Source organism: Lactobacillus sp. ESL0679, from assembly GCF_029433515.1.
Taxonomy (GTDB): domain Bacteria; phylum Bacillota; class Bacilli; order Lactobacillales; family Lactobacillaceae; genus Lactobacillus.
Genome location: NZ_JAQTIG010000002.1, coordinates 57,672 through 115,342, shown reverse-complemented (window position 1 = coordinate 115,342; position 57,671 = coordinate 57,672). Strand labels below are relative to the sequence as shown.

Annotated in this window: 50 protein-coding genes (2 of these 50 cut by a window edge); 8 read left to right on the top strand and 42 right to left on the bottom strand. The window is 39.8% G+C overall.

What is annotated here, in order from left to right:
* The 3 genes from PT287_RS03530 to typA all read right to left on the bottom strand — a co-directional run.
* Window positions 1–249, bottom strand: partial view of a YlbG family protein gene (locus PT287_RS03530; protein WP_277132636.1) — the 5' portion only. The gene continues 93 nt to the left of window position 1, outside the view; only the first 249 of its 342 coding nucleotides appear in the window; it begins with the start codon at window positions 247–249; its stop codon lies off the left edge, out of view.
* Window positions 249–1,418 (bottom strand): FtsW/RodA/SpoVE family cell cycle protein, encoded by a 1,170-nt coding sequence (locus tag PT287_RS03525; protein ID WP_277132634.1) that lies wholly within the window; start codon window positions 1,416–1,418, stop codon window positions 249–251. Before PT287_RS03525 ends, PT287_RS03530 begins: the two co-directional genes overlap by 1 nt.
* Before the next feature lie 102 nt (window positions 1,419–1,520).
* Window positions 1,521–3,362 (bottom strand): translational GTPase TypA, encoded by a 1,842-nt coding sequence (typA, locus tag PT287_RS03520; RefSeq protein WP_277132632.1) that lies wholly within the window; start codon window positions 3,360–3,362, stop codon window positions 1,521–1,523.
* A 256-nt stretch (window positions 3,363–3,618) separates the two neighbouring features.
* Between typA and def the strand changes: the two genes are divergently transcribed.
* The 4 genes from def to PT287_RS03500 all read left to right on the top strand — a co-directional run bounded on the left by def (window position 3,619) and on the right by PT287_RS03500 (window position 7,242).
* Window positions 3,619–4,173: a peptide deformylase gene (def, locus tag PT287_RS03515; RefSeq protein WP_277132630.1), complete on the top strand. Its 555-nt coding sequence runs from the start codon at window positions 3,619–3,621 to the stop codon at window positions 4,171–4,173.
* Between the two features lie 176 nt (window positions 4,174–4,349).
* On the top strand, window positions 4,350–4,574 hold the full coding sequence (locus PT287_RS03510) for a DNA-dependent RNA polymerase subunit epsilon (RefSeq protein WP_277132629.1): 225 nt from the start codon (window positions 4,350–4,352) through the stop codon (window positions 4,572–4,574).
* Window positions 4,575–4,579: 5 nt separating this feature from the next.
* The gene (locus PT287_RS03505; RefSeq protein ID WP_277132627.1) at window positions 4,580–6,259 is read left to right on the top strand and encodes a ribonuclease J; all 1,680 of its coding nucleotides are present in this window, start codon (window positions 4,580–4,582) and stop codon (window positions 6,257–6,259) included.
* A 47-nt stretch (window positions 6,260–6,306) separates the two neighbouring features.
* Entirely contained in the window at window positions 6,307–7,242 is a 936-nt protein-coding gene (locus tag PT287_RS03500) for a diacylglycerol kinase family protein (RefSeq protein WP_348635270.1), read from the top strand.
* A gap of 43 nt (window positions 7,243–7,285) precedes the next feature.
* Here the strand turns inward: PT287_RS03500 and PT287_RS03495 are convergent, their stop codons facing one another.
* From PT287_RS03495 to PT287_RS03360, 28 genes are all read right to left on the bottom strand, one after another.
* The gene (locus PT287_RS03495) at window positions 7,286–8,866 is read right to left on the bottom strand and encodes an APC family permease (protein WP_277132967.1); all 1,581 of its coding nucleotides are present in this window, start codon (window positions 8,864–8,866) and stop codon (window positions 7,286–7,288) included.
* Between the two features lie 131 nt (window positions 8,867–8,997).
* Window positions 8,998–9,384 (bottom strand): DUF1828 domain-containing protein, encoded by a 387-nt coding sequence (locus PT287_RS03490; RefSeq protein WP_277132624.1) that lies wholly within the window; start codon window positions 9,382–9,384, stop codon window positions 8,998–9,000.
* Between the two features lie 14 nt (window positions 9,385–9,398).
* Window positions 9,399–11,762: an ATP-dependent RecD-like DNA helicase gene (locus PT287_RS03485; RefSeq protein ID WP_277132622.1), complete on the bottom strand. Its 2,364-nt coding sequence runs from the start codon at window positions 11,760–11,762 to the stop codon at window positions 9,399–9,401.
* On the bottom strand, window positions 11,755–12,393 hold the full coding sequence (locus tag PT287_RS03480; protein WP_277132620.1) for a tetratricopeptide repeat protein: 639 nt from the start codon (window positions 12,391–12,393) through the stop codon (window positions 11,755–11,757). The genes PT287_RS03485 and PT287_RS03480 overlap by 8 nt, the downstream gene beginning before the upstream one ends.
* Window positions 12,394–13,053: a histidine phosphatase family protein gene (locus tag PT287_RS03475; RefSeq protein WP_277132618.1), complete on the bottom strand. Its 660-nt coding sequence runs from the start codon at window positions 13,051–13,053 to the stop codon at window positions 12,394–12,396.
* Window positions 13,054–13,159: 106 nt separating this feature from the next.
* Window positions 13,160–14,284 carry a tRNA 2-thiouridine(34) synthase MnmA gene (gene mnmA / locus PT287_RS03470; RefSeq protein WP_277132617.1) on the bottom strand — a complete coding sequence of 375 codons (1,125 nt, stop codon included), beginning with the start codon at window positions 14,282–14,284 and terminating at the stop codon, window positions 13,160–13,162.
* Between the two features lie 6 nt (window positions 14,285–14,290).
* Window positions 14,291–14,632, bottom strand: a complete 342-nt coding sequence (locus tag PT287_RS03465) for a DUF1831 domain-containing protein (protein WP_277132615.1) — start codon at window positions 14,630–14,632, stop codon at window positions 14,291–14,293.
* 48 nt (window positions 14,633–14,680) lie between these two features.
* Window positions 14,681–15,829 (bottom strand): cysteine desulfurase family protein, encoded by a 1,149-nt coding sequence (locus PT287_RS03460; protein ID WP_277132613.1) that lies wholly within the window; start codon window positions 15,827–15,829, stop codon window positions 14,681–14,683.
* Entirely contained in the window at window positions 15,830–16,525 is a 696-nt protein-coding gene (locus PT287_RS03455) for a 5'-methylthioadenosine/adenosylhomocysteine nucleosidase (RefSeq protein WP_277132612.1), read from the bottom strand. It abuts the gene before it with no gap.
* Between the two features lie 26 nt (window positions 16,526–16,551).
* Window positions 16,552–16,902, bottom strand: a complete 351-nt coding sequence (locus PT287_RS03450; protein WP_277132610.1) for a hypothetical protein — start codon at window positions 16,900–16,902, stop codon at window positions 16,552–16,554.
* A gap of 1 nt (window position 16,903) precedes the next feature.
* Complete coding sequence (locus PT287_RS03445; RefSeq protein ID WP_277132608.1) at window positions 16,904–17,467, bottom strand: NUDIX hydrolase; 564 nt, start codon at window positions 17,465–17,467, stop codon at window positions 16,904–16,906.
* On the bottom strand, window positions 17,468–17,689 hold the full coding sequence (locus tag PT287_RS03440) for a cold shock domain-containing protein (RefSeq protein ID WP_277132606.1): 222 nt from the start codon (window positions 17,687–17,689) through the stop codon (window positions 17,468–17,470).
* Window positions 17,689–20,478, bottom strand: coding sequence for an isoleucine--tRNA ligase (gene ileS, locus PT287_RS03435; protein WP_277132605.1), 2,790 nt, complete (start codon window positions 20,476–20,478; stop codon window positions 17,689–17,691). Before ileS ends, PT287_RS03440 begins: the two co-directional genes overlap by 1 nt.
* 226 nt (window positions 20,479–20,704) lie before the next feature.
* Window positions 20,705–21,481 (bottom strand): DivIVA domain-containing protein, encoded by a 777-nt coding sequence (locus PT287_RS03430; protein WP_277132603.1) that lies wholly within the window; start codon window positions 21,479–21,481, stop codon window positions 20,705–20,707.
* Complete coding sequence (locus PT287_RS03425; RefSeq protein WP_277132601.1) at window positions 21,448–22,257, bottom strand: YlmH/Sll1252 family protein; 810 nt, start codon at window positions 22,255–22,257, stop codon at window positions 21,448–21,450. The genes PT287_RS03430 and PT287_RS03425 overlap by 34 nt, the downstream gene beginning before the upstream one ends.
* On the bottom strand, window positions 22,257–22,559 hold the full coding sequence (locus PT287_RS03420; protein ID WP_277132599.1) for a YggT family protein: 303 nt from the start codon (window positions 22,557–22,559) through the stop codon (window positions 22,257–22,259). The genes PT287_RS03425 and PT287_RS03420 overlap by 1 nt, the downstream gene beginning before the upstream one ends.
* On the bottom strand, window positions 22,559–22,999 hold the full coding sequence (gene sepF / locus PT287_RS03415) for a cell division protein SepF (RefSeq protein ID WP_277132597.1): 441 nt from the start codon (window positions 22,997–22,999) through the stop codon (window positions 22,559–22,561). The genes PT287_RS03420 and sepF overlap by 1 nt, the downstream gene beginning before the upstream one ends.
* A 15-nt stretch (window positions 23,000–23,014) precedes the next feature.
* Window positions 23,015–24,340: a cell division protein FtsZ gene (ftsZ, locus tag PT287_RS03410; protein ID WP_277132596.1), complete on the bottom strand. Its 1,326-nt coding sequence runs from the start codon at window positions 24,338–24,340 to the stop codon at window positions 23,015–23,017.
* Between the two features lie 15 nt (window positions 24,341–24,355).
* Window positions 24,356–25,717 carry a cell division protein FtsA gene (gene ftsA, locus PT287_RS03405; protein WP_277132594.1) on the bottom strand — a complete coding sequence of 454 codons (1,362 nt, stop codon included), beginning with the start codon at window positions 25,715–25,717 and terminating at the stop codon, window positions 24,356–24,358.
* Between the two features lie 56 nt (window positions 25,718–25,773).
* Complete coding sequence (locus tag PT287_RS03400) at window positions 25,774–26,628, bottom strand: FtsQ-type POTRA domain-containing protein (protein ID WP_277132592.1); 855 nt, start codon at window positions 26,626–26,628, stop codon at window positions 25,774–25,776.
* 21 nt (window positions 26,629–26,649) lie between these two features.
* Window positions 26,650–27,756 (bottom strand): undecaprenyldiphospho-muramoylpentapeptide beta-N-acetylglucosaminyltransferase, encoded by a 1,107-nt coding sequence (murG, locus tag PT287_RS03395; RefSeq protein WP_277132589.1) that lies wholly within the window; start codon window positions 27,754–27,756, stop codon window positions 26,650–26,652.
* A 1-nt stretch (window position 27,757) separates the two neighbouring features.
* Window positions 27,758–29,137, bottom strand: a complete 1,380-nt coding sequence (murD, locus tag PT287_RS03390) for a UDP-N-acetylmuramoyl-L-alanine--D-glutamate ligase (protein ID WP_277132587.1) — start codon at window positions 29,135–29,137, stop codon at window positions 27,758–27,760.
* A gap of 10 nt (window positions 29,138–29,147) precedes the next feature.
* On the bottom strand, window positions 29,148–30,110 hold the full coding sequence (mraY, locus tag PT287_RS03385) for a phospho-N-acetylmuramoyl-pentapeptide-transferase (RefSeq protein ID WP_277132585.1): 963 nt from the start codon (window positions 30,108–30,110) through the stop codon (window positions 29,148–29,150).
* A 7-nt stretch (window positions 30,111–30,117) separates the two neighbouring features.
* The gene (locus tag PT287_RS03380) at window positions 30,118–32,283 is read right to left on the bottom strand and encodes a penicillin-binding protein (protein ID WP_277132583.1); all 2,166 of its coding nucleotides are present in this window, start codon (window positions 32,281–32,283) and stop codon (window positions 30,118–30,120) included.
* On the bottom strand, window positions 32,283–32,645 hold the full coding sequence (gene ftsL, locus PT287_RS03375) for a cell division protein FtsL (RefSeq protein WP_277132582.1): 363 nt from the start codon (window positions 32,643–32,645) through the stop codon (window positions 32,283–32,285). The genes PT287_RS03380 and ftsL overlap by 1 nt, the downstream gene beginning before the upstream one ends.
* 12 nt (window positions 32,646–32,657) lie before the next feature.
* Complete coding sequence (gene rsmH / locus PT287_RS03370) at window positions 32,658–33,605, bottom strand: 16S rRNA (cytosine(1402)-N(4))-methyltransferase RsmH (protein WP_277132580.1); 948 nt, start codon at window positions 33,603–33,605, stop codon at window positions 32,658–32,660.
* A gap of 3 nt (window positions 33,606–33,608) precedes the next feature.
* Entirely contained in the window at window positions 33,609–34,040 is a 432-nt protein-coding gene (gene mraZ / locus PT287_RS03365; RefSeq protein ID WP_277132578.1) for a division/cell wall cluster transcriptional repressor MraZ, read from the bottom strand.
* 171 nt (window positions 34,041–34,211) lie between these two features.
* Window positions 34,212–34,538, bottom strand: a complete 327-nt coding sequence (locus PT287_RS03360; RefSeq protein WP_277132576.1) for a DUF3397 domain-containing protein — start codon at window positions 34,536–34,538, stop codon at window positions 34,212–34,214.
* 92 nt (window positions 34,539–34,630) lie between these two features.
* Here PT287_RS03360 and PT287_RS03355 point away from each other — a divergent pair, with 92 nt between their 5' ends.
* Window positions 34,631–34,768 carry a DUF4044 domain-containing protein gene (locus PT287_RS03355; RefSeq protein ID WP_277132575.1) on the top strand — a complete coding sequence of 46 codons (138 nt, stop codon included), beginning with the start codon at window positions 34,631–34,633 and terminating at the stop codon, window positions 34,766–34,768.
* A 33-nt stretch (window positions 34,769–34,801) separates the two neighbouring features.
* On the opposite strand, the gene mreD is transcribed toward PT287_RS03355, so the two are convergent.
* The 10 genes from mreD to ezrA form a co-directional block, all read right to left on the bottom strand.
* Entirely contained in the window at window positions 34,802–35,335 is a 534-nt protein-coding gene (gene mreD, locus PT287_RS03350) for a rod shape-determining protein MreD (RefSeq protein WP_277132574.1), read from the bottom strand.
* Complete coding sequence (mreC, locus tag PT287_RS03345) at window positions 35,335–36,186, bottom strand: rod shape-determining protein MreC (RefSeq protein ID WP_277132573.1); 852 nt, start codon at window positions 36,184–36,186, stop codon at window positions 35,335–35,337. The genes mreD and mreC overlap by 1 nt, the downstream gene beginning before the upstream one ends.
* 49 nt (window positions 36,187–36,235) lie before the next feature.
* Entirely contained in the window at window positions 36,236–37,240 is a 1,005-nt protein-coding gene (locus PT287_RS03340) for a rod shape-determining protein (RefSeq protein ID WP_277132571.1), read from the bottom strand.
* 97 nt (window positions 37,241–37,337) lie between these two features.
* A complete protein-coding gene (locus PT287_RS03335; protein ID WP_277132569.1) occupies window positions 37,338–37,961 on the bottom strand; it encodes a JAB domain-containing protein in 624 nt (207 codons plus the stop codon).
* Window positions 37,962–37,996: 35 nt separating this feature from the next.
* Window positions 37,997–38,677: an HAD family phosphatase gene (locus PT287_RS03330; RefSeq protein WP_277132567.1), complete on the bottom strand. Its 681-nt coding sequence runs from the start codon at window positions 38,675–38,677 to the stop codon at window positions 37,997–37,999.
* Window positions 38,658–39,935 carry a folylpolyglutamate synthase/dihydrofolate synthase family protein gene (locus tag PT287_RS03325; RefSeq protein ID WP_277132565.1) on the bottom strand — a complete coding sequence of 426 codons (1,278 nt, stop codon included), beginning with the start codon at window positions 39,933–39,935 and terminating at the stop codon, window positions 38,658–38,660. Before PT287_RS03325 ends, PT287_RS03330 begins: the two co-directional genes overlap by 20 nt.
* A gap of 1 nt (window position 39,936) precedes the next feature.
* The gene (locus PT287_RS03320) at window positions 39,937–42,576 is read right to left on the bottom strand and encodes a valine--tRNA ligase (protein WP_277132564.1); all 2,640 of its coding nucleotides are present in this window, start codon (window positions 42,574–42,576) and stop codon (window positions 39,937–39,939) included.
* Between the two features lie 272 nt (window positions 42,577–42,848).
* On the bottom strand, window positions 42,849–44,066 hold the full coding sequence (gene thiI, locus PT287_RS03315; RefSeq protein WP_277132563.1) for a tRNA uracil 4-sulfurtransferase ThiI: 1,218 nt from the start codon (window positions 44,064–44,066) through the stop codon (window positions 42,849–42,851).
* Between the two features lie 3 nt (window positions 44,067–44,069).
* On the bottom strand, window positions 44,070–45,227 hold the full coding sequence (locus tag PT287_RS03310; RefSeq protein ID WP_277132561.1) for a cysteine desulfurase family protein: 1,158 nt from the start codon (window positions 45,225–45,227) through the stop codon (window positions 44,070–44,072).
* A 141-nt stretch (window positions 45,228–45,368) separates the two neighbouring features.
* Window positions 45,369–47,084, bottom strand: coding sequence for a septation ring formation regulator EzrA (gene ezrA, locus PT287_RS03305; RefSeq protein WP_277132559.1), 1,716 nt, complete (start codon window positions 47,082–47,084; stop codon window positions 45,369–45,371).
* A 343-nt stretch (window positions 47,085–47,427) separates the two neighbouring features.
* Here ezrA and rpsD point away from each other — a divergent pair, with 343 nt between their 5' ends.
* The 3 genes from rpsD to PT287_RS03290 all read left to right on the top strand — a co-directional run bounded on the left by rpsD (window position 47,428) and on the right by PT287_RS03290 (window position 49,879).
* A complete protein-coding gene (gene rpsD, locus PT287_RS03300) occupies window positions 47,428–48,039 on the top strand; it encodes a 30S ribosomal protein S4 (protein ID WP_277132558.1) in 612 nt (203 codons plus the stop codon).
* Window positions 48,040–48,110: 71 nt separating this feature from the next.
* Window positions 48,111–48,575, top strand: coding sequence for a YueI family protein (locus PT287_RS03295; RefSeq protein ID WP_277132556.1), 465 nt, complete (start codon window positions 48,111–48,113; stop codon window positions 48,573–48,575).
* Window positions 48,575–49,879 carry a replication-associated recombination protein A gene (locus PT287_RS03290; RefSeq protein ID WP_277132554.1) on the top strand — a complete coding sequence of 435 codons (1,305 nt, stop codon included), beginning with the start codon at window positions 48,575–48,577 and terminating at the stop codon, window positions 49,877–49,879. The genes PT287_RS03295 and PT287_RS03290 overlap by 1 nt, the downstream gene beginning before the upstream one ends.
* A 154-nt stretch (window positions 49,880–50,033) precedes the next feature.
* Here PT287_RS03290 and PT287_RS03285 read toward each other — a convergent pair whose 3' ends face one another.
* Window positions 50,034–57,671, bottom strand: partial view of an SLAP domain-containing protein gene (locus PT287_RS03285; protein ID WP_277132552.1) — the 3' portion only. 6,414 nt of this gene lie beyond the right edge of the window; 7,638 of the gene's 14,052 nt are visible here — the last part of the coding sequence; its start codon lies off the right edge, out of view; its stop codon occupies window positions 50,034–50,036.

Here is a 57,671-nt window from a genome sequence, read left to right as displayed (position 1 = left end):
TGATAAGTCCAAATTTTCTTCACTTGATTTTTCAACTTTTTTAACAAAATCAAGTGAATTTAGCTTTTGGATCACCTGATCAACTTCTTCTTGATCAGTATATAAAACGCAGTAACACATTTTTTTAGAAAAATAGACAATATCGCCATAATGCCGCAACTTGTATTGGTTACTAACCGAATCAAGGTAGACAATTAGGCCCTGTCTCTTAGTCACAGGAGTGTCCTGTAAGTCCTGATTAATACTCATTATTCATGCTCCTTCTCCATTCTTTCATTAGCCGCCACGTTAAGCACTAAGCCAATTGATGCGGAAAGGACGATCATTGACGACCCACCATAAGAAATAAATGGCAAAGTTACCCCCGTAATTGGAAGAAGGCCCAGTACCGCACCAACATTAAATAAAGTTTCTGTAAAAATAATCGTGGCCACGCCAAAACAAATCAAGGCATTAAATTGGGACTCAGCATGAATGCCAACCTCCATAATGTTCCACATTAAGTAAAAGATTAGACCAACGATAACAATTGCGCCAACTGCGCCAAGCTCCTCAGCAGCAATCGACAAGATAAAGTCCGTGTATGGCTCCGGTAAATAACCACGCTTTTGCATACTATTACCGAGCCCAACACCAAACAGACCACCATTATGAATTGCATAGTAAGAATTGACAAGCTGTGCACCGCCCTTTTGCTGCAATTGAAACGGGTGTAAAAATGACATAAAGCGTTGATATTGGTAGCTAGTTTGTAAAAATTTTGGATTCCAGTGCACTACCAACACCGCCAGTAAAAAGACGCCAACACCAATACCAACTAGCCAAAGCACTGCCATTTTGGCAGGAATGCCTGACATTGAAAACATTACAATCACGATCATTGCTAAGATTGCAGTTCCCCCAAAGTCTGGCTCAATTAACACCAAAAACATCATAATGACTGCTATAAATGCTGGTCGTGATAAATTTTCGATAATGTGCCCAAGTCTAAAAGCACCATCATGTCGGTCTAAAATAAAGGCAAGGTAAACAACTAAGGCTAATTTAGCAATTTCCAGTGGTTGAATTTTGATAACCTTTAAATCAATCCAACCAACTGCCCCATTAACAGCTGCTGCCGAACCCCTAACAATTTTTAAGCCAATTAAGTAAGCGAGTAGCAACATGCTAATCCCTAAAAACCACTCAACAAACCTAGCACTTTTGAAATTTTTAAGTCGTAGTCTTAAAAATAAAAAGGCAAAAGCTAGTCCGGCAACAGCATACTCTGCCTGCCTAACACCATAAACTGACGGCTTAAAACCATTTACCAGCAAAATATCAGAACTTGCCGAATAAACCATAATGATTCCGATAACAATCAGTAACAAATATGGAACTAAAATATTGTAATTCAAATGGTGTATTTTTTCACGCACGGATAGCCTCTCCTTCAGAGTAAAAACCTGCTTTTATTATAAAGCAAAAAGAGCACCACTTCATTAGGTGAATGCTCTTTTTTTGAATTTGTTAAACTTTGATTAGTTACGGTTACGCTTCTTGTCAGCCTTTTGACGTTCTGAAGTGTTCAAAATCTTCTTACGAAGACGGATTGATTCAGGAGTAACTTCACAATATTCATCTTCATTTAAGAATTCAATTGCTTCTTCCAAAGTCAACTTCTTTGGTGCGTGGATAGCAGCAGCATGGTCCTTACCAGCAGCACGAGTGTTAGTTAAGTTCTTACCCTTAATAACATTAACGGCAATATCACGATCACGAGAAGATTGACCAACAATCATTCCTTCGTAAACTTCAACACCGGCACCGATAAATAATTGACCACGTTGTTCTACAGTTTGCAATGAGTATGTAGTTGACTTACCTTGACTGATTGAAACCAAAGCACCGTTTACTCGACCTGGTTCCCAGTTCTTAACAATTGGCTTGTATGAGTCAAAACTGTGGTTCATAATTCCGTAACCACCAGTTTGTGACATAAATTCGTTGTTGTAACCAATCAAGCCACGAGATGGTACTAAGAAGTCAAGACGAGTTTGACCGTTACCAGTTGAGGTCATGTTCTGCATCTCACCTTTTCTTTGTGATAAGGAGTCAATAACTGAACCAACGTATTCATCTGGAGTATCAACTTGAACAGCTTCAAATGGTTCACACATTGTACCATCAACTTCACGGTAAATAACCTTTGGCCGTGAAAGTTGTAATTCAAAGCCTTCGCGACGCATTTCTTCAACTAAGATTGACAAGTGAAGTTCACCACGACCAGAAACAGTCCAAGCGTTAATTTGGTCAGTTGGTTCAACCTTCAAAGAAACATCGGTCCGAGTTTGCTTAATCAAACGGTCTTCCAATTTCTTAGGGGTAACCTTATCACCTTCACGACCAGCAAATGGTGAGTCACTAGCAACAAAATCCATCTGCAAAGTTGGTGGATCAATCTTAAGTAATGGTAATGCCTCTGGATGTTCAGCTGAAGCAATTGTTTCACCGACAAAGATGTCGTTAATTCCACTGATTGCAATAATGTCACCAGCTTTAGCTTCCTTAATTTCGTTACGCTTCAAGCCAAAGAAACCAAAGAGCTTAGTAACGCGGAAGTTTTGGGTTGAGCCATCACGCTTCATAACAGTGATGTTGTCGCCAACCTTAACTTGGCCGCGGTAAATACGACCAACACCAATACGACCAACATAGTCATCCCAATCAAGCATTGTGATTTGGAATTGTAATGGTTCATCAACGTTGTCAAGTGGAGCTGGAATTGCCTTAAGAATGGTATCAAAAATTGGAGCCATTGTTTCTTTTTGAGTTGCTGGATCAGCTTCGTATGAAGAAGTTCCATTCAAAGCTGAAGCATAAACAACTGGGAAGTCAAGCTGTTCATCGTTAGCACCTAATTCAATGAAGAGTTCCAATACTTCATCCATTACTTGCTTAGGACGAGCACCTGGGCGGTCAATCTTGTTGATAACAACAATTGGCTTAACACCAGCTTCCAAAGCCTTTTTCAGCACGAAACGAGTCTGCGGCATTGTACCTTCGTAGGCATCAACCAAAAGTAATGCCCCATCAACCATGTGCATGATTCGCTCAACTTCACCACCAAAGTCGGCGTGTCCCGGCGTATCCAAAATGTTGATTGTAGTATCGTGGTATTTAACTGCAGTATTCTTAGATAAGATAGTAATACCACGTTCACGTTCAATATCGTTTGAATCCATTGCCCGGTCTTCCAAAGCCATATGCTCAGGTAGAGTGTCGGATTGCTTCAATAATTGGTTAACCAAAGTTGTCTTACCGTGGTCAACGTGAGCTATGATAGCTATATTTCTAATATCGTCTCTTCTTTTTTCTGACAAAAGTATTCCTCCTCCACTCCTCAATAAAAAAACTGTGACTTTGTCACAGTTTCGGCGGCATGCTTAAAACATGCTGATCGAAGTGTTTTAATATCTGTGTAGTTACGCTCATTGATTTTACCACCTAAGTATATGCAGGTCAACGTTTAACCCTCTTTTTCAAAATTGAAAAGTGTTATAGAATAAAAGTCAGACAATTAAACCAGATTTATGGTAAAAATATAAGTATAACTTTTAGATGAAAGAGTGAATTCAATTGATTTTAATGAAAGATATTACCCGCGACGGTAATCCAGTATTGCGTAAAGTGGCACAGCCGTTGACTTTTCCACTTAGTGACCACTATCGCCAATTAGCTGACGAAATGATGGAATACCTAATTAATTCGCAAGATCCTAAAATTGCCAAAAAGCACCAATTACGTGCGGGTGTTGGGCTGGCTGCACCTCAAGTTGGCGAAAGTGTCCAAATGGCCTCACTGCTTGTACCAAATGAAAAGAACGAAATTATTTTTAAGGAGACTTTTGTCAATCCCGAAATTTTGTCCGAATCAGTTCGTCAAGCTTGTCTGAGTGAAGGTGAAGGTTGCCTAAGTGTTGACAAAATAATTGATGGTTATGTGCCACGTCCCGACAAGTTAAAGATTCATTATTATACTGTTGATGGTGAAGAAAAAACCATTCGCTTAAAGGATTATCCAGCAATTGTTGCTTCTCACGAAATTGAGCACTTGCGTGGTCACCTCTTTTATGACCGAATTAACAAGCAAGACCCATTTAAATTAGACGAAGACACAGTCGTTATTTATTAGTTAAGTTAGAGACAAAGGAGCCGCCAATGCCTGTTTGACGGCTTTTTTGCTTAACTATTTAAAACTTGTTTCTATACTTGCCATTGCAATTATGGTAGAATTTTTATTAGCTATTGAATATTTTTGCAAATATTCATCTTAAGAACGTTTTTATAACTGAATAGGAGAATACAAAGATGATCTACAAAGTTTTGTATCAAAAAGACAAGGTTGTTAACCCACGTAGAGAAACAACCGAAACTCTTTACATGGAAGCTGACAACATGGTCAGTGCCCGGACATTGGTTGAGGAAAATACCCCCTACAACATCGAACTCATCCAAGAACTCGCAGGTAATTCATTAGATTACGAAAAAGAACACGCTGATTTTAAATTAACGTCGTTTGAGAGCAAGAAGTAGTTTTCGTGCGCATTAAAAATAATGAAGTTGCCGTTTTTGCAATCGGGGGGTTGCACGAAATCGGCAAAAATATGTATTGTGTTCAATATCAAGATGAAATTATCATCATGGATTGCGGGATTAAGTTCCCAGAAGATGATTTACTAGGAATTAACTACGTTATTTCCGACTATTCTTACTTAGTTAAGAATCGCAAGAAAATTAAGGCGTTAGTTGTCAGTCACGGTCACGAAGACCACATTGGTGGTATCCCGTTTTTACTAGAAAAAATTCCAGAAATTCCGGTTTACGCCACTCCGTTTGCCTTGGCCTTAATTAAGGGCAAGCTTGAAGAACATGGTATCTTAAGAACAACCGAACTTCACGAAGAACACGAAGATACTGTCCTCAAATTCAAGAAGTTATCCGTTGAATTCTTCAGAACCACCCACTCAATTCCTGACACCTTAGGAATTGCTGTTCATACGCCACTTGGTGCAGTTGTCTTTACTGGTGACTTTAAGTTCGACTTAACCCCGGTAATGAACCAACCAGCTCCAGACTTTCAAAAGATGGCTAAATTAGGAAAGGATGGCGTCTTAGCCCTTCTCTCCGACTCGACTAACGCAGAAGTTACCCAGTTTACCAAATCTGAACGTTTTGTAGCGAAATCGCTGCACGACATTATTACCGGGATTCATGGGCGAATTATCTTTGCCACGTTTGCTTCTAACCTTTATCGTGTATCAACAGCTATTCAAGCTGCCATTGATACGGGACGTAAGGTAGCCATTTTCGGTCGCAGTATGGAAAATGGCGTGCAGAATGGGATTGACCTTGGCTATCTGAATGTTCCCGAAGGGTTAATCGTTGATGCCAATGAAATTAACCACACACCAGCTGATCAGGCCATGATTTTATGTACTGGTTCGCAAGGAGAACCTTTAGCTGCCCTTTCACGGATTGCCAATGGGACTCACAGACAAATTAGCTTGCAGCCTGGAGATACGATTATCTTCTCGTCTAACCCAATTCCCGGGAACACTTTGAGTGTTAACCACCTAATCAATAAATTGATGGAAGGCGGCGCTAATATTGTTCATGGCCGGGTCAATAACGTTCATACTTCCGGACATGGCGGACAAGAAGAACTAAAAATGATGGTTCGCTTGACCCATCCGCAATATATGATCCCGGTCCACGGCGAATACCGCATGCAAGTGATCCATACAGAATTAGCTCAAGCTGCTGGGGTTCCAGCAGACCATACTTTTGTTTTGGAAAACGGTGAGGTGCTCTGCTTCAGTCCCGAAGGGTCCAGAATTGCTGGTCATATTTCGGCAGGCGATGTTTATGTTGACACGTCTGGGACTGCTGATGTTGGCAACGTTGTTGTCCATGACCGCCAAGTCCTATCTGAAGAAGGCTTAGTAGTTGCAGTTGCAACCGTTGACTACAAGCACAAAAGAGTTTTAGCTGGACCTGATGTTTTAAGCCGTGGCTTTGTCTATATGCGCGAATCAACTGATTTAATCAGTCAAGCTCAAAAGCATATCTACCACGTGCTTAAATCAGAAATGGATAAGACCGATCATCCTAAGGACAGCGTTATCCGTAAGGCAATTGTTGAAAATCTTTCTGACTTTTTATATTCAAGAACCAAGAGACGGCCAATGATTTTGCCAATGATTGTTGAAAAGAAATAATAAAAAGCCCGTTAGGGCTTTTTTAATATATAAAGATGAGTAATAAAATGAAATTACACCTGCTGGTTAACGAAATAGCTGGTAACGGCCAAGGTAAAAAAAGTTTTAGCGAATTAGTACAGCTACTAGTTGATGCTAATATTAATTTTGACTTTCAAAAGAGCACCTACGCCGGTGAATTAATTAAGCTGGCCCAAGATTATAGTAACCAAAAGCACGCTCCAAGCGATGTCTTATTAATTATTGGCGGCGATGGCTCGCTTAATGAAGTATTAAACGGTATTAAGCGCTCTGCTAATCCCGAAACTCCTTTTGCCTACCTACCCGCTGGTACCGGTAATGATTTTGCCCGAGCTACTAAATTAACATCTAATCCGGAAAAATTGCTGGCAAGTTTACAAAAGGATTTAATACCTAAGCAAATTGACTGCGGCCAGTTCCAACTAGCTGGCTACAAGGATCAAACCAGCTATTTTGCCAACAGCTTCGGCATTGGCTTCGATGCTTATGTTAATCATTTTAGCAACCACTCAAAATTAAAAGAAATGCTTAACAAAATAAATGAGGGCAAACTAATTTATGGTGCTAACATTTTACGTGCCCTACGCAGACAAAATACCTTTAGTGTAGAAGTTCGTAGTGCAACTAATAAGATGCAATTTGATGATGCCTTTTTAGTAACCACTACCAATCATCCCTACTTTGGCGGTGGCTTCCCACTATTACCAAGTGCTAAGATTACAAGCCACCGAATTGACGCAATTGTTATCGAAAAGTTCAGCATTCCTAAGTTAATCAATCTGCTCTATCATTTACTCAAGGATGGTTCTCATGTTAACGACCCACAATTTCATTACATTGAAGCTAAGGAAATAATCGTTAAAACTGAGCAAAAGGAATTTGCGCAAGTAGATGGTGAGGAAATTTACCAGCGACCATTTAATTTAAAATTAAAGGTCAGTCATTTTAATCTATTAAAGTAAAAAAATCGTTTTCGTAATTAATAGTTACGAAAACGATTTTTATTTATTCTTCTATCTGAGCTCTTTGATTAATTTGCGCAGCTTGGTCTAGATCGGGGCCAGCATAAGCACTATGAACACCCCAATAGTAAAAGCCAATACTAATTATCGCCACAATTACCAAATCCCAGGGATAATGCAGCCAATTAAGTCCGCCAAATTCTTTAGCACCCAAAACTGACAGACCAGCCATCACTATTAGGTAACAAATTAACCACCAGCTACCGCGGAGAGCTTGCTTAAACTGATGATCGTTATTCTTCCACTCATAATAAGCATAGATTGGCATCCCTGCCAAGATAACCAGCATTACTTCCCAAGTGGTTGGAAACTGACCCCAGTAAACTGCCAAACTGGTTAAGACAAAGGTAATTGGTGCTAGCACCTTTAAGTGACGTAATTTAATCGGACGATTAAATTTCGGTGCTAACTTACGCAAAGCTGCTGTCGAAACCGGCCCAGTTAAATACGCAATTAAAGTAGACGTGGCAATCACGCTTGCCAGCTGGCCCCAATTTGGAAACAAAGTTACAAGGATGATACTAACAATCAAACTTGCCAGCATTGCCTTGTGTGGCGTGTGATATTTGGCATCCAATTTAGTTAAAAATTGCGGTAAATGCCTATTTTCAGCCATTGCTGCAAGTGATCTGCTCGTTGTTGCCATAAACGCAATTCCTGTACCAAACGGCGACACAAACGCGTCGATATATAACAAAATAGATAACCAATTTAGCCCTAATAAAACTGCCAATTGAGCAAATGGTGAATTAAAATTAATTCCTGACCAGCCTTTCACCTGAATCAAGTGATGCGGCATGCTGGCCACAAATGTAAATTGCAGTAGCGTATATAATAACGCACTTAAGCCCAATGAAATAATAATTGCGCGACGCATGTTTTTCTGCGGATTTTCAATTTCGCTCCCAAGATTAATAACCGTTTGAAACGCATCGTAAGAAAAAATTATCCCAGCACTAGTCGTTGCCGTTAAAATCGGCGCTGTCCCGTTAGGAAACCAATTTGTAGTTGTTAACGCTAAGTTATGTGCGTTAAAGCCCGACATCAGCAGCAAAATAAAGGTTAAAGTTGGAATGATAATTTTAAACCACGTGATAGTATTGGAAAAGCGGGCCATCAAATTAACGGAATAATAATTAATCCATGTAAAAATGCCCATAAAGGCAAACACGACTAATAGACCTAGTCCCGTAATTTGTCCGTGATGCATTAATTGGTGAAACCCACGCGCCCACGGCCATGGCCAAGAACTTAAATATTGAACCGCAGCCACAGCTTCAATTGGCAAAATTGTCTCAAGCGAAACCCAATTAGCCCACGCAGCAATGAAGCCCAGTAATGACCCGTGCGTGTACTGCGCAAACCGACTCATACCTCCACTCTGCTGGAACATTGTTCCCATTTCAGTATAAACAATGGCAATAAAACCCATGATAACGGCACCGATTAGCCAAGAAAAAATGGCCGCAGGTCCCGCTAAATGCGCACCCTCTCCGGCACCAAATAGCCAACCCGAGCCAATAATCGAACCTAATGACAAAAGAGTTAGTGATACTAACCCAATTTTCTGCTTCTTAATTTTTATTACCTCATTTCATAAAGTTAATTTTGCCCCTTCTGGTATAAATGTCAAGCATCAAAATCAAGGCAACCGCAACCAAGCACAAAAATAAATTTGGTACGACACTAACCTTTTTATCCCAGATATGAAATAGCAACCTGCAGCTGGGCTAATTTAACGATTGCCTGAGCCAAGTTTTCCTGTTTAACCTGAATGGAAATTTCACAATTTTCTTCATTGAAATCATAACCTGCCCCTAAAGCAATCTCAGCGGTTGTTTCAAATAAATCGGCGTCACTAATTCCAGGATCAAGTTTAAATAAAATCCGCCCATCGTCAGTTACTAAATAATCATCGCCAACTTGTTGGACAAAGCAATAAACTGTTTCACCGTACGAATCAATTGCAGTTGTCGCCACTTCCCAAGTATCGCTGCTAACGGCGGTAACACCGGTGTGAGTTGCAATCCAATCACCAATTGCCTGTTTAAGTTGCAACGGCTTTGTTAGTTCTTTTACCATTATTTACCTCTATTTTATGTGCGGGACACCAATTTAATGCCGCGCATGCCAATCATCGGATCAATTTCACCAGAATAAATCAATTCTGATGTCAAAATATAATCCTTCGGCTCACTATTTTGCTCTTTAGTCGAAACTTCAGCCATAGCCTGTTTATCGTCAGCTTCATCAGGCTCCTGTTCAAGTAATTTTTGCAGTTTGGCAGTCAAGCCAGTTTTTCGGTCATTCCCCGATGTATTAAGTGCCATGACGTAAGCACGTGGATCGCCAACTAAAACCAAATTTTTCTCTGCCCGCGTAACTGCCGTATATAGCAGATTACGCTTGAGCATCACATAATTTTGCATAGTTAAATTTAGAATGACTAACGGAAATTCCGACCCTTGTGACTTATGAATTGTAATGGCATAAGCACGAGTCAGGTCAAACAGGTCTTTTTTACTAAAATTGATTTCTCGGCCATCAAAATCAGCGGTCATGCACTTTTGAGCATTTTTAGAATCAATGGAAATAATTTTTCCAATTTGGCCGTTATAAATATCTTTTTCCGGGTTATTCTGCAATTGTAAAATCCGGTCGCCAATCCGAAAAATTTCATCACGGACTTCAAGATACTTGCTATCAGGTTGAGCAGGGTTCATAATTTCCTGAATCAAATTATTCAGGTTAGTAACTCCACCTTCCCCGTGATACATTGCCCCAAGGACTTGAACATCATCTGGTTTAAATTTCTTTAGCGCACGCTCAACAATTTGACTGACCACGTGACCAATTTCGTGTGGCGGACAAGAAATAAAGGAATAATTTTTTGTCTTTTGGAACAGGGCATCTTGATCAGTCCCCTCATTAATATCATGTGCCAAAGTAATAATACTTGAATCGTCGCCTTGCCGGTGAATTTGCGTTAATACGGTCGTCGGCAGCGCAGCCGATTTAATTAAATCACTAAAGACATTGCCCGGACCAACTGATGGCAGCTGGTCTTTATCACCCACAAAAACAACGTGTTTAGTTTGGTTAATACTTGAAATTAGCTGCTTAAAAAGGAACATGTCAACCATGGACATTTCATCGATGATTAAAATTTCTCCATTAAGCTCATTTAGGTCAGCTTCATCGTTTTCGCCAATTCCTAATCCTAACATGCGGTGAATTGTCTTAGCAGTAATACCAGTGATTTCTTCCATTCTTTTAGCAGCACGACCAGTAGGCGCGGCCAATAGAAATGGCGGATCACTACTGTAAAGAGCAGAAGCTGGTATCTCTGCCAAATCGCGCAGCGCCAGCAAAATTCCATTAATGATTGTCGTCTTACCGGTACCGGGACCACCTGTCAAAATCGAAATCGGGTGGGTCAAAGCATTTTTAATGGCTGCTTTTTGTGTGTCATCATACTTGATTTTTAGCTCTTTTTCGGCCTTTTTAATCGCTTGATTGACGCTGCGATCACTATATTGCTCGTTTTCATCCTGCTCAACTCGCCGCTCAATTAAATTTTTCATCGTTAAGGCAATGTCATTTTCCGTTTGTGCAATATTTTGCAGAGCGGCATTTTCGCCAGAAACAACCACCTTACCATCATGTTGGAGTTGATTAACACAACTAGCAATTGGATCGAACTGGTTAATTTGCAACAACTTGCTGGTGTCTGTCAATAATTGCGCCAACTTAACGTAGGTGTTGCCTTCTTTACTTAATTCATCAAGCAAAACCTGAAAAATGGCGCCGTTAATTCTGCGTGGATCATCACTAGGAATTCCCATCTCCTGTCCCATGCGGTCAGCACTCCTAAAGGCGTAACCGGTGACCTCATCAATTGAGGCATAAGGATCTTCTTGGAGTTTAGTCAGTGTTTCACCATGATAGATTTGGTAGAGACGGCTGGCAACCTTTCTATTCAAACCAAACTGGGTCAACTTCAAAATGATTTCTGAATAAGAATCCATCGAATTTACACCGGCAAGCAAACTATCCTTTTGTTTTTGCGTTAAAGACAATGTAGCAATCTTAGCTGGGTTGTCCTTAAGCACCGCCAAGGCGTTGACTCCTAGTGCGGCGATAATCGTATTAGCAGCTTTTTTACCAATACCTGGGAACTTGTTTGAGCTCAAATAACGGCTCAAACTCCCCTCCTCATGTGGCAGAACTTGCTGATAACGGTCACAGCGAAACTGCAAACCGAATTTGTTGTGAACCACCAATTTACCTGAGAACTGATAGGTACCTCCAATCTGCACATCACCAAAATTACCGGTGACTTTGATTTCATCCCTGTCATAATCAGCCAGTTTGCCGCTAATCATCACATCAATAATTTTGTACAAATCCTGATTATTTTCAAAAACAATTCCATTAATTTTGCCTACAAATTCAGTCATTACTATTGCCCTTATCCTTAACTAATTTAAGAATTGATGAATACTGGTCAAGTGCCTGCTGATAATATTTTGGGTCCATTTTTTTTGCTGTTTGCAAAAATTCTTGTGCCTTCTCGCGGTCATCTTCCAAGACTGTAATTCCAAGTAAGAAATTAACTTTCGCGCTTCTAGCAGCTGGTGGGATTTGCTCATAACTAGTCCGCGCTTCCTTTAATTGACCAAGACTGAGCCAAATATCACCCAGCAATTCTCGTACCCGATTATCAAGTTTCTCGATTGTCAACGCATAGGCCAAGGCTTTTTGCTTCTGCCCAATTTTGAGGTAGACCAGTGCTTTTTGATATAAAACCAAATCATCATTCGGAATTCGGTCCAGCAAGGTTAGTGCCTTATCAAAATCTCCTTGCATGTAGTAGCAGACTGCTAAATCATAATCTAAGTCCTGCGGCTTTTTCACTACCTGCTTGGCCTGCTCCAATAATTGCGTTGCTTGAGCAAAACTACCCTCATTTAGTAAATAAGTTGCCAGTTGCAAATAATTATCCGCCTTTTGCGGCTGCTGATCGATTTTAGTTATTAATTGGTGAATTTTTTGGTCAATGTCTGCTTGCCGCTTATCCTGTTTAGCCATCTATAATGCATCCGTTTCTGAAAGTTTACGGTCTAAAAAATCGGTTTCATTCCAAATTAATGAGTGCCAAGTTTGACCTTGGTCATCGGTAGATAAAATTGTCAAACTAGTGTTATTTAGGCCGCCTTTTTGGCGCAAATTTTTAAGTGAAAAACCTAACAGACCACCCATAATTGCTGACAAAGCAGCACCGTGACTGACTGCCAAAACTTTATCATCTGGATTAGAAAATTTCTGCGCAACTTTGCGAGCAAAACTTTGGCCCCGAGCAATCACTTCAGGGTAATTTTCACCGTTAATCTGGTGCCCATCATAACGCTCAGGATGATTCCATAAGTCATCAACTTGTGTAGGATACTTTTGCTCGGCTACCTTAAATTGCATACCTTCCATTTTGCCTAAGTTAAATTCACGCAGGCGTTCATCAATAATCACCGGTAATTCGGCATTCATTGCATCATCAATTCCTTGTGCCGTATTAAAGGCCCGCTTTAAAGGGCTAGCATAAATTGCTCTAAATTTAGTATCTTTTAGGTGCTGACCCAACTTTTTAATATCAACTAAGCTTTGCGACAATAGTGGGGAGTCGCCATGTCCTCCTTGAAACCGTTCTTCAAGATTCCACTCTGTTTTTCCATGCCGTACAAAATAAATCTGCATCAGTAATTTTATCTCTTTTCTATTGCTGTTACTTGTCTAGTTTATCATTTAATGAGAGCAAAACAAAAAAAGAAAAGCAAATTATGCTTTCCTTTTTTAGATCAAATTAAACTAATTGTAATTGCTTCTCTTCTTGATATGCGGCATCAATGTTACCACCACCGAGGCATTCCTCACCATTATAAAGAACGAGTGCCTGGCCAGGAGTAACTGCGCGAGCCGGCTCATCAAAATATACAGTAGCAGTGTTTTCTGCTGCGTGGTATTCAACCGTCACGCCAACATCACACTGGCGGTAGCGGAACTTGGCACTACAATGAATTTTGAAATCATGATCTGGCTGACCGGTAAAGAATGACATGCCACTAGCTTCTAACTTAGTTGCATAGAGCAGTTCACTATCATAACCCTGTTCAACAATCAATTCATTCTTGGCTAAATCCTTACCAACAACAAACCACGGATCAGTTGATTCCTTAGTTGAGCCAAGACCTAAGCCTGACCGCTGACCGATTGTGTAATACATTAAGCCAGCGTGCTCGCCAACAACCTTGCCATCTGCGGTAACCATCTTACCTGACTTGGCTGGCAAAAATTCACTCAAGAATTTACGGAAATTTCGTTCACCAATAAAACAAATCCCGGTCGAATCCTTCTTTTTAGCAGTTGCTAAACCTGCCTTAATTGCGATTTCGCGTACCTGAGGCTTTGTCAAATTAGCTAGTGGAAAAATCACCTTACTAATTTGTTCTTGACTTAATTGACTCAAAAAGTAAGTTTGGTCCTTATTACCATCCTTTGGCCGCATCATGTGAGTGACGCCATTTTCATCCGTAACGGTTTTAGCATAATGACCCATTGCAATATAATCGGCATCCAAGTTCAATGCAAATTCCAAAAATGATTTGAATTTGATCTGACTATTACACATAATGTCTGGATTAGGTGTTCTACCCTTTTTATATTCACTTAAAAAGTACTCAAATACACGGTGCCAATATTCTTTTTCAAAGTTAATTGAGTAATATGGAATGCCGATTTGATCTGCTACTTTTTTAACATCATCGTAATCTTCAGTTACTGTACAAACACCGGCATCGTCAGTGTCATCCCAGTTTTTCATAAAGACGCCAATCACATCATAGCCCTGCTCCTTCAATAAAAGAGCAGATACAGATGAATCAACGCCACCACTCATGCCAACAACGACTCTTGTCTTCTTTTCAGTCAACTTTCATCAATCCTTTACTGGAACAATAATTTTACGTTCTTCGAGATCTTTTAAAATATAGTCTAACAGTTCTACAGTTTGCGCTAATTGCTTGTTCTTAAAAATGTTTACCTTCTGCAAGCCACTGCGATCGGTTACCACCATTGTTAACCGTGTCATGTCCTTGTTAATTGTCATTTTAAGTTTAGTTGGTGCATCATAAGGAGAATCATTATAAAGTGGATGTTCATAATTAAAGTTTCCCTTAACGGTTTTGACAAAACCGGCATCAATCAACGCATAAAGTTTCAAATCGGGACTTAGTGTAAATTTACGCTGGTCGCCATTAATTGTAACTGTATTTGCCATAATTTTACCTCACTTACTTATAATAAGTTAACTTGCTAGAAAAAGCAATTACTTTTGTACCTTATGGGCAATTTTGCATAATTCTTGCGCAAAAGCGGCTACTTCCTCGTCCGTATTATACCGCCCAAAAGAAATTCGAATTGACTCATTAACCCGCGGAGATTTTTTACCAAAACAAGCCATCAAAACATGTGAAGGCTCAAGTGAACCAGCGGTACAAGCAGAACCACCAGAGACTGCAAAGCCTGCTAGATCAAGGTTTGCTTGTAAAATCGTCGTGCTGACACCCACGATATGCAGATTAAGAACATGATGTGATACGTGCTCGCCGCAGCCACCATTAACTTCATACTGGACATTACTCTTGTCAAGTGCCTGCAAAATCATTTCTTGCCAATGCAAATACTTGGCCTGCAAAGCAGTCTTGTCAATCCCGGCAATTTCACTAACAGCCTCACCAAAGCCAGCAATTCCCGGCACATTTTCAGTACCAGCCCGCCGTTTAGTCTCCTGCTCACCACCTAAAACCAGTGGTGGTAAATCAATTTGCTTGTTTTCGTATAAAAAGCCTAAAAATTTGGGTCCATTAATTTTATGAGCTGACGTCGATAGCAAGTCAATCTGCATTTTCTTAACATCAAGGTCAATATTACCCAGACCCTGAACCGCATCAACATGGAAATAGGCGTTACTATCTGCGACAATTGCACCGATTTCTGCCAGCGGATTAATACTGCCAACTTCATTATTGACGGCCATGACTGATACTAAAATCGTTGCTGGTGTCAGGGCGTTTTTAAGGTCATCAAGTGAAATATGACCGTTCTCATCAACATCAAGGTAAGTCACTTCATAACCCTCGCGCTCTAACTGACGCATTGGATTCAAAACCGACGGGTGCTCAATCTTAGTCGTGATAATTTGCTTACCAATCTCTTTGCGACTGTGGGCAACACCAAAGATAGCAGTATTATTGCTCTCTGAGCCACCAGAGGTAAAAATAATTTCATTATCGTCGGCATTAATTGCTGCAGCAATTTGGCTGCGCGCATGATCAATTGCGTGCCGCGCCTTACGCCCCAATTCGTAAGTACTTGATGCATTACCAAAGTCATTCTTCATTTCGCTGGTCATGACATCAATAACTTGCGGTGACATTGGCGTGGTCGCCGCGTTATCTAAATAAATTTCTTGCATTTAATTCATCTTCTTTAAATAAGCACAAATCAGTTCAGCGGCTTTAGCACCAACTTTTTGAGCAAATTTGTCAAAATCTTCGTTAGCATCATCATTGCCATTGTCGGAAATTGCCCGCAAAGCAATCAGTGGCTTATTGAAGTGGTAGGCAACCTGCGCAAAAGCAGCACCTTCCATCTCTACAGCCAACGCATTAGGGAAATTCTGCTTAATCGTTTCTTTTTGAACGTCGGAGCCAATAAAGGCATCCCCAGTAACAATTAACCCTTCTTTAAACGGCACATTTTCCGCAGTTAAGAAGTTCTTAAAGTCTTCTCTAGCAGGAGAATCCAACTTAAATTCTGCTGGTTCTCCCGGAATTTGCCCTTCCACATAATCACCAGCCAGGGTATTATGCGCATCATGATAGGTAAACGAATCTGCTAGCAGTAAGTCTTCTCTGTGAACATCAGGAGCCAGTGACCCAGCAGTTCCCGTCATCAAGATTAAATCAATCTCAACTTTGCTTAATAAACTAGACAAGTTCATTGCCGCTTGCACCTTGCCGATTCCACTCAGGCCCAAGTAGATATCATTGTCTTTAACGCAAAAATGCTCGAATACGGTTGATCCGAACATTTCTTTGTTACCTGAGTAAAAGTTTTTACGATAATACTCTGCCTCAATTGCCATTGGGACAATAATTGCTATCTTCATCTTAATCCTCAAATAAAATTTTATCTTTATAAATGAAACAATGCCAATAATACCAGAACAATTAAAACAATTACAATCAAAATTGCTCGATTCAGCTTTTTCTTTAAAAGTAAGCTCTTGTCAGTATCTTGCTTTTTGCCTGCTTTTGCATTAGTTCGCGCATTAGACTCACGAGTAGCATGGAGCTGTTTTTCACGTTTAGTCCTTGCAGTAGTTTTTTGCGCTACGTGCTCTTTTTCTTCAGGCTCACGCATAAAGTCAGGGTTAACATCAACTGCTTCATCGCTATCATCAAAAGCTGACTTAATTGTATGTAAAAGACCATTATTCTTTTTACGTTTAATTTGTTTGCGGTAATCGGATCGTTTCTCAGTCATATTATTCCTTTGCTTTTTCACCTGTTAGCAACATGTTTTCCCACACGCTCATTGCATACAAGGTTTTAGCATCAACAATTTTACCTTGAGCAGACAACTGCTTTAGATCAGCTAAATTATACCAGTGGCTGGTTAAAAATTCGTCAGTATCAAGCAGTCGTTTGTCAGTTAACTTAGTTAATGTATCACAATAAAATAAATGCAATTTTTCATTAGTAAAACCGGGTGATGAATAAAATTCAGCAACTTTTTCCCAATAATCAGCACGATAGCCGCCCTCTTCATTGAGTTCACGCTTCATCGCGTCAAGTGGACTTGCGTCAGTTTCATCGATTAACCCAGCTGGAATCTCCAACGTCAATTCTTTAATTGGTTCACGCCATTGTTCAACCAGCAACATTTCTTGCTTGCTATTAACTGCAATCACAGCTGCAGCTGGTTGATGATTGACTACTTCGCGAGTTGCACTAGCACCGTTAGGCAATTTAATTGTTCTAACAGCAAGATCGACAATCCGCCCCTTAAAAATTTGCTTTGAAGAAATTTCAGTTTCTATTAAATCCATTTACTCACTTTCTTGCGTATCAGCTAAATACACATTGATACATTGTAAACCGTTTTTGCCTTGCGCAAGTTGGTACTTAACCTTTTGACCGACTTGAAGACGGCGATAGCCTTCTTCTTTAATCGCTGTATAAAATACAAAGTACGATTTATGGTTTTCATCATCCTCAATAAAGCCAAAACTGCTGTCATGATCAAATTGTTTTACTGTTCCTAAACGCATTATTCTCCTAATCCTTCTTGAACTGCTTCAGGATGGTCTTCTTTAACAATCGCTGCACACCGTGCACAGAGCGAAGGTAAGTCAGTATCACTACCAATATCTGTCTTGATCATCCGGCAACGTGGACAAACTTCTCCTGCTGCATGTTCAACAACAATTGCGGCATTTGGTAATTGTTCAGCTTCGACTGGTACTTCACCATCGGCAATTGTCAACTTAGAAACAATCAGAATCTGTCTGAAGTTAGCATTTAATTCATTAAGAACCGTCTTAGTTTCTTCAGTTGGGTAAATAGTAACGGCAGCTTCAAATGACTTACCAATTAATTTCTTATCCCGTGCTTCTTCTAATGCCTTTAAAACATCATCGCGTAGATGCATAAAGTGCTTCCAGTTATCGAGCAATTCTTCACGGTTAGCAAAAGCCTCAACCTCTGGCATATTTGCAAGTTGAATGTAGTCTTCTGGCTCTTTTAAGAATGACCAGATTTCTTCCATTGTGTGCGGCAAAATCGGTGTTAAAATTTTAGCCAACTTAACGGCAGCATCATAAATAACTGTTTGCATTGATCTTCTTGCAAGACCATCTTCACTCTCAATGTACAAAATATCTTTGGCAAAGTCTAGATAAAAAGCTGACAAGTCGTTAGAAATAAAGGCAAAGACCTTCTTATAAACATTATTAAAGTCATATCTGTCGTAACTGTCAAGACATTCCTTAACCAAGTCATTTAATCTAACTTCCATGTACTGGTCAATTGAATTCATATCCTTGTATGCAACACGATTACTACTTGGATCGAAGTCGCTAGTGTTAGCAAGCATGTAACGGAATGTGTTTCTAATTTTACGGTAACTTTCAGAAGTTTGGCGCAAAATATCTTGAGAAACGGCAACATCGGAAGTTGTATCAACTGAAGCAACCCACAAACGAATGATCTCAGCACCCATTTGCTTAATTACATCATTAGGTGAAATTACGTTACCCAATGACTTGGACATCTTATGTCCTTTGTCATCAAGAACAAATCCTTGCGATAAAATTTCTTTGTAAGGTGCTTGCCCAGTTGCCGCAACAGCAGTAATTAAACTTGAGTTAAACCAACCACGATACTGATCACTACCTTCAAGGTAGAGGTCAGCTGGGAAGCGCAAATCTTTACGGTGAGCCATAACTGCTTGATGTGATGACCCAGAATCAAACCAAACATCCAAAATGTCGGTTTCTTTTCTAAATTCACCATTTGGTGAATGTTCTGAAGTAAATCCTTCTGGAAGCAATTCTTTAGCAGTGTGCGTGTACCATGCATTTGAACCTTCCTTGGCAAAGATTTGGGCAACATGTTCAATCGTTTCTGGAGTAACAATTGGCGTATCATCTTCAGCGTAGAAAATTGGTAACGGAACACCCCATGCCCGTTGACGTGAAATTACCCAATCGCCACGGTCCTTAATCATGTTGTGCAGACGCAACTTTCCCCAAGATGGTGTGAAGTTAACTTGATCAATTTGTTCAAGGATTTGTTCACGACACTTTTTAATTGAAGCAAACCATTGAGTTGTTGCCCGATAAATAACCGGCTTCTTAGTCCGCCAGTCGTGTGGATATGAGTGCGTAAAGAAACTTAACTTAAGTAAATTGCCAGATTTCTTTAGCTTTTCACTAACAACTTTATTAGCGTCATCATAGAACATCCCTACTAAATCAGGATCAGGAATTTCAGAAGTAAAGCAACCCTTGTTATCCATTGGACTGAACACTGGTAAGCCGTATTTTTGCGCAACGTTATAGTCATCTTCACCAAAGCCAGAAGCAGTATGAACTAAACCAGTACCATCACTAGATGTAACGTGAAGTGCGTTCATCAGCAAGGAATCTTGATCATACAATGGGTGCTTGGCTACCATGCAATCCATATCAGTTCCCTGCATATGTTGAACAACTTGGTAATCAGTCCAGTCAAGGTCCTTAGCTACTGCTTCTAAGCGGTCAGTCCCAACAACATAGCGTTTAGCACCAACTTGAATAACAGAATAATCAAATTTTGGATTGACTGTAATTCCTTGGTTAGTTGGAATTGTCCACGGTGTCGTAGTCCAGATTAAGAAGTAAGTATCTTTACTATCTAAGATTCCTTTACCATCTTTAACTGGAAAGGCAACATAGATTGATGGTGATTTAATATCGTGATATTCTACTTCGGCTTCAGCCAAGGTTGATTCACTTGATGGTGACCAGTAAACTGGCTTCTTACCCTTGTAAATGTAACCTTTTTCGTACATCTTACCAAAGACGCGAATTTCTTCAGCTTCGTATTCAGGCTGCAACGTAATGTATGGATGATCCCAATCGCCCATAACTCCAAGGCGCTTAAAGTCTTCCATTTGCTTTTTAATTTCTTTTCTAGCAAATTCTTCACAAAGCTTACGGTATTCTGCCCGATCCATTGTCTTGCGGTCGATTCCCTGCTTAGCTAATTGTTGTTCAATTGGCAAACCGTGAGTATCCCAACCTGGAACGTATGGTGCATAATAGCCGTCCATGTTCTTATAACGAACAATAATATCTTTCGAAACTTTGTTCATTGCGTGACCCATATGAATATTACCATTGGCAAATGGAGGGCCATCATGTAAGTCAAAACGAGGTTTGCCCTCATTCAACTTCAATCTTTGTTCATATAATTTATTTTCTTCCCATTCTTTTTGCCATTGAGCTTCACGAACTGGAAGATTTCCCCGCATCTTAAATTTGGTCTTACCCAAATTGAGTGTATCTTTTACTCTCATTGTTAGATTCCTTTCTGTAAAAAAAGACCTCGTCCTAAATTAGGGCGAGGTTGATCATCGTGGTACCACCTAAATTGAGCTGTTAAGCTCCACTTATGGATTGCGTATCGTGCAATCGACGTAAATAGACCAAATAAGGCAGCTGATCAACTATTAGGCTCTTACATTAGCCTCCCACCAACGCTAATTCGCTGAATTGCCTGCAAGTTTTACTGTCAGTCTATTATTAATTATGATCTTTATAATCATCTGGAAAAACAATTGTTGGTCCAGATCCATTATCTGATAGATTAGACGTTTGCGGATTAACAGTTTCATGACTCGGACTATCACCAGTCATTGGCTGTGGTTGGTCCGAAGCATCAGGATCCTGATCCTCTTCAATGTCTTCCTCAAAGTTTACGTCATCTTCATCATCATTGTCAAGCTCATCTAGCTCTTCATCGTCGTCCATATCTTCGTCATCATCGACCAAAGTTATTGGTTCTGAGCCATCTGGCGGATAAAAGCGTTCCGTTGAAAAATATTTATCGAGCGCCCTTTGCCATTTTTCATCACTTAAATTATCAATCGCCGTTTGCAACAAATCTTGAAGATGATTGCGATAACCAGCTATTTCTTTCTTTAGCCGTTCATAATCATTATTAATGGTTTTTTGTTGCTGCTTTTCGTAATCAGTATTAATTGCAGCCTGTTGCGTCGCATTTTGAATAATTTTTTGTGCTTGCTCTTGCGCACGAACAACTGCCTGCTCAGCATCTTCTTTAGTCTGCTGATATTGGTTAACCTGCGTTTGTAATTTTGCAACTTGATCTTTTAAACTGACAATATTATTTTTTAAATCAACCGTCTGATCTAACGCATCACCATAATCATCAACAACCTGATCTAAAAAACTATCAACTTCTCGGCGATCATAACCGTTAAGTCCACGCTTTTTAAATTCTTGATTGTGAATGTCCATTGGCGTTAATCTTTTTGCTTGTGTTTTTGTGTCTGCCACAGTTTTAGCACCACCCTATATTTACCTTTTTTAGTAGTTGTAATGTCCATAATTTTACTTCTTCCAAAGTGCCTTAAGCTGAGAACATCACCTACTTTTACTATTATATTAGAATCTTTCACTCCATGCCAATTTAATTTTACTAAATTAGCATTAACTGCTGCTTTTAATTGCCCGCGACTGTTCTTACTAATCCCAGCTAAAACCGCGTCAATTCTAAGCGAAGCAACAATTAGCGGAACAATTTGACTATCATCTTCTGGCACTAGAATTTCTTTTGGTGAAACTGCACGCACCTTGACCTGCGTGCGTCCAATACGATCAATCTGCTGCGTAAAAAAGTCGAACAGTTCACTTTTTATAAAAAACTGCCATTTGCCAGCGCTATCAGTAATAATATCCCCAAAGGTATCCGTCTCAACACCGGAGTTAGCCAATGTTCCTAAAATTGAGCTATGAGTCAATTGAGTAAATTTACTAGGATAATAAATTTCACAAGCCGTTACCTGATAGTCTGCGGGCATTAAATTAACCCAATCTTCACTTAAATAAACGCGCTTTTTCTCCGCTTCATGGTAGCCACCAAATTCCTGCACCAACAAGTCACCACCAGCAACCGTTTTTAAAATGTCCCTTTGTGCTGGATCTAAAAAGTCCGTTAAAATTGCCTCGTGCTTAAAAATAATCTGATTAAAAAAGCCGACCATTTTGTCAACAGTCGTCTTTTCTTCTGAATCAAAGTGTGGATAAAAGCTGCTTGCCTGTCTCTTCATCATTAGCCTAGCACCCGAAAGAGAATATTAGCTATCCAATTAAGGGCATAATCCTGCACAAAGTAAAGAACTAATAATCCCAATAGGAAAGACAAATCTAATCCCGTTGCGTAAGAAAATCTTTGAACTGGCCCCTTACGAAAAATATTCAGGTAAGGATCGATTATGCGATTAAGAATCCTACCAACAGCCGAATCCCGCAAAAACGGTACCCAACTCAAGATTGCATCAATCACCATAATGATGCTGTAAAGCCAAATCAGCCAGTTGATTGCACTTAAAATATAAGAAATTATTGTGAGCATTAACTTAAGTTATCTTTCTTATCAACTAATTCACTAATTTTCCCATTAGTGACAAACTTAGGCGGTGTTGCCAAAAATATTTTGTCACCAATGCGTTGAATTTCACCATTAAGGGCATACACCGTTCCTGTGATAAAATCAACAATTCGTCTAGCAGACGTATCTTCCATTCTACTAAAATTAATGATTACTGCCTTGTTATTCAGCAAATTCTGGGCAACATCCTTAGCATCAGAATAAACTCGTGGTTCATACAGGACAATTTTGCTTTTAGCAGCATTCATCCCTGATTTAATTGAAACTACCTTATCATGGTCAATCGTATTGGCCGGAATAGTGTCATTGTCAATTTCTTGATCATCGAGATATTCTTCACCATCAAGCATGTCATCGTCTTCATCAGAAATGCCGAAAAATTTACCTATTTTACTAAAAGCCAATTCTCTTGCCTCCTATTAGTTCTCACCACGGTGCCTAAAAAATGGAATATCATCAGTATCATCATCTTGGGCACTAGTTTCAATTTGTGAAATACTACTCTGGTCATCATCGTCAAATGAATTAAAACCATCATTTTGGCTAATGTTTGGTGTTGACCGTCTTGTTTCGTGACCGTCATTATTCAATCCCCAAACACTAGTTGGATCAACCATTGGTTCATGCTTTGGTGCAGGTTTAACTTGTGTTTGCTCTGCAGCTTGTTCATGATTTATTACTTGTTGGTTTTGTGGTTCTGCCTTTTCACGGTTAATATCACTTACTGGTTGCTGTGCTTTAACTTGGTGACTGCGACCTGGAAGCTGCTTAGAAGCCTCTTCTTCAGCTTGGGAACTAATTCCAGTTGCAATGACAGTTACAACAACTTCGTCACCCAAGTTAGGGTTAATCGACGTACCAAAGATAATGTTAACATCATCGCCAGCTGCCTTAGACACAATTTCAGAAGCATCCTGAGCTTCAAACAATGTTAAGTCTGGTCCGCCAGTGATGTTAAGCAATACTTGCTTAGCACCATCAATTGAAACCTCAAGTAATGGTGAGGAAATCGCTAACTTAGTAGCTTCAACCGTTCTATTTTCGCCACTAGCACGACCAATTCCCATCAAAGCAGCACCTTGATTAGCCATCACTGTCTTAACGTCAGCAAAATCCAAGTTAACATAGTCAGTTGAGGTAATCAAATCGGAAATACCTTGAACGCCTTGCTTTAAGACATTATCGGCTTCTTTAAAAGCATCCATCATCGGCGTCTTTTTATCAACCATTTCAAGCAAACGGTTATTAGCAATGATAACTAATGTATCAACATATTGCTTTAGTTGGGCAATACCTTCAGTTGCGTTTTTAGAACGCTTAGGACCTTCAAAAGTGAATGGACGGGTTACTACCCCAACAGTTAAAGCCCCAGTTTCACGGGCAATTTTGGCGACAATTGGAGCAGCGCCTGTACCAGTCCCACCACCCATTCCGGCAGTGATAAAGATCATATCAGCACCTTTAAGGGCATCCTCAATTGTTTGTTCACTTTCTTCAGCTGCCTTTTGACCAACTTCTGGATGCGAACCTGCACCCAATCCTCTAGTCAATTTGGGCCCTAACTGAATTTTGGTTTCTGCTTTATTGCTGTTAAGCGCCTGCACATCAGTATTTGCAGCAACAAAGGAGACACCCTGCACACCATCATCAATCATTCGATTGACAGCGTTACCACCTGCACCGCCGACACCAATTACTTTGATGACAGCATTTTTATTGTCGTCTGAATCGAACGTAAAATCCATCTAAATTAACCACCTTTAATCGAAAAACTTTTTCAAGAAGTTCTTAATGCCTTTATTTTTGTTTTGATTAGTATCTGTTTGTTTATGTTGCGCTGTCTTATCTTGTTTTCGCAACTCATGTCTATTATATTCTTCTTTTACTTTGGTTTCACTAGCAGTCGTCGGTCTTTGCGATTTTTTTACATTCTCCCGCTTGGGCTCATCGTCAGTTTGACCAACGAGACTCTTACCATAAATTGCACTGATAACCAAAAAATCAATATCAGACATTTTATACGAGTAGTTAACAATACCATAGGCTGCAGAATATACAGGATTGCGCATACCAATCTGATCAGGCTGATAAATCCGTGTTTTCACCTTTAAAGTATTAGCAACGATGTTATCAATTCCTTGAAGCAAACTGTTACCACCGGTGATAATAATCCCACCCGGTAATTTTAATGCATCATGCTTAGCTAAACCTTTACCAATTCGCCCAATTGTTTGCATTAAACGAGCGTTAATAATATTACTCAAGTACACCTCATCAACCATTTGCTGACCATCAGTGCCAACACTGTTAACTGCAAACTTGTCTTTTTCTGAAGCTAATTCCGGATCAGCATAGCCATAATCGAGTTTAATCTGCTCTGCATCCTTTTTGGAAGTACTAAGGACAACCGAAATATCATTGCTAATATCACTGCCGCCTTCAAAATCAATGTTTGCATACTTAATTTGACCGTCATGAATAACAGTCGCGGTAGTCACACCGCCGCCTAAGTCAAGGATAATTGATCCAAAAGTACGTTCACTTTCGTCAAGAGCAACACTTGCAATAGCCAGAGGGGTTGGCACAAAGAAATTGTTCTGGTAGCCAGCACGTTCAATTGCTTTTTTAATATTATGCAATGGACTAGCTGGAGCCGTCAGCAAAATTCCTTGAACTGCAAGGGAATGCGCAATCATCTTCCGGGGGTCATCAACTTCGGTTTTTCCATCAATTAAAAATCGACTCGGTAAAAACGCTATTGGCTCCCGTTCATTTTTAACTGCAGATTTGACTGCAGCCCGTAAAACACGCTTAACGTCGCTATTACCAACTTCTTGACCATTATCACTAACATTAATCAGATCACTGGCTGTTTCAAGTTGCAAAAGGCCTACAGGAATTCCCGTAACCACGCTATAAATCCGCGCATTTGTCTTATCGGCAATTTCTTTCAGTGCACGACTAATCGCACTTGCTGTCTCATCAATATCAACGATATTACCATGCCGCATCCCCTTGTTAGGAATTGCAACCGCGCCAATCACTTTACCGGAATCGGCGACTACTGCCTTCACGCTTGTAGTACCTATATCAAGGCCTACTAATAAATTTGAATTGTCCAAAATTAACCCCCCATCGATGCTCAACTAGTAAATTCTTAATAAAATGCTAATCAAGTTTACGATATGCCATAAGCCTTCTTCTCACTTGCTGTTAGCGGTCTACTAAAAACCCCTACTTCTAAATCAATTAAACTATTCTTCTTTACTTTAGATTTGATTTTATTATAGTACTTTATTTTATCTTTGAGAGTAGAAATATTGCCGGTAATTACATTGCCATCCTTCATTACAAAAATAACCTGAGATTTACGTCTAGTATTACCACTTAATAACTTAATTTGTTCCTGAAAATCGTCGGGTAAACTATTAAATAACGAAAGATCCTGTTTTAAAGAAACTTTATGACTATAACCTACAAAAATCGGCTTATCATGATCCACCATGTTCCATGGTAAGAGCCTTGTACCTAGTTTACCATGTGAAAGAATTTTACGGTACCTATTATCCGTTTTAATATAACTAATTGTTTTAAATTCATTGATATGGATAATTAGGTGATTAAAATTTTGGATCGTAATCCGAGCATTTTTAACTTCTGTATATTTATTGGCTAACTTTTGACTAATTACCGACTGTTTAAGTAGATAATCACAAACCTTACCACTAGCCTTAATTCCTGATGTTGCAACCACTTCTTTAACTGGTAAGTCATCACTGCCTTGAACCTGAACACTTCTAACATCAGCTAGAGGAGAAATATAATAACCTAAACCAATAATTGCCACCAAAGCAATACCAATAATCAAGCCTAAGCGTCTAACTAATGCTGATTTACGCTCACTGTGTAAGTGATTAAGCGAGGCAGAAACCTTATTTTTATGGTGCTGATGCCTGTTTTGGTCAGCCCGATGATCCAGATAATGTGCTAATTTTTCGTTAGGATCAATCTTGGTTACCCGTTTTTTTGACATCCGCTTCGCCTCCCTTACCTATTATTTAGCAATTGCTTGCATCACTTTGATTACCTGATCAGAAGCATCAGGTACGCCTAATTGCTTAGATGATTTGCTCATTTCATTTGCATATTTTGTGTCAAGTAAAATATGATCGATTGAAGAAATGAAACTATTAGGATTTAAATCCTTTTCTGCAATTACTAATGCCGCACCCGCTTTTTCTAAATCAGTTGCATTTTTCATTTGGTGATTATGAGTTACATTAGGACTAGGGATTAAAATTGCGGGAACACCCAATGCGGTAAATTCCGCAATACTGGTAGCACCAGAACGTGAAATCACACAAGTCATTTCAGGTAATACTGCAGGCATATCCTTGATATACGGCAAGATTTTAATGTTAGTACCATAATCGATTCCCTGCAGCTTCTCCTGCACTTTATCATAATACAAATTGCCCGTTGCCCAAACAATTTGATATGGTTTATTTTTCAGTTTTAATATCGACTGCAACATCACCCGATTAATTGCCAAAGCACCACGTGAGCCGCCAAACACAAGCACAGTTGGAATTTTAGGATTAAAGTTCCATTCAGCTTCTAAATTAATATGTCTCTCATTCAAACCTAAAACTTGTTGTGAACGCGGATTGCCTGTTTTAACCAGTTTTTTCTTTTCTGAAAATTGGTTAGCGGCATCATCAAAGGTGTAACAAATCTTGTCCACATAATGCCCTAAAAACTTGTTGGCAACGCCGACGACCGAATTTGATTCGTGAATCATTGTCGGAATGCCCATCTTGGCAGCTTCATAGACAATTGCGCCACTAACATAACCACCAGTTCCCAAGACAATATCCGGCTTAAATTCCTGTAAAATCTTTTTAGCAGATTTAGTTGCCTTAACAAACATATTAATGGTACTGAAATTTTTTAACAAATGCTTGCGGTTAAAACCCTGAATTTCAATAGTTGTAAACTTAACTCCAGCTGCTGGAACAATTTTAGATTCCAAGCCACGTTTAGTACCGACAAACAAGATTTCATCATTTGTCGCCAATTGCCGCTGTTTTAAGCGCTCAATAATTGCCATAATTGGATAAATATGGCCGCCAGTGCCACCACCAGTAAAAATAATTCTCATTTTATTTTGTCTTTAAATCCTTAACAAACTTTACAAAGTAATTACCACGATCTTCAAAGGTCTTAAACTGATCCCATGAAGCACATGCAGGTGAAAACAACAAAACATCTCCAGCAGCAGTCAGTTCGTATGCCTTAGGCACTGCTTCTTGCAACGTGTTTTCAATTACAATTTGCTTAATTCCAGCTTTACGAGCAGCATCAGCCAATAAATAGCGCGTTTCACCATAAAGCACGATTGCTTTAACGTGCTTTTTAAATAGCGGCACTAAGGAATCAAAGGTAAAGCCACGGTCAAGACCACCAGCAATTAACACTTCAGGCTCAGTAAATGATGGAATTGCTACAGTTGCTGCTTCAATATTAGTTGACTTGGAATCATTGTAAATTTTACGGTTATCAAGGGTCATAACATATTGCAAACGGTGCTTTGCACCAGTAAAAGTAGTTAGAACCGCTTGAATATCTTCGTCATCTGCTCCCATCAACTTACTAATCGCAATTGCAACTAAGGCATTTTGCTGATTATGAATTCCCGGCAATTTCATTGCACTAGTTTTAATAATCTTTTCTGATTGACTTTGCAAATAGCCATCCGCAATAAAATAATCAGCAGTTCGATCAGTTTCTGAGAAAGTTTGAATTCGAGCTTTTGTAGCAGCTTGTTCTTGAGTCAAAATCTCTTTTTGATCCAGGTTAGCAATAAAGTAATTATCTGCAGACTGAGTTCTTGTCACGTTCAACTTGGCATTAACGTAATTGGCAAAAGTTTTATGATAATCGAGGTGAACATTATGATAAATATCAACGATTGCTGCAACTCGCGGATTAATATCGGTTACTCCCAGTAATTGGAAGCTAGAAATTTCAACTACAAGAATATCATTCTTAGTTGCCGTAGTGACTACTTTAGAAATCGGAACACCAATATTACCTACAGCATAGGCATGATGGCCACTTTTAGCCAAATGATTATCCAAAATTTGTTGTGTTAACATCACAGTTGTTGTTTTACCATTTGATCCAGTAACACAAACGTACGGTGCTTCACTAACGCTTAATGCAATTTCAGGCTCGGTAATAATTGGCACTTTTAATTCAGTTGCCTTTTGCACCATTGGGTTTTCGTAAGGAATACCCGGATTTTTAACCAAATAATCAAAGTGTTCTTGGTCAAATAATTCGGTTGGATGGTGTCCGCCAATTACCCGAACTCCCATCTTCTCCAATTCCTGTGCGTGTTCATTTTGCGTTAAATCGGCCTTATCATTCAAAGTCAGCTTTGCACCAAGTTTAAGCAATAACGTACTTACTGCAAAACCGCTCTTTCCCAGCCCTAAAACCAAAATATTCTTATTCTTATAAGTGTCAATCTGTTTCATTTTTACTATCTTAACCCCAGATTACTAAATACAACATACTACCAATCAATCCAACTAACCAGAAGACAATATCAACCTTCCATTCCGACCAGCCCAGCATTTCAAAATGATGGTGGATTGGTGTCATCTTAAAAATCCGCTTGCCAGTTGTTTGAAATGAAATCACCTGTAAAATAACACTTGCAGTTTCACATACAAACACAATACCGATTAAAAGCAGTGACCACGGCCGATTTAAGAAGACGCTGACGGCTGCAAGTCCCCCACCTAAAGCAAGTGACCCAGCATCACCCATAAAGATTTTAGCAGGCTTATGATTAAAAATGAAGAACGAAATTAAACCGCCAATCACGCTCATACAAAAAATTAAAATAGCAAAGTTATTTTGCTTAAAAGCCAAATAAGCATATGTTCCGTAGGCGACAATTGAAAGACCTGTTGCTAGGCCATCAAGGCCATCTGAAAGATTAACTGCATTTGAGAACCCAACTAACCAAAAAATGATAAACAGCGTAAACAAAAGCACACTACTAATTACGCCAAAGAATGGGATAAACAAATTAAATTTAAAGTTGTCAGTGATCGCAATTCCCACAATAACTACTGCAATCAAAATTTGCAGTAATAACTTTTGCCAAGCTCGTAAACCTAAATTCCGTTTATAAAAGAGCTTAATCCCATCATCCAGAAAGCCGATAATCCCGTATCCCAGAAGACTAATCACCAAAATCCAAATGGTTTTGTTAATATTATGCTGCCAAGCAGAAACCCATACAGAGGAAATCGCTGCTGCTAAAACGAAAATAACACCACCCATTGTTGGGGTGCCAGACTTTTTTTGGTGCCATTTGGGTCCCTCATCACGAATTTCTTGCCCCTCATGATGCGAACGCATAAAAATAATCATCCACGGCAAAAAGATTGCCGTTAAAACTAATGAACTAACTAATGCAATGATGCTAATAATGAGCATATTGTGTTTACTCCTTTAAATTAATTACAATTTTGGTCTTTGACTTAAGTTTGGTCTTTGGTGGTATGCTTTGCCGCTTGACAACGCCGCTGCCGACAACTTTCAGCTTAACACCAGTTAGGTCTGCAAATTGATGCAAGTCATCAAGTGTCCAGTTTTTCATATCTGGGCAGATAATCTTACCAGAAGTCAAAACAAACATTCGCTGACCTGACTGCTTTTTTTGCCCCCTAGCATACGACTGAGAGATAATTTTATTACCTGTGCCAATCTTAACAATTCGTAACCCAATCTGTTGCACTTTTTGCTCAGCGGCAGAATAAGTTAAACCCTTTAAATTAGGAACTTTGACGACAGTCGAATCATCTTGAGCGTTTTTTGCCATTAAAATGGTTTGTCTCATCATTGGCTTGAAAATTGATGACAGAATAGTTTCTGCTGGCTTTACCATCCGTCGTGGCTGCTTCATGGTGATATAAATGCAGTAACGCGGGTGCTTAGCTGGAGTTACACCAACCACTGAAAAGACATAGTTGCTGTCTCCTTTTAAGTAGCCACCGCCTTTAGGATTAGCAATCTGGGCCGTTCCTGTTTTAACGGCAATACTTGCGTTGCTCATCTTATAGGCATAACCCGTACCAATGCGCTTATTCAAGACGCGCCGCATATTAGCCAAAACTGTTTGCGCCGTCGCTGCAGAATATACCGGCTGGCCAACATTTTTAATTTGATAGCCAGTAATTGTTTTGCCATCGGGATCCGTTACTTTTTCGACAAACTGCGGCTTAACCATCTGACCATCATTGGCCAAGCTGCTAAACGCCTGTATCATTTGCATAACATTAACGTTAACACCCTGACCAAAACTAGTTACTGCTTGATCAATCGGCGACTTGAAAGCTAGCAGTCCCACTTGCTCTCCGGGCAAGGTGACGCCAGTTTTTTTACCAATATGAAACTTGCGCAAGTATTTACGCCAAGTCTTAGCGCCCATCTGCTGCTCAATATGAACAAAACCGGTATTACTTGATCGCGGAAAAGCCTGGGAAAACGGAATACTGCCCCATCCAGAAGTCTGCCAGTCATGAATTGTCGAGCCACTAACAGTGACCGAGCCAGAATTATAATATTGATTTGGATGGAAATTACCACTATTAACTGAAGCCGACAAAGTTAAGACTTTAAAAACAGAGCCGGGTTCATAGACATCCTGAACTAAAATATCCCGATACGACTTGGACATCCCCTTTTTAGTCTGCGGATTAAACGTTGGTCTCTGAGACGCTGCCAGTACCTTACCCGTTTTCATATCTTCAACAACTGCCGTCATCGAAACTGGGTTATAGGTCCTTTGCACATAGGTTAGCCGATTTTCCAAATAATCTTGCAGTTGCGAATCAATTGTTAGATAAAGGTTATCACCATTTTTGGGAGCTTGATAATTCTGTGTGTTATTGGGCGTTTGATAGTTAGATGCATCAACTGATGAAATACGGTAACCATCTTTACCCGTCAAGAGCTTATCATACCAAGCTTCTAGTCCCATTGTACCCGTCAAATTTTCCGAATTTGCTTTCTTATTATATTCAGGCGTGGCAATCCCAACAACGTGTGAGGCGAAGTTGCCGTTCGGATATAATCGTGCAGGCGTTTCAAAGAACTTAATCCCCGGCAACTTCATCTGCTCAATTTTACTTTTTTCTTCTTTAGTTAAATTACTACCAGTAGCTCCAAACTGTACTTGAAAGGCCGTACGAGCAGGATTTAAGTAATGCAAAATTTTATCTGCTGAAAGTGGCAAGACCTTAGCTAATTTCTCAGCAGTTTCTTCTTTATTAACCACATATTCAGGTTTATTGTGATAATTGATGGAAGATTTATCCAAGATGGCATACACAGTATATAAATGTGAGTCCTGAGCAACTACCAAGCCGTTACGGTCATAAATTGTCCCACGATTAGCCTTCAGCACCTCATTGCGCTTATAAAGTTGCTCCGTGCGCTGGCTTAAATTCTCACCACTAACTTTCTGAGAGATACCAATATATAAAAATCTACCTGTAAATACAAGAAAAACCAAAGCTACAGCTACTTGGAGAAATCTCCCTACTGTGAAGCGGTAGCTGTGTGCTTTGGATTTTTGTACATTTAAATTACTAATGCGTCTTTTCATTAGTGAATAGTCCTAATATTCTTTTCAATTAAAGTTAACCCTTTGCTGCGGGCAATCTTATTCATGCGCGCACTTGAGGTTAACTCACCTATTTCTTGATGTAAGTCACTAACTTGACTCTGTTTTTTAGCAACAGACTGTTCCACGTTGGTGAGTTCATGCTGAGCTGAAGTAGCAGAAATACTAGAAGAAACTAACAGGGTCATTAAACCCAAAGTTATTAAGGCTCCTAATACAAGCAAAGATTTTTCGAAAGCAGACCAAGTAACGCGACGATGGTCAAGAACCAATCGCTGATGAGTTTCGGTTTCCGTTTGCTTATTAGGATTAAACTCTATTTTTCTCGCTAAATTATCAGCCATCTTTTTTCCTCTTTACAATTTTTCCGCAACTCGCAATTTTGCACTGTGTGAGCGATTATTGTTATCTAACTCTTCAGCAGAAGCAACAATCGGTTTACGATTAACCAAACGAAGCATTGGCCTCATACTGTCTGGTATCATTGGCATCCCACGTGGCACCTCAACCTCAGAATACTTTTTGAAGATATTCTTAACAATCTTGTCTTCGTCAGACTGAAAGGTAATCACGCTAATTCTACCATTAGGTCGTAAAAGTTCGATAGCTTCCTCAAGAGATTCTCTAAGGACATCAAGCTCATGATTAACAGCCACTCGCAGTGCCTGAAAAGTTTTCTTCGCTGGATGTCCTCCCGTTCGTCTTGCATATGCAGGAATTGCTTCCTTAATCAGATCAACCAGTTCAAACGTCGTTTCAACTGGCTTAATCTGCCTTCTTTCAACGATTTTACGGGCAATTTGACGTGAAAACTTTTCATCGCCATATTTGTACAAAATAGCTGCCAAGTCCTTTTGACTTGAGTTGTTCACTAATTGATAAGCATCAAGAGTCTGGCTTTGATCCATCCTCATATCTAACCGAGCATCAAAGCGGTACGAAAAGCCACGTCCTGCCTGATCAAACTGAGGTGAAGAAACGCCCAAATCATAGTAAATTCCGTCAATGCCATCTGTATAACCTAGCTCAACCAGATTCTTCTGCAAATGACTAAAATTGTCATGAACTAACTCTAACTTAGGATTACTGTCAGCCTGCAATAAATCAGCAAAGTTCAACTTAGCCGATTTTATTGCGTATTCATCTTGGTCAAAACCAATCAATGTTCCTCGTTCAAGCTTACTTAACAAATATCTTGCGTGTCCACCACCGCCAAAAGTAGCATCTACGTATAGACCATCGTTTTTTGGTTTTAAATTATCTATTGTTTCGTGTAAGAGTACACTGGTGTGTTTGAATTCCATAATTTATAGTTCAATATCGTCCAAATCTTCAGCAATGTCATCATAGTTTTCGTTTGCTTCATCACTGAAGCTTTCCCAACGCTCCTTAGCCCAAATTTCAATTCGGTCAGAAACCCCAATAATGACACATTCTTTTGTCAGGTTAGCATGCTTCTTCAATGTTGTGGTCAGATTGACGCGCCCCTGCTTGTCGAATTCGCATTCCATCGCACCAGAGTAAAACAAACGCGTAAAACTACGCGCGTTTCTCTTAGTCAACGGAAGTTGCGCTAACTTAGCTTCAATTTTCTGCCATGCCTCGGTGGTATAGCCGAAAATACAGCCTTCCATTCCGCGGGTAAATACCATCTTATCACCAATCTGTTCTCGCAAACGAGCAGGGATAATTAACCGCCCTTTGCTGTCAAGATTGTGGTGATATTCGCCCATGAACATGGTTTAGCCCCCTTCCAATGAATAATTTACCACATTTCACCACTTTCTACCACAGTTTCCCTAAAAAAGGTACTTTATTTAATGATTAAATTATTTTTAAGTAAAAAAAGGCCAAATTCAGTTGAGTTTTAGCCTTTTTCTTGACAGATTATTTTATAAAAACAGTGGGGATTAGATCATCATCACCAATAAGCCAATGTACCAAAAAATAGAACAAACCGTTAAATAGTTCCACAGCCGATACAACGTTTTGCCAAGTGAAATATTTTTATTTTTGATTGCATCACTGACAGCAACGATAATTACTAAGAAGAAGAAGACAAAAAAGCCATAGGGCAAAAAATCAGGTCTTCTTTCGACAGCTGTGATTAAGTAACAAGCCCAGATTAAAAAGAAAGGCAAGACGTCATAACCACGAAATTTTGCCTTTGGCCAAAATTTATTGAGCAAAAACGCTAGAACGAGGCCGACAAGTGGTAATAAAAAGACAAATAGCATGATAATTCCTCCATTACTTATTTTATCTTACTACGCAATTGAAAAAAACTCCTAATAAGAATAAAATATTGTTCAAACAAGGAGGTCAATTAATGGCACGGAGAAAGAAAAAGAAATCAGGATTTCAAAAGTTAACTATCGTGATGGCATGGCTGATGGCATTCATCACTTTAGCGGCAATTATTGCTCAAGTAGCAATGGTATTGGTTAACAACGGCACATTTGGTTAAAAATAAAAGCGTAAGAAAATTCTCACGCTTTTTTTAGTGTTGATAATTATCTAAGTTAACCATAAATGGATAATTGCTAGCTAGCCGTCTCCAAATTGGATAGGATAAAATTGCAAATATTAAAGACCAGGCTAATGTTGGCAATAAACTAACTAGCATCGTCTTAATCGGAACAGCAATTACACCAATAATACTCAAGATTAACCAGTTATAACAGCATACAATAACAACCGCCAGTAAAACAGCTAGTATTCTCGCCCAGAATACTTCTGGAAGAAACCGGGCCGATTTCTGCAGCAGCCACATTACGATTGGCAAAATAACCGCATAGGCGCCAATAATTCCGAAGAAATAAATATCAGCGACAATGCCAGCTCCAATGGCCAACCAGATCTCTTTATTATTTAAATCATCAAATAAGGAAATTAACATTATTCCAATTGGCATAATTAAGCAAGCAGCATTCCCCAACGCCATAAATTGATGCAAAAAAAGTGCCAAACTGCCATCAAGTACTAAAGCGACATACAAGGCAAAAGCCAAAATAAACTTGCGTAAGGACCGCATTAGTCTTCCACCTTTCTCCTGATGACTGTTACGACAGAAGGATCATTCAGTTCACCTGCTGGATTAATTTTAATCAGATCAGATAAGCCAAAGGAATCATGAGTTGTCCGTGCAATCGAGCCAATTAATAAGCCTTTAGGTGAATTACCACCCATGCCGCTAGTATAAATTTGCGTTCCTTGCTTCAATTTGTTGCTATCAAGAGCTTGGGTGAAGGCCAAAGTATTATTACCAATCACAGTAATGATTCCATGAACCTTCTTGCCATTGGTTGCTGTAGCCTCAACAGCAAACCGATTAGCAGCCTTATCACTAGTTGTAATTAGTTCAACTTTAGATGATGCCGCACTGACTTCGACAATCCGACCAATGACCCCCCCACCGCTCATCACGGCCATATTTTTGCGTAAACCAGAAGTAGTTCCCTTATTGATTACCAATAAGTCAGTCCAACTATCAGGTGAACGTGAAATAACCGATGCGTTAATTAGGTCATAATCAGAGAGTGTTGCCTTAATCTTTAAAGCTGACTTTAATTGCTTATTTTCAGCTTCCAAAGTTTTATTACGAGCATTAGTTTGTTGTAAATCGGTTACCTTACTCTTTAAATAATTGTTTTCATTCTGTGTATTCAGCAGTTCATTAACGTTGCTGAGACCGCCAGATACTAGACTGATTGGAAAATCAACCACTCTTGTGCCGACTGCGACAACATCATTGCCTAAGCTCTGAATGATTAGCGGCGTATTACGTTTATTGCGCAAATGAACACTGGTCCCCAACACAGAAAAAATGACAATAATAACAACACATACCGTTAATAATTTTTTGTTCTGTAAAAATTTTTTCATATGGGATTGTTCCTAAAAGAAAAGCCGGCAAAAACAGCCGGCCTCAGTATTATTTGCGACTTCTACGCATTAATTCAATATTTTTAAGTGACTCACCGGTACCAATTGCAACACAGTCAAGTGGGTCCTGTGCGATAAATACTGGCACTTTAGTAGCTTCCGAAATAACATCTGGAAGGTTCTTAAGTAAAGCACCACCACCAGTTAACACAATACCATGATCAATTACATCGGCTGCAATTTCAGGAGAAGTTTGTTCTAAAGTTTCTTTAATCGCAATAATAATATCTTGAACGACATCTTGTATTGCCTTAGCAACATCAACTGCCTTCACGTCAACTGACTTCGGCAAACCAGTTACCAAGTCACGGCCGCGAATATTTACGGATTCAATATCCTCGGCCTTTTCAACCGAAGCAGAACCAATCTGAATTTTAATATCTTCAGCAGTTCTTTCCCCAATTAACAAGTTAAAGTTAGAATGAACGTAATTAACAATTGCGGAATTAAACTTATCTCCAGCTTGACGAATAGAAGTTGATGAAACAATCCCACCAAGTGAAATCGTGGCAACATCAGTTGTACCACCACCAATATCAACAACCATTGAACCAGTTGGATCCATTACTGGAAGACCGGCACCGATTGCTGCAGCAAATGGTTCTTCAATAACATAAGCTTCACGAGAACCAGCAACACGTGCAGCATCAATAACCGCACGCTTTTCTACTTCAGTGACGCCTGATGGCACACAAATCATTGCAGATGGCTTCGAGTTACCAACAGTCTTATCAATAAAATACTTTAGCATTGATGCAGTTGTATCATAATCAGCAATTACGCCGTCTTTCATCGGGCGAATTGCAACGATCGTAGCTGGTGTTCTACCAATCATTTCTCTGGCTTCTGAACCAACTGCGATTACTTTACCAGTGCGGGTATTCTTTGCTACAACAGAAGGTTCTCTAAGAACAATTCCCTTACCTTCCATATAAACAAGTGTATTGGCCGTTCCTAAATCGATACCAATATTTTTTGCTCCAAATCCAAACACAAAAATCTCTCCTTAATTATTGCAGTCTTTAAATCTTGAATAATTATAGCACAAAGCACTGTTTAAAAAAGAATTCCGCAGCAAGTTTAAGATGATTTTAAAACAATTCGTGCTCGCGCATACTTAAAAATTGGTTTTTGCCAACAATAAAATGATCTAAAAAATCAATCTGTAACATATCCGCAGCCCCTTTAAGCATGCGGGTTAGCTTAACATCACTCTGCGATGGAGTCAAATGACCACTAGGATGATTATGAACAACAAACATCCCTGCACACGCATAAATTAAAGCCCAGCGGAAAATCTCCCGCGGATGAGCCACCGACTTATCAATTGTCCCCTTAAACAAGCACTTCTCGGCAATAATATGGTTACTGTTATCGATATAAATTGCCCATAATTCTTCCTGCTTATGACCAGCTAATTTGTCAGCTAAATATGTTCCAACTTCATTACTCGAAGTCAGGACGGCTTCACGATCAGGAACTGCAGTCCGCAAGCGGTCAATTAATTCTTCACCAACAACAGCTAATTGCGAATCACAGTCGGGACCCGAAAAATGCTTAACTAAGTCATTAAAGCTAGCAATTTGCAATTGTGCTAATTTGGCTTCCACCTGCGTTAAGTCGCTGATGCCATTTGCTTGCAATTGATTAAATAAGTTTCCTAATAATTCAATATCGGTGTTTACTAAATAGTGATTGGACTTGATGATTTCCATTCAAATCACTCCCTTCACTATTTATTACGCAAAAATCACTTAATTCTTTTTAGGAATTCATTGAAATCACGGCAAATTAGCGTCGCATTTTCTTGATCTTGGTCAGTTGGCGGCAACAAGTCCGGAATCATCACACATTTAAGTCCTGCGTTAGCAGCTGCAGCAACGCCGGTTGAGGAATCTTCAAAGACCAGCAAATTTTGCTTGGGAATATTTATTTTTTGTGCAGCCCACAAATAAATGTCTGGTGCAGGTTTAGCCTTTAAGTGATGCTCTTTTACATCATCATAATTTAAGTGAAACTGAAAGTAATTCCGAATACCAGTGGCCCACATTTCCTGCTCAATACCCTTTTCATAATTACTGGAAACAATCGCCAGTGGCAAATCAAGGTTATAAAATTTATCGAGTGCCTGCTGGACGCCGGGCCTAAGCTCAAGCTTACCTGCCGCAATCCATTGCTCCACTAATTCATTAGTTCGTTCAATGAAGCGCACGCGTTCCTCTTCAGTTTTAAAATACCGCTCATAAAATGACCGCATTTCCTTGGTTGTCGAACCAACTAGCTTCAAATAAGTATCATCGGGCGTACCCAAATGAGCTTCTTTTGAAGCCTGAATATTAGCCTGCCAGTATAAATCCTCGGAATTAACGAGCAGCCCATCCATATCAAACAGTATTCCCTTGATTTCTTCATTAATGCCTTGAACTTGCATTTGTGGCCTCCAATTGCAAAACTTCTCCGACAAGGTAAAACGACCCCGTTACTAGCAGTATATCATTTGGCTGACTATCTTGCTTTAACTGCGTAAAGGCAGTTTGCCAGCTAGCATAATACGGATACTTTGCTTGTACTGCAGAGGGAAAATCTGCCTTTTTAGCAGCGCGCGGATAGGCAATTGTCGTCAGTTCGACCTGATCTGATGCTTGAAATAGCGAAAAGACTTCTGCTAAGTCTTTATCTTTCATCATTGTAATCAGCACCCGCACTTTGCCACGGCGTCTTGCCTGCTGCTCGTGAACAAAATTGAGCAAATTTTGCATTGCTTGGATATTATGCGCCCCATCTAAAATAATTAGCGGTTGCTCCTGTAAAATTTGATAACGCCCCGGAATTACCGTGTGGTTAATTGCTTCTTCAATCTTTTCATCACTCAGCGGCAAATTAAGGGTACTAAAGGCGCGAATCGCAACAGCAAGATCATAGCCCTCAACCTCGGGTCTAATGGCAAAGGTTAATGTTCTGCTTGCATCCCGATAACTTGTTTGCAAAGCACTTTTTACCATAAAGTCCTGACCTAATTGATATACAGGGACCTGTTCCTGCTCCGCTTTTTCTTTAATAATCGGCAAAACTGATTGTGGTACGTTGCCTAAAACTATTGGCCGCTGATATTTAATGATGCCGCTCTTTTCACGAGCAATATCTTGAATTGTGGGACCAATAATTTTTTCGTGATCAAGGCCAATGGTTGTGATAACACTAACTTCTGGATTAATCACGTTTGTAGAATCATGCGTGCCACCGATCCCCACCTCAATCACGGCATAATCACACTTTGTTTTAGCGAAATAGGTAAAAGCCATGACTGCTTCGTATTCAAAAGTAACTAAGCCAAAATCAGGATCTGTTTGTCTAATTTTTTGTAAAACTTGTTCAATTTGGTTCGCAGTTGCTACTAAATCAGGATCACTAATATTTTGGCCATTTAATTGGATCCGCTCGCCAAACGCAAAAACGTAGGGTGAGACAAAAAGGCCAGTCTTTTGACCAGCCTTTTGCAATAAATTACTTAAATAATACGAAGTAGAACCTTTACCATTAGTGCCCGTAACGTGAAGCATCTTGACTTTATCTTGAGGATTATCCAATTCTTCTAAGACCCGCCTAATAAAACTCAGGTCACCTTTTGCGTGAAATTTGGGTAATGAATATAAATAAGATATCACATCTTGCGCTTTGGTAAAAATCACATTATTTACTCTCTTTCAAATCTTGAATTCGTTGACGAATACCAGCCAATTGACTTTCATAGTCGGCTTTCTTGGCCTTTTCCTTGTCAATAACTGCTGCTGGCGCATGAGCAACGAAGCCTTGGTTAGCTAACTTCTTAGTTGAACGAGCAACTTCTGCCTCAAGGTCTTGTTCCTCCTTTGCCATCCGCTTAAGTTCATCATCAATGTTAACCAATTCAGCTAACGGAACAAAAATTTGCGCACCGGAAATAACTGCTGTTTTAGCTAATTTTGGCGCAGCCATTTCTGTGGCAATTTCTAACTTCTTTGGGTGCAAGAAGTTCTTAACGTAATCTTCGTTGTCGGTCAAAATCCGTTCATTTGCGGCATCATCAAGCTGAATCATAATATCAATTGGTGATGACATTGGAGCATTAACTTCCATGCGAATGTTCCGGACTGCCTTAATTACATCAATTAAGAATGTCATGTCACGTGAAGCTTGTTCATTAACGAATTCGCTGTGAGCTTCTGGGTACTTAGCAACCATAATTGACTTGCCAGTATGAGGCATTGACAACCATAATTTTTCAGTTACAAATGGCATAATTGGGTGCAATAACCGCAAAATCTGATCAAGAATCCAGATTAAGTTATCCTGTTTTCTTGCCTTCAATTCTGCATTGTCACCGTTTAAGGCAACCTTAGAAATCTCAATATACCAATCGCAGAAGTCATTCCAGATAAAGTTATAAGCCTCGCGGCCTGCCTCACCAAACTTGTATTCATCAAATAAACGAACAACTTCGCTTACCGTGTGGTTCAACCGGTCAAAGATCCAGCTATCAGCTAAGTCAAACTTGCTGGTATCAGGCATGTGAGCTGGCTTGGCATCTTCCGGCAAGTTCATGATTACAAATCTTGAAGCATTCCAAATTTTGTTGATAAAGTTCCAAGCCGCTGCCAACTTCTTTGGATTGTAACGAGTATCCTGACCCGGAGCTGTACCGTTCAACAAGAACCAGCGCAAAGCATCGGCACCATATTCTTTAACAACATCCATTGGGTCAACCCCATTGCCCAAAGATTTACTCATTTTTCGCCCTTGCTCATCACGAATTAAGCCGTGCAAAACAACGTCTTTAAACGGACGCTCATTCGTAAAGTGCAAACTTTGGAAAATCATCCGTGATACCCAGAAGAAAATAATGTCGTAACCAGTAACTAGAGCATTAGTTGGGAAGTAACGCTTAAAGTCTGGTGCGTCTTCGTCAGGCCAACCCATCGTTGAAAATGGCCACAAAGCACTTGAGAACCAAGTATCCAAAACATCAGGGTCTTGCCGCCAGTTTTCAGCATCCTTAGGTGCTTCTTCGCCAACGTACATTTCACCGGTCTTCTTATTGTACCAAGCTGGAATCCGGTGACCCCACCATAATTGCCGAGAAATTACCCAATCATGAACATTTTCCATCCAATGTTCAAGTGTTTGTTCAAATCGTTCAGGAACAAAGTTAACCCGGCCATCAGTCTTTTGGTTAGCCAACACTTTATCAGCTAACGGCTTCATCTTAACAAACCATTGGGTTGACAAACGAGGTTCAACTTGAACACCAGAACGTTCTGAGTGACCAACGGAGTGAACAATTGGCTTAACTTTAATCAAGTAACCTTGTTCTTTTAAGTCTGCGACTAATTGCTTACGGCAGTCAAAGCGATCCATGCCAGCATATTTGCCACATTCCTCGTTCATCGTACCGTCATCATTCATGACGTTAATCCGTTTTAAGTTATGGCGATTACCAGTGGCAAAGTCGTTCGGATCATGAGCTGGCGTAATCTTTACTAAACCAGTCCCAAAGTCTGGGTCAACGTGTTGATCTTCAATAATCGGAATATGGCGGCCAACAAGCGGCAAAATCAGTTCTTTACCAACTAAGTCCTTGTAACGTTCATCCCCAGGAGCAACCGCAACTGCAGTATCACCAAACATGGTCTCAGGCCGCGTCGTTGCAATTTCAACAAAGCCCGAGCCATCAGCGAACGGATACTTAATATGATAAAAAGCACCCTTGTCATCCTGGTGGATAACTTCAATATCACTCAAAGCAGTTTGTAAAGCTGGATCCCAGTTAATAATATATTGCCCGCGGTAGATTAAGCCCTCGTTATATAATTGAACAAAAACGCGGCGAACAGCCTTAGATAAACCTTCATCTAAAGTAAAACGTTCACGGGAGTAATCAAGTGACAGACCCATTTTGGCCCATTGCCCCTTGATAATGTTGGCGTATTCGTCCTTCCAATCCCAGACTTGCTTGACAAAGGCTTCACGTCCCATTTGGTGACGATCTTTACCTTGCTTACGCAACTTGGCTTCAACTTTTGCCTGCGTTGCAATTCCCGCATGGTCCATTCCTGGCAAATACAACGTGTCATAGCCCTGCATCCGCTTAAAGCGAATCAATGTATCTTGAATTGCTGTGTCCCAAGCGTGTCCCAAGTGCAATTTTCCCGTAACATTTGGCGGCGGAATAACAATTGAATATGGGTGTGCCTTTTTATCGCCTGAAGGCTTAAATAAATCCTCATCAAGCCAAGTTTGGTAACGACCATCCTCAACTTCCTTGTGATCATATTTTGGAGCCAAATCTGTCATATAATTTCCTTCTTTCTGATAATAAAAAAATCGCCCTAGATTTTGGATCTAGGACGATTTACTAACCGCGGTACCACCTAAGTTAAGCATTTTATTGCTTCTCTTGCATCGTGATAACGGCGAATTCTGCCGGATCAACTTACTATTAGTTCAGTCAATCAGTTAAAAACCAAGCTACCAATTAACTCTCGGCCTCGCACCATTTTAGCCTTTCTCTGTCTATAAAGTTAATACCTCTTAGTTATTGCTTTGCTAGTTATTATAGCACGTTTTTATAGTAATGCAGCATCTTCTTCAGCTTTATCAGCTAAAAACTTGTCATTCGGATAAATTGCCGTAACCTTGATCCCTGCAAGAGCGCGTTCAATCAAGCCGTCAACATCAAGGCGTGCTTCATATTCACGCGCCTTGTCAACTTTTGGCTTGGTCTTAGGCCGTGGCGGCGCAAAAATTGTACAACAATCTTCAAATGGCTTGATAGATAAATCAAAGGTGCCAATTTCTTCAGCCAAACGAATAATTTCGGTCTTGTCCATTGTCGCAACTGGCCGCACAACAGGAGTTGTCGTCACATCATTAATTGCCAGCATTGACTCCAAGGTTTGTGAAGCAACTTGACCAACGGATTCGCCATTGAAAATTGCCAATTCATTTCTCTTAGCCCGAATTTTATCAGCTAGACGCAGCATAAACCGCCGTTGAACCGTCATCAAATATCCTTCCGGCACTTTTTCCTTGATTGTTTCCTGAATTTCCGCAAACGGAACGGCAATAAAATTAATGCGACCAGCATAATTTGCCAAAATCCCGGTTAATTCCTTTGCCTTGTTTAGAGCTTTTTCTGTAGTATATGGCGGACTAAAGAAGTGAACCATTTCAATATCAACGCCGCGCTTAAGCGCTAAGTATGACGCAACTGGTGAGTCAATCCCACCTGAAAGCATCATAACAGCACGACCACCGGTACCAACAGGCATCCCGCCAGCACCGTGTAATAATTGGTTAGAAATATAAATCGCATCTTGACGAACTTCAATTCGCAGAACAAGGTCTGGGTGCTTCATTTCTACCTTTAAGTCGGTCATGTTTTCAAATAAATAATCACCAACAAGTGAGTTTAATTCGTTTGTATCGTAAGCAAAATGATGATCACTGCGTTTAGTATTAACTTTAAAGGTCATGCCCTTTTTAAAAGTTTTCTTCATCAGTGCCAACGACGTTTCTTCAATTGCCTGCAGCGTTTTTTCAATCTTAATTGTCGGCGAATAAGTCTGAATACCAAACACTTTTTTCAAACGCTGGTCGATTTCAGCAAATGGTGCCCCATTAAGTACAATATGCATCCGGTCATGTCGCGGGTGAATTTCAACTTCTGGAAAATTACGCAACACCTTAGTTACGTTACCAGCAAGCTTGCCAATGAAATCCTTTCTGTTCTTTCCTTTTGTCGATAGCTCGCCGTAACGAACCATAATTTCCGTATATTCCATTAATTATTCTCCCAAATGATTAATTTTAGCAAAATGCTGGTAAATCTTCTCAAAGACAGCGATAAATTCATCAGCTTCTTCTATTGTGTTACTCTCATCGAAGCTTAGCCGAATTGCGCTGGTCGCAATCTTGTCGTCAACGTGCATTGACACCAAGGTGCTGGCTTCATCAGTCTTAGTTGAAGCACAGGCAGAAGTTGTTGACGTATAAATATCATATTCTTCTAGCGTGTGCACCAAGGTTTCTCCCCGAATCCCTTCAAGTGCAAAGCACAAAATATGTGGTGTAAAGCCGGCACTGACCGGTGAGAAAATTTTGATTCCCGGCTTATCTTGCAAATAATTAACAATTCTTTGCTTAATTGCAGCTTCGCGGTCAGCTTTAGCGGCCTCATCAGTCAGCAATAAGCGCACAGCCTTCGCCATTGCCGCAATTGCCGGTAAGTTTTCCGTACCAGACCGCAAACCTTTTTCTTGGCCACCACCATCATGCAGTGGCGACAGCATTTTGCCTTCTTTTTTATATAAAATACCAATACCACGTGGCGCATGGAACTTGTGTGCTGATAAGCTCGACAAGTCAACACGCGGAGTAAATACTCGCGGCCAAATATTTTTCCCAAGAGCCTGAACATTATCAACGTGGAATTGAATTGTTGGGTAGTTGGTTAGTAAATCACTGATGGCCTCAATCGGTTGGATTGTCCCAATTTCATTGTTGACACCCATAATTGAAACCATGGTTGTGTCCGTATCAATGGCATTGCGCAAATCATTAACGTTCACGCGACCCTCTTTATCAACCGGAAGCCGCGTAACCCGATAGCCCAAGTTCTCTAAGGCATTAAACGCGTTGGCAACAGAAGCATGTTCCACACTTGAAGTAATGATGTGCTTACCAAATTCACGTTTCTGAATTGCTGTTCCCTTAATTGCCAGATTATTGGATTCAGTTCCACCAGAAGTAAAGAAAATTTCATCCTGTTTAGTACCTAACAAACTGGCAATTTGCTTGCGCGAACTCGTCAATAATTGAAACGCGCGATCGCCCATTTTATGTAAACTAGACGGATTCCCCCAAATGTTTTGTGCAACTTGATCATAAGTAGCTAACACTGCCGGATCGATCTTAGTTGTCGCACTATTGTCAAAATAAATCACAGACTTTACTCCCCCTCAAAAAGGCCCACTGAGCCACTTCTTCAACTTATAAATTGTAACTTAAATATAGTTTTGCTTCAATTAATAATCATTTTAAAGTAAAAAACAATTCTAGGATCTTCCTAAAATTGTTTTTAAACTTTATTCATTCTTTTTATCAGAATAGTACAAATTCTCTAACCGCTGATATGATCCAGGTTCAGCCTTCTCAATTGCCGTCGCAATTGTGTCTAAAGCTTCCTTATAGTTGTACTCCTGACTATAAAGCTGCATCGTCTTCTTTTGCGCTCGTTTAATTGCATCATTGTCAGAATACTTGTTGGCATACTGCATGGTCAATTCAACTAAATCTGCTGAATTAATGATGTCATCGGCTTCACGTTTCAAACGCTCAACGTCGTCAGAAATTTGAATTAACTCGTTAGAAATCTTTTCCATGTTAATTCTAACTTCACCTAATTCCTTAGCAACATGACCAATCTCGTTGATTACCAAGGTATACATTTGAACAAAGGTATCAGGATTTCCCGGCAACTTTTTGCGTTCTAACCGCCGATACACAAGAGATACCTCTTGCTTAAAACGGTTGATTGAGTCATTAGCCACATTTTCGGAATCATATAGACCATCGACATCTTGTGCCATTTGCTTTTGCTGTTCACCAATCTCGCGCAAACGCTCCAGCATCCCCAGCCACGAATCCTTAATCGCTGAAAACACACCTTTACCATCAGCCACATTTTGCGTGTCAACCGTATATTTCCGGTTCATGTCGTTGACTTCCTGCTCCAGTTGCCGACTCTTAGCCAATTCACCATGTGTCAGTTCGTAGCTTTCATCGATGTGGCGCAATTTAGCAACCAAGTTCTTAGATTCTACCTGTTCACGTGCTAATAACCGTTGAATTTTATCTTGGTTTTCTTCAACAAATGGCCGTGCCTTGTATTCTTTAGTCAGAACATCATAGAGGGCAGCAATTTCCTGTTTAATCTCCTTAATATAGTTAGACAATTCTGTCAGTTTTAATTCTGTCAAAAATTGTCCTGCTTCAGTAATCTGTCCGCGAATCTCTTTAATCTTACCTAAGACATCAATTTCAGTAATGTAGTACTTATTGGCAATCATCTTTTTATAAGATTCCGACAACTCCTGCAGCTGATCTTGAAAGACAGAATCTAGCTCATGGCGACCTTGCTTAATTTGCGGTAGTTCTTGCTGCATTGTTGCCAAAGATGCCTTGATCTTGGACAAAATCCGTTTGGCCTCAACTTGATCGCCCTGCGCTGACAAGTTCTTAGCCTCAGCGAAGTCATTCTCCAAATTTGACAAGTCATTTTCAATCTGATCGATTGCCGTACCATAATCAAACGAATCAGCTAAAACATTCTTGCGCAATTCATGATAAACCTTGATCAAGGCATCATACTGCACCTGATTTTCTCGGTTAGATTCAAGTAGTTCTGTAAAAACGTCCTTAGTATTCTTGGCATCATCAAAAGTCTGCTTCATGATCTGCTGAGCCTGCTTAATATTTTGGTGCGACTTAAACAAGCGATAGTGAACATTCTCGTCAGCTGCCTGCTCCAGCAATTTTTGTACCTGCGGAATTTTCTTGCTCGTTGCTTCCTCATAGCTCTTGCGCCAAGTTGTTAAGGTTGTCAGGCTCTCGCCGGCAAGATCCATCTTATTTAACCGGTCAATATCCTGCTTTAAATGCATTTTTTCAATTTTAGTAATTAAATCGTCTAACTCTAAAATTGCACGCAATTGCCGGCGATTAATGTAGAGCATAAAGGCAACAGCAATTAAGATAAGCATAACTACAATTACTACGATTATAGATTGGGTTGGTGACATAATTTCTCCTCCAAAACTACCCTTTATTATAGCAAATTTCTTACTTGCTGTGGGGCCTGGTTTTAAAGATAGCTGCAATTTAATTATTAAAATATCCCTTTTTAAGTACAAAAGAAGTTAAAATTACCTTTTTCCTTGCTTTAGCGGCTTAACACCGATATAATTAATTTCGTGTAAAATATTTGCAGCTATAAGTGACAAGAACGTCAACATCTTAATACGTTTTAGTGAACGAGTAACCGACGCTGCAACAGGCGAAAATGAAAATTAAGATGCACGAATGTTGAACTTATGTGTAATATTTTACTCCAGAAACTGTTATCAGATTTTATTGGAGGATTTTATGTCAAGATATACAGGTCCAAGTTGGAAACGCTCAAGAAGATTAGGTATCTCACTTTCAGGTACTGGCAAGGAAATTAGTCGTCGTAACTATGCTCCTGGTCAACATGGTCCTAACTCACGTGGTCGTTTATCAGAATACGGCGAGCAATTGCACGAAAAGCAAAAGCTTCGTTGGATGTACGGTTTAAACGAACGTCAATTTAGAACTTTGTTTACTCAAGCTGGTAAGATTCGTGAAGGTGAACACGGTACTAACTTCATGATCTTGTTAGAGCGTCGTTTGGACAGTGTTGTTTACCGTTTAGGTTTAGCTACTACTAGACAACAAGCTAGACAATTAGTTAACCACGGTCACATTACTGTTGATGGCAAGCGCGTTGACATCCCTTCATACGAAGTTAAAGTTGGTCAAACAATTGGCTTGAAGGAAAAGTCAAAGAACTTACAACAAGTTAAAGATGCTCTTGAAGCAGTCGTAACTCGTCCATCATTTGTTTCATTTGATGACAACAAATTGGAAGGTACTCTTGTACGTCTTCCAGAACGTGATGAAATGGAACCAGAAATTAACGAAGCCCTAGTTGTTGAATACTACAACAAGTTACTTTAATTTCTACATTGGCATGCCCCTTTCCACTTTGGAGAGGGGTTTTTGCTACCCAAGAAAGGAAATTTTCAGCCATGACAGAAGATTTAAATACTCGCGTTGAAAATGCCGCTAAAGGAATTACCCCACAAACTAAACCCGACGAGCGCCGCCGTTTCTTAGGATCGTTGCGTGAGCGCGTATTAGTTAGAATGGACAATACTGAAGTTGAAAAGCCAGAATTGACCGCAACTTTTTTAGACCATTTTGGCGATTATCATGATTACTCAATCTTAATTAATGGCAACTTAACCGGTGAATTTTTGGATCAAATCGAAGCTAAATGCGGGCAGTACAATATTCCCTTCACCTTAGTTAATAACGATACTGCTCGAACTGGTGCTCAAGACACTGCTGTTCTTGTTGTCGCCAAGACCGCCATCAATAAGATGCGCGTCGAGATTGGACAAGTTTATCCACAAGAAATGCCGAAGATGGAATTAGACCAAACGACAAAGAAGTCTGGCTTCTGGCATCGGCTCTTTCATGGAGGCAATTAATGAAGCCGTTAGCTTACCGCATGCGTCCGCAAAATCTTGATCAAGTTGTCGGCCAGCAGCACCTAATTGGTCCCGGGAAAATTATTCGCCGAATGGTTGAAGCCAAGCTGCTCTCCTCGATGATCCTTTATGGGCCACCGGGAATTGGTAAAACCAGCATTGCCAGCGCGATTGCCGGCTCAACCAAGTATGCCTTTCGGAAGTTAAATGCCGCAACAGATAGTAAAAAGCAGCTGGAACAAGTAGCCGCTGAGGGCAAAATGAGCGGCACCGTGATTTTGCTATTAGACGAAATTCACCGTTTGGACAAAACTAAACAGGATTATCTTCTGCCGCTGCTTGAATCTGGGCAAATTATTCTGATTGGGGCAACAACTGAAAATCCTTATATCTCGATTTCCCCCGCCATTCGCTCTCGCTGCCAAATTTTCGAGCTGAAACCATTAGCTGAAAATGATGTTGCCAAAGCGATTAACCGAGCCTTAACCGATAAGGAAAATGGTCTGGGGGACTACCAAGTAAAACTGACAAATGATGCCGAAAAGTTGCTAATTCAAAAAGGTAATGGCGATTTGCGAGCAACCTTAAACGGCTTGGAGCTGGCTGTTAGGTCAACCAAGCAAGAGCTAATTGCGGCCGAAAAAGAAGACACCAACTTCACCATTACTCAGCAAGAAATGGCTGATTCCATTCAAATGCGCAGCCAGAACTTTGACGCCAATGGCGATGGCCATTATGACCTTGTCTCAGCCTTTCAGAAGTCAATTCGTGGTTCTGACACCGACGCAGCTCTGCACTACTTAGCACGATTAATTGAATCAGGCGATTTGGTCTCAATCTGTCGCCGCCTAAGTGTCATTGCCTATGAGGACATTGGCTTAGCCAATCCCGCCGCGGCGCAACATGCAATCATTGCTATTCAAGCCGCTCAAAGTCTGGGCTTCCCCGAAGCGCGAATTCCCTTAGCTAGCGCCGTAATTGAACTGGCACTCTCACCTAAGAGCAACAGTGCAATGTCGGCAATTGACGCGGCCCTTAACGATGTTCGCAAAAATGACATTGGCGCAATCCCAGCCGATCTAAAAGACGCCCACTATTCTGGTGCCAAGAAGTTAGGTCACGGCACAGGTTATACTTATCCTCATGCCTACCCTAATGACTGGATTGCACAACAATATTTACCTGATAAATTGGTTGGCAAGCAATACTTTGCTCCTAAAGGTAATTCTAAAATTGAAAAAGCCTTCAAGAAACAGTACCAAGTTTTGCACCAAATGCAGGAAGATGGTCTTAAACGAAAATAACTAATTAAAAATCCGCTATAACTTAAAAGTTTTAGCGGATTTTTGTGTCCTTTAGCTTGCTCCCCTGAAAAGTCAATATATTTTTTTCATCAGCAACACAAAAAATGCCCCAAATTGTCATTTTAACAATTTGGGGCATTTTCTTATCTAAAGTTTACTTCTTATTGAAGTTAGCTTTCTTAACTAATTTTCCTTTGGCTGTAATGTAATATTTTTTACCGTGAACTGAAATTGCACTGCCGTAAGTCTTAATTGACTTAGACTTCTTAAGCACCTTTTTACCTTTACGATTACCATATTGGCCGTAAATGTAAGCATTGTGCTTCAACTTTAATTTCTTGGCATCAATATTAGCAGCCTTGACATACAAGCCGTCTTCAAGTCCGTAGTAAATTTCGCCATCAATTGACTTAGTGCCAGTTGTTGTAATTACTGAACCAGCATTAAATATCAATCCAGTAGTGCGGATACCCTGTTCATTATAAAGATATGCGTTATGCATAATCTTCTTTTCAACTGGAGCATCAGGCTTGTCACTAATTGGAGCAACTGTCGCTTGCGGCTTAACTGTCTTAGTGGCAGCTGTCGAATCACTAGCAAAGTTAGTTACTCTCACGTATTTGTTTTCACCAGTAATGTAGTACTTGCGACCTTCAATAGTAACAGCACTTCCGAATGTAGCAATTGTCGTGCCCTTCTTCAATGCATGACGAGACTTAATTCTTTGACCATACTTGTTGTAGACATAGGCATTATGCGTCAAAGTCTTGTGCACACTAGTTATATTCGTGCTTACCAAGTAGTACTTCTGATTATTAGCACCCTTGTCAATCAAGACGAAGTACTCTGTACCATTAATCTTTTGCTTGCCATAAGCCGTGACTACTGAGCCAGCCTTCAAGTCAATCTTGTTGGCACGGTTACCATTTTCATCATAAAGGTAAGCATTGTGCATCAAAGTTACCTTATTAGCAGCTGGCAAAGTATTAGTTATTGGTGTACTAGATGAATTAGTACCAATAATACCAATAATCGTTGCTTGATCCGTGTAATCCTGCTTAATCTGATTGATAGTCGTATCACGATCATGATTAATAGTAATAATGTCTTGATCCGTCTTAATCTTAGCTCGACCCTTTTCGGCATCTTGCTTAACACGATCTTTTAGTTCTTGCTTTTCAGCTTTACTCCAATTCTTATTAGCATCAATTGCTGCATTTGCTGTTGCAACCGCTACTGCAATTGCTTGATTAGCATTATCTTTAGCAACAGTAATACTATTATTAATAATTGCAGTTAAATGATCCCCAGCAAGCAACTTATTAATTTGAGCAATTGCCTCCTGTTTAGCTAGATTAACCTTATTAGACGTATCAGTCTGATCATCATCAATCTTAGTATCACCGGTAGTCTCAGCTTGCGTAATTTCTTGAATAACTTCATTTTTCAATGCATTCTTTTCGGCTTCAGTATAAGGTTTCCCATCTGGCTTGGTTGTCAAATGATCAATTTTATCCTTAGCCTGATCAGCTGCTGCTTGAACTTCAAGTTTAGCAATTTCTTTTTCACCCGCTAATTCATACTTTTGAGCTGCTTCATGATCACCATTCTGCAAAGCCTGCTTAATTTTATCAGTAGTTTCATCGCGAATTTGTTGAACCCTAGCTTGATCAGCACCATTAGCAATAGCCTGATCACACTTTTGATCAAGTTGTACTACTTGATCATGATTAATAATATCAGTAACTTTGGCTTGATTACTATTTAACTCATTAATCATATCAATAGCAGTATCACGAGCACTCGAAATAGCTCCCGACTCATTTGCCTGATCAATGGTGCCAGTAGCAGAAATATTGGTATCACGCAGTAAATCTGAAATTGCATTCAACAAAGCTTGCTTCTTATCTTTAGCCGTTTGTGAATGATCATTAGGCCACATTTGGGCAATCTTTTGAGCTGCTGTATCATAGGCACTCTCAACAGCACCCTTAGCAATGGTTTTCTCACCATTTAGTTCTGTTTGCTTAAGATCAGCTAGTGAATCTGCTTGTAAATTAGTAAGAGCAGTTTGATAAGCAGCATCAAGCTTAGTAGTATCAGCACCTTTACCCAATTTATTCTTAGCAGAATTGTAGGCTGACTGCAACTTATTCTTGGCAGCAGTTAGTGTCCGATCAAGTTGTACTTGCTTATTATGGTCAAGAATATTATTAACTGTTTCTAAATTAGCACTATCTTGATTAATTTGCTTAATGCCATCATTCTTGGACTGTCCTAATTCGGCCACTGTCTCACTCGCATCAATAGCGGCTGTTGCTGCAGTTTGATCTTGTTTAACTTTATCCTTTAAGGCTTGCTTTTCATGTTCAGTATAATTACTGCCATCTTCATGCTTTAAGTGATCGATCTTATCATTAGCTGTATCAGCTGCTGCTTGAACTTCTAACTTAGCTAATTCTTTTTCACCATTAACTTCAGCTTGATTGATTCCTGCCTCGTCTTGTGCCTGATCAATCATGTTGTTAGCTGCAGTTTGAACTCTATCAGCAGCTGCCTTAGCTACTCCATTAGCAATCGCTGCATCGTGAGCTGCTTGCAGCCGGTCTTTAGCGGCTTGTTTAATATTACTTAAATTGCCAGCATTAGTAGTAACTTGTGTGAATTGTGATTTAGCTGAATTATAAGCATTCTTTAGCTCATCTTGTTTAGCATCTACGGTTGCCCCCGTTGTATCAGTACTTTCAACTTGATTAACTAAGGCCACTGCTGCTTGTAAAGCTGCCTGTGCACTTTGCTTAGCAGCTGCCTTATCAGCCATGCTCAAACCAGTATCCTGATCAATCGCACTTTCAACTGCGTTCTCCGCTGCGGCTAATTGGGCTTGAGCTGTTTGCTTTTCAGAATCAACTATACCAGCTAAACCTGTATTTTCTGCATTAGTATATTTGTCATCTGTTACTTGATTGATTGCATTCAAAGCTGCTTGCTCTGCTTGGTCAATTGCCTTAGCTTCATCACTACCTTTAGCAACGCCCATGTCTTGACGAGCCTTATCAGCAGCAGTAATTACAGCGTTTTGTGCAGCTTGCTTATTCTTTTGTTCTTGTTGAACAGCTTCATTAGCACTAATAATTGGATCCAGAACACTACCATTATTATTCGTACATGCGTCTTTAATCTTATTAATAGCATCAAGAGCATTTTGCTTAGCAGTGTTGACATCAGGTACTGAATTAGCATTATCAATAGTACCCTTATCATCATTAGCCTTGGCAACTTCCGCTTGAATGGCATCCTTAATTGCTTGCTTTTCAGCATCAGTGTAAGGTGTGCCATCTTGATGATTAGTCAGCTTATCAACTGCATCATTGGCAGCACTAGCTGCAGCAGTAACTTCTTGCTTAGCCTTGGCTTTAGCATCAGCTAAAACAGCAGGATCACTATTCAAAGCTTCTTTGTCAGCTTCGGAATTACCAGTACCATTAGCACTAATGACATTTAAGGCATTGTTTAATGCACCACTGACAATTGAATTGTCTTTGCTCTTAGAAGCTTGCAGAGCAGTCATACGGCTTGGATTAGCTTGGGCGGCTTCAATCGCTTCATCAGCAGCTTGCACATTACTATCAATTAAGTTATTCAAAGCTGCTTGTTCATGATCAGTATAAGCTGAACCATCTTCATGCTTTGAATTCTTAATCTCATTCTTAGCCGCTTGAGCAGCATCTTTTACAGCACCTTGAGCAATTGCTTGTTCGGCTTTTCGTGCAGCTTCCTTAATAGCAGCAGAATTATTACCAATTACTATCTTATGGTTAAGGTACGCATTATCTAAGTTAGTCGTATCAGCACCATCAGGTAAGTTAGCCTTAGCTGCTTCATAAGCAGCAGCTATATCTGCTTGCGCTTGTGCTTTTGCACGGTCAACTTGAACTTGTTCATTGTTATTCAAGATCTGATTAATCACATCTGGATCAGTATAATCTTTACCTATTTGATCAATAGCGTTGTTACGTGCAGTTGTAACCGTATCTGGAATAATAGTACCAGTAGAAATTGTACCCTGAGTATCATCGTTAGCCTTAGTGACTTCGCTATTAACCGCAGCTTTCAATGCAGTCTTCTCATCTGAGGTATAATCTGAACCATCTTCGTGCTTTAAATGATCAATCTGATCATTAGCATAAGTAGCTGCTTCGACAACAGCAGCCTTATTAATATTCTTAATTGCCTGTTCAACCGTATTAGGATCATTAAGTCCAGCTAATGACAACCCATTAAGCTGCTCAACTTCATGTTCATGCACTTGATCTAATTCACTGCCTGGCTTGTAAGCCACTCCTAACTTGGCTTTAGCTGCTTCATAAGCAGCATCCAACTTAGCTTTGACCGCTGTCTTAGCATCAGCTAGATGACCAGCAGCTTCATCCTTAGCACCATTGACAATCGTATTAAGATCATTCATGACATTACCTGCAGCTGCTGCAATCTTGTCTTGGTTACCCACCGTATCATTAATACTTGGGGTTACTCCGAGAATATTATTAATAGCTGTTTGGGCATTAGTATTAATTTGATCTTGATATGGTTGCTTTTGAGCAGCATTTAAACTTGAATTTTCAGCAATAGACGTATTAGCAGCTGCTTGAGCTGCTTCGACGTCTTTAATAGCCTGCAACTTATTAAAAGCAGTTAGTCCAGCATCATAAGTTTCTGTTGCATCTTTAATTGTATTATCATGACCTGTTTGTGTCTTATCAAGTTTAGCCAAGCTATCATTGACAGTATTAATTAAGTCTCGATATTTATCTTGCTCTGTAGCAGTTAATCCCTGCTTAATCCCTTGCCATTTACCATTCAAATCGTTATAAGCATTAGTGGCCTCATTATTAAACCACGGATAAGAAGTGTCACTATTTTCGTTAAGAACTCGATCAACCAACTTTTGGTAACCAGCAACAATTTGCTTGGCTGCTGCCTGATAAGCATCTGCTGGAAGAACTTGGCCATTTTGATCTTTATTAGCAGCAATTAGTTGCTTTTGAGCATTATCATAAAGACTTGCCAACTTTTCTTTAGCAGCAGCTTTTTGTTCAGTAGTTAATTGTGAACGATTAATAATTGCTTCAGCATCTGCTTTTGCTTGATCTAATGACTTAGTCGTATCATGCTGAGAACTATTAATTTTAGCTTGATCAACTAGCTTATTAATTGCCGCAACTGCATTTTCCTTAATTCCTTCAGGTGCATTAGCTCCTGTAGTATCTGAAGTAGCATTAATTGCTGTTGTAGCTGCATTCACAATCGCTGCGACAGCGGCTTGATCAACACCATTTACTTGGTCAGCTTGTTGAGCTGCTTGTTGAACCGCTGCAATTTCTTGACGCTTCTTAGCCCCTTGCTTGGCACTATTAATAATTTGATCAATTGCAGTTTCACCAGCAGTTTCGGCTTGATCAACTTTATTTTTACCTGTTTCGTAATCAGCCATATTAGCCGGAGTTGGCAAGCTCACTTGACCAATATTTTCAGCGGCGGCATTTTGCGCTTGTTCAATTTGCTGTTGATAAGATGCTAGTTCTTCAGGCGTTAAACCTTCTGGATTATCGGGACTTTGCGCCAAACTTTCAAGAGCTGCCAACTGCTTCTTAGCATGTTGATTAAGAGCACTAGTCTCTTGATTTTGTTTATTTAGCAACTTATATGGCAATAAAGCATTATCAATTACAGTTTCACCATCTTGTTCAGCAGAATCAAGCTTATTCTTAGAAGTATCCAAACCAAAGATTGTATTCTCACCTTGATGTTGTGCTTCATGAATGGCATTTTGCGCTGCAGCAATTTGTGTAGGTGTTAAGGTCGCATAATCTGGATTAGTAGTTGTCACTGTATCCTGAGCAGCCTGACCATGACCCTTCAATTTTTGTACGGCCTGTTCTTTAGCATCCCAATTACTCATTAAGTTGTTTAACTGGTTAATACCATCTATAGCTGACTGATTCATATTTGCAATTGCATCATCGTCATCTTCACGGTGATGATTAATACTTTCATTAACAGCATTACTAATCGCAGCTAACTGATTATAAACATGCTGCTTTTGTTCCTCTGTCATATTCGAGTGTTCAGCAAGATAGGCATCAACTTTATCCTTGGCGGCATTAACAGCAGTATTGATCTGTTCTAGATTTGATTGTTGCGCTTCATCTTTATCAATATTATCACCTACCGTTGCCAAGGCAGTTTCACCAGCAGTTTCTGCTTGGTTAATTTCAGACTGACTCGTTGCCTTATCAATTTTACCTTCTGCAGTATTTAACGCATTAGTAATCTGTGTAGTTAAATCATCAGCTTGTGTCTGACTCAATTTCTGCGGTTTGGCAGCCAAGTCATCCTTAATTCTATTCTTAAGCTTGTCAGCTTCTGCGGCTAAACTATCTTTAGCTACTTGCTGAGCAGTAGTAAAATCAGTATTTGATGCATTATCAACGATGCTGTTGATTGCTTGTTCCGTACTTGCGACAATACCATCAATCGTGTTCTTATCTTGGGCAGCATTAATTTGATATTCACTACCACTAGCTTTATCTTTAGCAATCGCATTATTAATCTTGCCAATTGCGTCTTGCTTCTGCTTGTTGGTTAAGTTAGGCATACCGTTAATTTGCTTGATTGCATTTTGGGCATCTTGACTTAATTGTTTATTAGCAGCATTCTTGGCAGCTTGCAATTTGGCATTATTTAATACTTGTTGAATATTATCAAGACCATTATCACGATCACGATTAATAGACGGAACATCAGCGTCACCCTTAACATTATCTTGTGTGGTGTCAAGGATATTCTTAATCTGTTGTTCATAAGTGGCTAATTGACTACCAGTTAAATGATCCTTTAAGCCTTCAAGCTCATCAAGTATTCCTTTATTAGTGCCATCGCCATTTAACTTATGTTCTAAAGCAGTATAAGCAGCATCTTTAGCTTTAGCAATTTCATCTTTATGGGTTGAATCAGCTGTTGCCTTAATCCCATCAATCTTATCTTGATACTTTTTGACAGTATTCTTTACGTCAGTAGGTGTTTTATCAGTGGTAGTAATTTCAGCAATTGCATTATTTACCAAATCAGCAATTGCTGCTGCACCATCAGTACTATCAGGATTAGGCAACTCACCCTTAATTTGGTCACCATAATCCTTAATCGTATGCTTACCTTTAACTTGAGCTGAAACCAAATATGCTGGAGTTTCAGCAGTTTGAACCGTCGTGACAGCCGTATTAGTTGCCATATCAATTTCTTGTTTATTATTAGAAGCTGCAACTGCCTGTTTACCTTGAGTCCGTGCAGTTTCAATTGCTGCATTAGCCGCATCAAAGGCTGGCTTAGCTTCTACTTGTTCATCAGGAGTTAAATCATTAAATTCAGTTGCTAAATCTTGTTTAGCAGTATCACAAGTGGCATCAATCTTCTGATCAGCCTTTTGTTTTAAGTCAGCGAGATATTTACTGTTGGCTTTATTTTCTGCTGCTGTAATATTGTCCATTCCTGTTTGCTTAGCAGCATGTACCTTAGCAATTGTATCGGTAGTCGCCTTGTCAATCTCATTCTTAGCAGCATCACGTGCTTGATTAATTGCATCATGAGCAGCAGCTTTTTGTTCTGCAGTTAAATCAGATTGATCAATCCGATCGTTAGCCTCTTGAGCAGCATTATCTAGAGTTGTTTTATCATTTTGCTTAACAATATCAAGACCTTGTGCATTATCCAAAATTGACTGCATGGCATTGTA

Bases quoted from the DNA above. Each gene is read 5' to 3' on its own strand.
- PT287_RS03510 (WP_277132629.1), top strand. From the start codon at position 4,350: ATGATCTACAAAGTTTTGTATCAAAAAGACAAGGTTGTTAACCCACGT.
- PT287_RS03500 (WP_348635270.1), top strand. From the start codon at position 6,307: ATGAAATTACACCTGCTGGTTAACGAAATAGCTGGTAACGGCCAAGGT.
- PT287_RS03490 (WP_277132624.1), bottom strand. From the start codon at position 9,384: ATGGTAAAAGAACTAACAAAGCCGTTGCAACTTAAACAGGCAATTGGT.
- PT287_RS03485 (WP_277132622.1), bottom strand. From the start codon at position 11,762: ATGACTGAATTTGTAGGCAAAATTAATGGAATTGTTTTTGAAAATAAT.
- PT287_RS03480 (WP_277132620.1), bottom strand. From the start codon at position 12,393: ATGGCTAAACAGGATAAGCGGCAAGCAGACATTGACCAAAAAATTCAC.
- PT287_RS03475 (WP_277132618.1), bottom strand. From the start codon at position 13,053: ATGCAGATTTATTTTGTACGGCATGGAAAAACAGAGTGGAATCTTGAA.
- PT287_RS03465 (WP_277132615.1), bottom strand. From the start codon at position 14,632: ATGGCAAATACAGTTACAATTAATGGCGACCAGCGTAAATTTACACTA.
- PT287_RS03460 (WP_277132613.1), bottom strand. From the start codon at position 15,829: ATGCAAGAAATTTATTTAGATAACGCGGCGACCACGCCAATGTCACCG.
- PT287_RS03455 (WP_277132612.1), bottom strand. From the start codon at position 16,525: ATGAAGATAGCAATTATTGTCCCAATGGCAATTGAGGCAGAGTATTAT.
- PT287_RS03450 (WP_277132610.1), bottom strand. From the start codon at position 16,902: ATGACTGAGAAACGATCCGATTACCGCAAACAAATTAAACGTAAAAAG.
- PT287_RS03445 (WP_277132608.1), bottom strand. From the start codon at position 17,467: ATGGATTTAATAGAAACTGAAATTTCTTCAAAGCAAATTTTTAAGGGG.
- PT287_RS03440 (WP_277132606.1), bottom strand. From the start codon at position 17,689: ATGCGTTTAGGAACAGTAAAACAATTTGATCATGACAGCAGTTTTGGC.
- ileS (WP_277132605.1), bottom strand. From the start codon at position 20,478: ATGAGAGTAAAAGATACACTCAATTTGGGTAAGACCAAATTTAAGATG.
- PT287_RS03425 (WP_277132601.1), bottom strand. From the start codon at position 22,257: ATGATGAAGAGACAGGCAAGCAGCTTTTATCCACACTTTGATTCAGAA.
- PT287_RS03420 (WP_277132599.1), bottom strand. From the start codon at position 22,559: ATGCTCACAATAATTTCTTATATTTTAAGTGCAATCAACTGGCTGATT.
- ftsZ (WP_277132596.1), bottom strand. From the start codon at position 24,340: ATGGATTTTACGTTCGATTCAGACGACAATAAAAATGCTGTCATCAAA.
- PT287_RS03400 (WP_277132592.1), bottom strand. From the start codon at position 26,628: ATGTCAAAAAAACGGGTAACCAAGATTGATCCTAACGAAAAATTAGCA.
- murG (WP_277132589.1), bottom strand. From the start codon at position 27,756: ATGAGAATTATTTTTACTGGTGGTGGCACTGGCGGCCATATTTATCCA.
- murD (WP_277132587.1), bottom strand. From the start codon at position 29,137: ATGAAACAGATTGACACTTATAAGAATAAGAATATTTTGGTTTTAGGG.
- mraY (WP_277132585.1), bottom strand. From the start codon at position 30,110: ATGCTCATTATTAGCATCATTGCATTAGTTAGTTCATTAGTTTTAACG.
- PT287_RS03380 (WP_277132583.1), bottom strand. From the start codon at position 32,283: ATGAAAAGACGCATTAGTAATTTAAATGTACAAAAATCCAAAGCACAC.
- ftsL (WP_277132582.1), bottom strand. From the start codon at position 32,645: ATGGCTGATAATTTAGCGAGAAAAATAGAGTTTAATCCTAATAAGCAA.
- rsmH (WP_277132580.1), bottom strand. From the start codon at position 33,605: ATGGAATTCAAACACACCAGTGTACTCTTACACGAAACAATAGATAAT.
- mraZ (WP_277132578.1), bottom strand. From the start codon at position 34,040: ATGTTCATGGGCGAATATCACCACAATCTTGACAGCAAAGGGCGGTTA.
- PT287_RS03360 (WP_277132576.1), bottom strand. From the start codon at position 34,538: ATGCTATTTGTCTTTTTATTACCACTTGTCGGCCTCGTTCTAGCGTTT.
- PT287_RS03355 (WP_277132575.1), top strand. From the start codon at position 34,631: ATGGCACGGAGAAAGAAAAAGAAATCAGGATTTCAAAAGTTAACTATC.
- mreD (WP_277132574.1), bottom strand. From the start codon at position 35,335: ATGCGGTCCTTACGCAAGTTTATTTTGGCTTTTGCCTTGTATGTCGCT.
- mreC (WP_277132573.1), bottom strand. From the start codon at position 36,186: ATGAAAAAATTTTTACAGAACAAAAAATTATTAACGGTATGTGTTGTT.
- PT287_RS03335 (WP_277132569.1), bottom strand. From the start codon at position 37,961: ATGGAAATCATCAAGTCCAATCACTATTTAGTAAACACCGATATTGAA.
- PT287_RS03330 (WP_277132567.1), bottom strand. From the start codon at position 38,677: ATGCAAGTTCAAGGCATTAATGAAGAAATCAAGGGAATACTGTTTGAT.
- PT287_RS03320 (WP_277132564.1), bottom strand. From the start codon at position 42,576: ATGACAGATTTGGCTCCAAAATATGATCACAAGGAAGTTGAGGATGGT.
- thiI (WP_277132563.1), bottom strand. From the start codon at position 44,066: ATGGAATATACGGAAATTATGGTTCGTTACGGCGAGCTATCGACAAAA.
- ezrA (WP_277132559.1), bottom strand. From the start codon at position 47,084: ATGTCACCAACCCAATCTATAATCGTAGTAATTGTAGTTATGCTTATC.
- rpsD (WP_277132558.1), top strand. From the start codon at position 47,428: ATGTCAAGATATACAGGTCCAAGTTGGAAACGCTCAAGAAGATTAGGT.
- PT287_RS03295 (WP_277132556.1), top strand. From the start codon at position 48,111: ATGACAGAAGATTTAAATACTCGCGTTGAAAATGCCGCTAAAGGAATT.
- PT287_RS03290 (WP_277132554.1), top strand. From the start codon at position 48,575: ATGAAGCCGTTAGCTTACCGCATGCGTCCGCAAAATCTTGATCAAGTT.